General features: G+C 67.2%; 46 protein-coding genes, 1 tRNA gene and 1 pseudogene. 19 read left to right on the top strand and 29 right to left on the bottom strand.

Going from position 1 to position 45,073, the window contains the following annotated elements:
- Window positions 1–63 precede the first annotated feature (63 nt).
- Both EKM57_RS21050 and EKM57_RS22060 read left to right on the top strand, forming a co-directional pair.
- Complete coding sequence (locus EKM57_RS21050) at window positions 64–1,596, top strand: calcium-binding protein (protein ID WP_129794503.1); 1,533 nt, start codon at window positions 64–66, stop codon at window positions 1,594–1,596.
- Between the two features lie 116 nt (window positions 1,597–1,712).
- Window positions 1,713–2,048 carry a hypothetical protein gene (locus EKM57_RS22060; RefSeq protein ID WP_165357596.1) on the top strand — a complete coding sequence of 112 codons (336 nt, stop codon included), beginning with the start codon at window positions 1,713–1,715 and terminating at the stop codon, window positions 2,046–2,048.
- Between the two features lie 1,125 nt (window positions 2,049–3,173).
- Here EKM57_RS22060 and EKM57_RS21040 read toward each other — a convergent pair.
- Window positions 3,174–4,391: a hypothetical protein gene (locus EKM57_RS21040; protein ID WP_129794502.1), complete on the bottom strand. Its 1,218-nt coding sequence runs from the start codon at window positions 4,389–4,391 to the stop codon at window positions 3,174–3,176.
- A gap of 203 nt (window positions 4,392–4,594) precedes the next feature.
- Here EKM57_RS21040 and EKM57_RS21035 point away from each other — a divergent pair, with 203 nt between their 5' ends.
- A complete protein-coding gene (locus EKM57_RS21035; RefSeq protein WP_129794501.1) occupies window positions 4,595–4,774 on the top strand; it encodes a hypothetical protein in 180 nt (59 codons plus the stop codon).
- On the top strand, window positions 4,771–5,037 hold the full coding sequence (locus tag EKM57_RS21030; protein ID WP_129794500.1) for a hypothetical protein: 267 nt from the start codon (window positions 4,771–4,773) through the stop codon (window positions 5,035–5,037). The genes EKM57_RS21035 and EKM57_RS21030 overlap by 4 nt, the downstream gene beginning before the upstream one ends.
- Before the next feature lie 564 nt (window positions 5,038–5,601).
- Here the strand turns inward: EKM57_RS21030 and EKM57_RS22055 are convergent.
- Complete coding sequence (locus EKM57_RS22055) at window positions 5,602–6,036, bottom strand: hypothetical protein (protein WP_165357594.1); 435 nt, start codon at window positions 6,034–6,036, stop codon at window positions 5,602–5,604.
- A gap of 109 nt (window positions 6,037–6,145) precedes the next feature.
- Between EKM57_RS22055 and EKM57_RS21020 the strand changes: the two genes are divergently transcribed.
- Window positions 6,146–7,642 (top strand): right-handed parallel beta-helix repeat-containing protein, encoded by a 1,497-nt coding sequence (locus EKM57_RS21020; protein WP_129794499.1) that lies wholly within the window; start codon window positions 6,146–6,148, stop codon window positions 7,640–7,642.
- A gap of 142 nt (window positions 7,643–7,784) precedes the next feature.
- On the opposite strand, the gene EKM57_RS21015 is transcribed toward EKM57_RS21020, so the two are convergent.
- The 12 genes and pseudogenes from EKM57_RS21015 to EKM57_RS20965 form a co-directional block, all read right to left on the bottom strand.
- Entirely contained in the window at window positions 7,785–8,870 is a 1,086-nt protein-coding gene (locus tag EKM57_RS21015) for a tyrosine-type recombinase/integrase (RefSeq protein ID WP_371414163.1), read from the bottom strand.
- A pseudogene (locus EKM57_RS22825) lies at window positions 8,865–9,114 on the bottom strand (Arm DNA-binding domain-containing protein); the annotation flags it as partial. The gene EKM57_RS21015 and the pseudogene EKM57_RS22825, both read right to left, overlap by 6 nt.
- A 162-nt stretch (window positions 9,115–9,276) precedes the next feature.
- Window positions 9,277–9,352 (bottom strand) — tRNA-Phe (locus EKM57_RS21010).
- Window positions 9,353–9,412: 60 nt separating this feature from the next.
- Window positions 9,413–9,619, bottom strand: a complete 207-nt coding sequence (locus tag EKM57_RS21005; protein ID WP_129794498.1) for a DNA gyrase inhibitor YacG — start codon at window positions 9,617–9,619, stop codon at window positions 9,413–9,415.
- Window positions 9,597–10,577 (bottom strand): ribonuclease, encoded by a 981-nt coding sequence (locus EKM57_RS21000; protein WP_129794497.1) that lies wholly within the window; start codon window positions 10,575–10,577, stop codon window positions 9,597–9,599. The genes EKM57_RS21005 and EKM57_RS21000 overlap by 23 nt, the downstream gene beginning before the upstream one ends.
- A gap of 15 nt (window positions 10,578–10,592) precedes the next feature.
- Window positions 10,593–11,159 (bottom strand): nucleoside triphosphate pyrophosphatase, encoded by a 567-nt coding sequence (locus EKM57_RS20995; RefSeq protein ID WP_129794508.1) that lies wholly within the window; start codon window positions 11,157–11,159, stop codon window positions 10,593–10,595.
- Between the two features lie 14 nt (window positions 11,160–11,173).
- The gene (gene infA, locus EKM57_RS20990; RefSeq protein WP_114952794.1) at window positions 11,174–11,392 is read right to left on the bottom strand and encodes a translation initiation factor IF-1; all 219 of its coding nucleotides are present in this window, start codon (window positions 11,390–11,392) and stop codon (window positions 11,174–11,176) included.
- 95 nt (window positions 11,393–11,487) lie between these two features.
- On the bottom strand, window positions 11,488–13,650 hold the full coding sequence (locus EKM57_RS20985) for a sodium-translocating pyrophosphatase (protein WP_129794496.1): 2,163 nt from the start codon (window positions 13,648–13,650) through the stop codon (window positions 11,488–11,490).
- Between the two features lie 163 nt (window positions 13,651–13,813).
- Window positions 13,814–14,791 carry a thiamine-phosphate kinase gene (gene thiL, locus EKM57_RS20980; RefSeq protein ID WP_129794495.1) on the bottom strand — a complete coding sequence of 326 codons (978 nt, stop codon included), beginning with the start codon at window positions 14,789–14,791 and terminating at the stop codon, window positions 13,814–13,816.
- Window positions 14,792–14,920: 129 nt separating this feature from the next.
- Window positions 14,921–15,376 carry a transcription antitermination factor NusB gene (gene nusB / locus EKM57_RS20975; protein ID WP_129794494.1) on the bottom strand — a complete coding sequence of 152 codons (456 nt, stop codon included), beginning with the start codon at window positions 15,374–15,376 and terminating at the stop codon, window positions 14,921–14,923.
- Window positions 15,377–15,446: 70 nt separating this feature from the next.
- Window positions 15,447–16,379, bottom strand: a complete 933-nt coding sequence (locus tag EKM57_RS20970) for an alpha/beta fold hydrolase (protein ID WP_129794493.1) — start codon at window positions 16,377–16,379, stop codon at window positions 15,447–15,449.
- Entirely contained in the window at window positions 16,376–17,275 is a 900-nt protein-coding gene (locus EKM57_RS20965) for a pirin family protein (protein WP_129794492.1), read from the bottom strand. Before EKM57_RS20965 ends, EKM57_RS20970 begins: the two co-directional genes overlap by 4 nt.
- A gap of 76 nt (window positions 17,276–17,351) precedes the next feature.
- Here EKM57_RS20965 and EKM57_RS20960 point away from each other — a divergent pair, with 76 nt between their 5' ends.
- Window positions 17,352–17,969, top strand: coding sequence for a DUF6445 family protein (locus EKM57_RS20960; protein WP_129794491.1), 618 nt, complete (start codon window positions 17,352–17,354; stop codon window positions 17,967–17,969).
- Here the strand turns inward: EKM57_RS20960 and EKM57_RS20955 are convergent.
- Complete coding sequence (locus tag EKM57_RS20955; RefSeq protein ID WP_129794490.1) at window positions 17,966–18,253, bottom strand: BolA family transcriptional regulator; 288 nt, start codon at window positions 18,251–18,253, stop codon at window positions 17,966–17,968. The two genes, EKM57_RS20960 and EKM57_RS20955, sit on opposite strands and share 4 nt — an antisense overlap.
- A 101-nt stretch (window positions 18,254–18,354) precedes the next feature.
- Here EKM57_RS20955 and EKM57_RS20950 point away from each other — a divergent pair, with 101 nt between their 5' ends.
- From EKM57_RS20950 to cobT, 3 genes are all read left to right on the top strand, one after another.
- Complete coding sequence (locus tag EKM57_RS20950) at window positions 18,355–18,885, top strand: J domain-containing protein (RefSeq protein WP_129794489.1); 531 nt, start codon at window positions 18,355–18,357, stop codon at window positions 18,883–18,885.
- A 148-nt stretch (window positions 18,886–19,033) separates the two neighbouring features.
- Window positions 19,034–20,038 (top strand): cobaltochelatase subunit CobS, encoded by a 1,005-nt coding sequence (gene cobS / locus EKM57_RS20945; protein WP_129794488.1) that lies wholly within the window; start codon window positions 19,034–19,036, stop codon window positions 20,036–20,038.
- A 39-nt stretch (window positions 20,039–20,077) separates the two neighbouring features.
- Window positions 20,078–21,907 (top strand): cobaltochelatase subunit CobT, encoded by a 1,830-nt coding sequence (cobT, locus tag EKM57_RS20940; RefSeq protein ID WP_129794487.1) that lies wholly within the window; start codon window positions 20,078–20,080, stop codon window positions 21,905–21,907.
- Between the two features lie 191 nt (window positions 21,908–22,098).
- Here cobT and EKM57_RS20935 read toward each other — a convergent pair whose 3' ends face one another.
- A complete protein-coding gene (locus EKM57_RS20935; RefSeq protein WP_129794486.1) occupies window positions 22,099–22,527 on the bottom strand; it encodes a glycine zipper 2TM domain-containing protein in 429 nt (142 codons plus the stop codon).
- A gap of 116 nt (window positions 22,528–22,643) precedes the next feature.
- Here EKM57_RS20935 and EKM57_RS20930 point away from each other — a divergent pair, with 116 nt between their 5' ends.
- Window positions 22,644–23,696 (top strand): esterase-like activity of phytase family protein, encoded by a 1,053-nt coding sequence (locus EKM57_RS20930; protein WP_129794485.1) that lies wholly within the window; start codon window positions 22,644–22,646, stop codon window positions 23,694–23,696.
- Between the two features lie 61 nt (window positions 23,697–23,757).
- On the opposite strand, the gene rpmB is transcribed toward EKM57_RS20930, so the two are convergent.
- Window positions 23,758–24,060, bottom strand: coding sequence for a 50S ribosomal protein L28 (gene rpmB, locus EKM57_RS20925; RefSeq protein ID WP_129794484.1), 303 nt, complete (start codon window positions 24,058–24,060; stop codon window positions 23,758–23,760).
- Between the two features lie 185 nt (window positions 24,061–24,245).
- Here rpmB and EKM57_RS20920 point away from each other — a divergent pair, with 185 nt between their 5' ends.
- Together EKM57_RS20920 and EKM57_RS20915 are read left to right on the top strand one after the other, a co-directional pair.
- On the top strand, window positions 24,246–24,488 hold the full coding sequence (locus tag EKM57_RS20920) for a hypothetical protein (protein ID WP_129794483.1): 243 nt from the start codon (window positions 24,246–24,248) through the stop codon (window positions 24,486–24,488).
- A 48-nt stretch (window positions 24,489–24,536) separates the two neighbouring features.
- The gene (locus EKM57_RS20915; RefSeq protein ID WP_129794507.1) at window positions 24,537–25,013 is read left to right on the top strand and encodes a nucleoside deaminase; all 477 of its coding nucleotides are present in this window, start codon (window positions 24,537–24,539) and stop codon (window positions 25,011–25,013) included.
- Window positions 25,014–25,162: 149 nt separating this feature from the next.
- Here EKM57_RS20915 and EKM57_RS20910 read toward each other — a convergent pair whose 3' ends face one another.
- Window positions 25,163–25,828, bottom strand: a complete 666-nt coding sequence (locus tag EKM57_RS20910; protein WP_129794482.1) for an OmpA family protein — start codon at window positions 25,826–25,828, stop codon at window positions 25,163–25,165.
- A gap of 167 nt (window positions 25,829–25,995) precedes the next feature.
- On the opposite strand from EKM57_RS20910, the gene EKM57_RS20905 reads away from it, so the two are divergent.
- Entirely contained in the window at window positions 25,996–27,327 is a 1,332-nt protein-coding gene (locus tag EKM57_RS20905; protein WP_129794481.1) for a hemolysin family protein, read from the top strand.
- 248 nt (window positions 27,328–27,575) lie between these two features.
- On the opposite strand, the gene EKM57_RS20900 is transcribed toward EKM57_RS20905, so the two are convergent.
- The 4 genes from EKM57_RS20900 to purD form a co-directional block, all read right to left on the bottom strand.
- On the bottom strand, window positions 27,576–28,088 hold the full coding sequence (locus tag EKM57_RS20900) for a hypothetical protein (protein ID WP_129794480.1): 513 nt from the start codon (window positions 28,086–28,088) through the stop codon (window positions 27,576–27,578).
- Complete coding sequence (locus EKM57_RS22715; protein ID WP_256386926.1) at window positions 28,085–28,207, bottom strand: hypothetical protein; 123 nt, start codon at window positions 28,205–28,207, stop codon at window positions 28,085–28,087. Before EKM57_RS22715 ends, EKM57_RS20900 begins: the two co-directional genes overlap by 4 nt.
- Before the next feature lie 13 nt (window positions 28,208–28,220).
- Window positions 28,221–28,649 (bottom strand): hypothetical protein, encoded by a 429-nt coding sequence (locus EKM57_RS20895; RefSeq protein WP_129794479.1) that lies wholly within the window; start codon window positions 28,647–28,649, stop codon window positions 28,221–28,223.
- A gap of 144 nt (window positions 28,650–28,793) precedes the next feature.
- On the bottom strand, window positions 28,794–30,086 hold the full coding sequence (gene purD / locus EKM57_RS20890) for a phosphoribosylamine--glycine ligase (protein ID WP_129794478.1): 1,293 nt from the start codon (window positions 30,084–30,086) through the stop codon (window positions 28,794–28,796).
- On the opposite strand from purD, the gene xseA reads away from it, so the two are divergent.
- The gene (gene xseA / locus EKM57_RS20885; protein WP_243451178.1) at window positions 30,070–31,470 is read left to right on the top strand and encodes an exodeoxyribonuclease VII large subunit; all 1,401 of its coding nucleotides are present in this window, start codon (window positions 30,070–30,072) and stop codon (window positions 31,468–31,470) included. The genes purD and xseA overlap by 17 nt on opposite strands.
- A 31-nt stretch (window positions 31,471–31,501) precedes the next feature.
- Complete coding sequence (locus EKM57_RS20880) at window positions 31,502–31,711, top strand: DUF2093 domain-containing protein (protein ID WP_129794477.1); 210 nt, start codon at window positions 31,502–31,504, stop codon at window positions 31,709–31,711.
- A gap of 121 nt (window positions 31,712–31,832) precedes the next feature.
- On the opposite strand, the gene EKM57_RS20875 is transcribed toward EKM57_RS20880, so the two are convergent.
- Window positions 31,833–32,621 (bottom strand): 2OG-Fe(II) oxygenase family protein, encoded by a 789-nt coding sequence (locus EKM57_RS20875; RefSeq protein ID WP_129794476.1) that lies wholly within the window; start codon window positions 32,619–32,621, stop codon window positions 31,833–31,835.
- 71 nt (window positions 32,622–32,692) lie between these two features.
- On the opposite strand from EKM57_RS20875, the gene EKM57_RS20870 reads away from it, so the two are divergent.
- Window positions 32,693–33,436 (top strand): 2OG-Fe(II) oxygenase family protein, encoded by a 744-nt coding sequence (locus EKM57_RS20870; protein WP_129794475.1) that lies wholly within the window; start codon window positions 32,693–32,695, stop codon window positions 33,434–33,436.
- A gap of 2 nt (window positions 33,437–33,438) precedes the next feature.
- On the top strand, window positions 33,439–34,674 hold the full coding sequence (locus EKM57_RS20865; RefSeq protein WP_129794474.1) for an aspartyl/asparaginyl beta-hydroxylase domain-containing protein: 1,236 nt from the start codon (window positions 33,439–33,441) through the stop codon (window positions 34,672–34,674).
- Between the two features lie 124 nt (window positions 34,675–34,798).
- Here the strand turns inward: EKM57_RS20865 and EKM57_RS20860 are convergent, their stop codons facing one another.
- Both EKM57_RS20860 and EKM57_RS20855 read right to left on the bottom strand, forming a co-directional pair.
- Window positions 34,799–35,323, bottom strand: coding sequence for a hypothetical protein (locus EKM57_RS20860; protein WP_129794473.1), 525 nt, complete (start codon window positions 35,321–35,323; stop codon window positions 34,799–34,801).
- Window positions 35,324–35,400: 77 nt separating this feature from the next.
- Window positions 35,401–36,435, bottom strand: coding sequence for a hypothetical protein (locus EKM57_RS20855; RefSeq protein WP_129794472.1), 1,035 nt, complete (start codon window positions 36,433–36,435; stop codon window positions 35,401–35,403).
- A gap of 290 nt (window positions 36,436–36,725) precedes the next feature.
- On the opposite strand from EKM57_RS20855, the gene EKM57_RS20850 reads away from it, so the two are divergent.
- Entirely contained in the window at window positions 36,726–39,698 is a 2,973-nt protein-coding gene (locus tag EKM57_RS20850; protein WP_129794471.1) for a TonB-dependent receptor domain-containing protein, read from the top strand.
- Between the two features lie 153 nt (window positions 39,699–39,851).
- On the top strand, window positions 39,852–40,637 hold the full coding sequence (locus EKM57_RS20845; protein ID WP_129794505.1) for a hypothetical protein: 786 nt from the start codon (window positions 39,852–39,854) through the stop codon (window positions 40,635–40,637).
- A 21-nt stretch (window positions 40,638–40,658) separates the two neighbouring features.
- Here the strand turns inward: EKM57_RS20845 and EKM57_RS20840 are convergent, their stop codons facing one another.
- The 4 genes from EKM57_RS20840 to EKM57_RS20825 all read right to left on the bottom strand — a co-directional run bounded on the left by EKM57_RS20840 (window position 40,659) and on the right by EKM57_RS20825 (window position 44,864).
- Window positions 40,659–41,306: a hypothetical protein gene (locus EKM57_RS20840; RefSeq protein ID WP_243451177.1), complete on the bottom strand. Its 648-nt coding sequence runs from the start codon at window positions 41,304–41,306 to the stop codon at window positions 40,659–40,661.
- Between the two features lie 209 nt (window positions 41,307–41,515).
- Window positions 41,516–42,415: a class I SAM-dependent methyltransferase gene (locus tag EKM57_RS20835; protein WP_129794470.1), complete on the bottom strand. Its 900-nt coding sequence runs from the start codon at window positions 42,413–42,415 to the stop codon at window positions 41,516–41,518.
- Entirely contained in the window at window positions 42,412–44,232 is a 1,821-nt protein-coding gene (locus EKM57_RS20830; RefSeq protein ID WP_129794469.1) for a tetratricopeptide repeat protein, read from the bottom strand. Before EKM57_RS20830 ends, EKM57_RS20835 begins: the two co-directional genes overlap by 4 nt.
- Before the next feature lie 341 nt (window positions 44,233–44,573).
- Entirely contained in the window at window positions 44,574–44,864 is a 291-nt protein-coding gene (locus EKM57_RS20825) for a GIY-YIG nuclease family protein (protein WP_129794468.1), read from the bottom strand.
- Between the last annotated feature and the right edge of the window lie 209 nt (window positions 44,865–45,073).

Genomic DNA, 45,073 nt, shown 5'->3' with positions numbered 1-45,073 from the left:
GAGAATTACGACATCCTGTTCAACGGAGACGGAAGCGTTACCGTCGTCCACGCCCGCGGGACGATGGCTGACGGCACCGACAGGGTGCGCAATGTCGAGCTGCTCGCCTTCGCGAACGATACCGTCGACCTGGCGGCGCCGACCGGCGCGATCGCCAACAACGACGCATTCGTCATCGATGAGAATGACGCCTTCTCTGGAACACTGTTCGGGGACAATGGCTTTGGATTTGACGACGATCTTGGCGGACCACCTCTCGTGATTGCCGAAGTCAACGGCTCCGCCCTGAACCTGGGCACGACAATTGAGCTCGAGTCGGGTGCCCTGTTGACGGTGAACGCCGACGGCACGTTCGATTATGATCCGGATGGCTCGTTCGACGAGACGCCGCTGCCGACGACCGGCGCCAGCAACACGCCCGGAATGGACACGTTCAGCTACACTCTGGAAGGCGGCTCGACGGCTGTCGTGACGATCACGCTCGAAGGACTCGACACCGATGATCTAATCCTCGGGACGGACGGTGCGGACATCTTGACACCGGATGGAGGGACGGATGAAGCACAGGGCGGCCTGGGCGATGACACCTACTTCATCAACAGCTCCGGACACCTGGTCGTGGAAGCGGCAGGGGAAGGCCAGGATCAGATCATCGCCAGCGTCAGCTACGTGCTTGGAAGCAATTCCTACGTCGAGGTCATGCAGACGAGCGACCTGACAGGACTCTCGCCGATCAACTTCACCGGAAGCGCCGTGGCTCAACAAATTTACGGTAATGCGGGCGCAAACGTCTTGGACGGCGCCGGCGGACATGATCGCATATTTGGTGAGGGCGGAGCCGACATCCTGCTCGGTGGCGCCGGAAACGATGAGCTGAGGGGCGGCGCTGGTACCGACAATCTCAACGGTGGCGCGGGCGCCGACTATCTGGATGGCGGTGCGGACGCCGACATCATGCTCGGAGGTGCCCATAGCGACACCTATATCGTCAATGATCTGGGTGACGTGGTGGTCGAAAGCGCCTCGGCGGGCGTTGACGTGGTCGAGAGCAGCCTCGCCGCCTACACCCTGACGACCAATGTTGAGCAGCTTAGGCTGGTCGGTCCCGGTCATAGTGACGGAACCGGCAATAACAGCGCCAATCGGATCTTCGGAAATTCCGGTAACAACGTCCTGTCCGGAGGGGCCGGCAACGACTATGTCGACGGTGGTGCCGGAAGGGACTTCCTTTACGGCGGCTCCGGCGCGGACGTGCTGATCGGCGGAGCCGGCGGGAGGGACCAGTTCCTGTTCACTTCGTCGCTTGCGCCGGGGAACGTTGACACCATCGCGGATTTCAACACGACGAACGAGCGGATTGGCCTGCTGCAGAGTGTCTTCACTGGCATCGCCGGGGGATTGGGGACGCTACCGGCCAGCGCTTTCAAGCTGACGACGGCACCGCTCGATGCGAACGACAGGATCCTCTACGATCAAGCTCGGGGCGACATATACTTCGACCCGGACGGTTCGGGCGGCGCGGCCGCCAGATTGTTCGCCTCAGTCGCGGATGGCACCGTTCTCAACAACCAGGACTTCTTCATTTTCGGAGCCTGACGAGAAGCTGACCGGCGAAGTCCCCTCCCAGACGCGACTTCGTCGGTCGGCCCTCCAGGGTTCCGATCTGTACAAACCGGCGACTGTCTCACCGCCACAATCCGAAAGTAGGGGCCATGGCGACCTCTCAGAACCGGTGCTCTCACCCCAGCTTCGCCGAGAGAAAGGGGCTTCGATCTGAGCGGCCGACCCCCAATTCGTGGATCTCAACCGATCTGTGCCTGCCGATCGACGAGGTGCTGGTGCTCTCCGAGGGTCGTTTCGCCGTCGCAATTCTGCTCAGGGGTTCGGACGACCCGCTTGACCGAGGCGTGTTCATGGACGCGCGAAGCTGCGACCTGCTTCAGTGGCCGAGCCACTGGATGCTGCTTCCGGAAGCCGAATCTTTGCCGCCATCGGCGACGGTTCCGCCTTCGCGCCTGCGCGACGCCCGACACAACGCCCCGGGCTGACGCCCGCCGGTCCGCTCTCGAATGGAGCCGGTAACGCAAGGGCTCCAACTAGAACTCTGCGCGCGAACGATGGAGGACGGCCATTCCGTCCAGCATCGGGAGGCGCGGCAGATCGCGATCTCAAGCGGTTCGTGGTGTTCAACGTCGACCAATGCGAGGACCCGCCCTGCAAAGTCACCCAGCTTCCCGGGGCCAAAGGCGAGCGCGAGCCCATTGCCGAAGGCGAGGCCCTTATCGCGGCGATCGGGGCGGATCTCCGGATTGGGGGCGACATGGCCTTCTATGCCCCAGACACTGAACCGAGCCGTTCATGAGACAGCATTCCTGGCGGCAAAGCGAAACGGAGATCGTGGTGCTAATGCTGCGATCTTCTCCCCCCCACCCAGCACCGCAAGCTCGAGCGCACCGCGCCGGCCTTGTAGACGATGCTGTTCACTCTTGCTGCCGCAACCGTCGAGATCCTCCTCGACGGGTCGAGCGCGGGCTGATCGCCCCGACGTTTGTACGTTCTGGCTCGATGTCACATGTCCCCGCTGCGCCTCGCCGGATCATCCCATCTCTTCTTCCAGCCCTTCATGCCTCGGCAGCGTCGGTCCGCAACTCACGTCCCTTCGGCTCGTGTTGCCCTTCGGGCGGCCCGCGCTGGCCTTGGGGCGGGGTTCCCCGTTCGGTGCGGTCCGCCGCTTCGCCTCGGCTCTACGAGTGCTGTCGACGGGATGGTCCCGACGGCAAGCAGGAGCAGATCCATGACCAACATCGTCCTTCTCGTCGGCAATCTCGGGCGGTCGAAGGTCTACGAGCTGATCAGGGCTGGAGAGCTCGGGTCAGCAAGGTCTGCGCGATCATCCTCGTTCCGCTGGCGGTGAGCCGTAGAGCTGAAGGTCCAACTACGCTGAAGTGGTCCGCATTCAGCAGGTGTGGACGTCCGGGCCGAGCGGGCGATGAAACCCGATCCTGATCAGGCGGGCACGGGTCGCAACCCCAGTCGGGCAAGCGTCACGTCGAACGTCTGTAAATAGGCGAATTTAGCGTGGTCGCACAGGCCAGCGCGGCTCAGTAGGCCAAGATCCAGACATCTGGTGACCGGTCCGGACGCTTTGAGATTATCTCAATGTCGTATCGATCTCACGAGAACTCGGGTCGTGCCTGTCCAGGATCGACCAATCTGATCTCGGCAATAACCTCGACCTGATCCACCTCCTCCAGGGTGAGGTCGGGAAACGAGCCCGTGATCATTGGCACATATGCGGAATTCATGATCGCCAACCGGTTTATGGATTGGGTGGTGCGGAGCGCTTGAACAGCACTGCGCGCGATGACTGCCGCTCGACCCGGGCGTAACTCGACTATTTCGGCGGGAGAGTCGAGGATTGCCCAATCGTCCGCCGTCGTCGCTTCGTGCTCGCGTCGGTTGGTGCCGGGCATCGCTTGCCCGACCGCCACGACTGCGCCGGCATAGGTGTTCTCGACCACAAACTTGAAATCCGCATAAGCGACAAGGCCGCTGCCCTGGCTGGTGGGCACCCATCCTCGAAGCAGCTCGATCCAAATTTCCAGAACGGCCGAATATGCTTCCGCGACCTCCAGATAGTTGGCCCTTTTCTCGGAGATCCCGACGCGCCCCGATTTTGCATTGAATACGTGAACTCGTATGTCATGCAGCCGGTCGACCAGCGCATCGAGCGGAACCACTCGGCCCTTGAGCGGGATGGCTGAAAAGTCGCACTTTGCGTTGGCCCCCCTAAGCGCTCTCAAAATCCAAGTCTTCTCGTCCTCGCTCCTCTCTTTTGGAAAGATCTTGTCCAGCAGCGCTTCCATTCCGAGATACAGATTTCGGCACGCATCAAAAAGGTCGCGGCTCTCTTGCGACAGCCTGAAGAACCGAAACGCCGTCATCCAGGGGGCGGAGGGGGGCGGGTGGTTCAGTTCGGCCGTTTCGCCCGACCGCATCGTCGTCATATTAAAGCCCGTTCCGATGCAAAGACCAGTAATAGACCTGAGCCTCAGGAGGATGCCATCTCCGGTCCGCTCAACCGCAATGTGGTTGTCGGCAGCGCCGAGAGTGACGAGATGATCCACGCTGGTGATCGAGGCAAGGTCAAGCGCACGGCGGATCATGTCCATGCCATCGTCGACCAAGGCGCTCCCCGCGAGGTGGCGGCGCGACCGAGCCACCGCATAGTTGTAGCCGCTCCGCAGATCCACTTCCCAATCGGCGAAGTTGTGCATCTCGCTGGCGCGGGCCGGCGCGGAGAGTTGCACGGCAAGCGCGCTCCCGACTGAGCACGATTTCGAATCGAGCAATTGGATGCCGGCCAGGCTGGGCATGAGGCTCTGCTCCAACGTTGATCCTGCATGCCCTCCGATGCCGGTGGAAGCAAGTTGGATTCGGGGGGACAGTGAGTCATCTACGGCATCGCGTGCCCGCAGCGCGTCGGCCGGGGGAGGGCGATGTCGAGACTTGGTTGCCGAGCCAGTCAGATGTGTCGACCATGGCGCACGGAATATCCGTGCCGTCGGGCGTGCGGCAGAAGGAGCGCTTGCCGATGGCCAGCATCTCTTGGACTTATCCTGCCGACGCCTTGTTGGCGTTGCGGGCGAGGGAGGAAAGCGCAGCGGCCCCGACCGGGGCGGACATGGCGCTGGAGGAACTCGAGCTCAACTATGAGATCGAAGGCGATCGTCCGCCCTGGCGGCCGCTGCGAGCCGCAGCGCCCCACAGTTGAACGCCACGCATGTGCGCACGGTCCGGATTAGCGGATCGATCCGCTGGCGTGGGCGGGAGCTGTTCGTCTCCGAAGTGCTGAACGGCGAACGCGTCGGCATCTTCGAGATCGCAGACGACGAATACGAGGTCCGGTTCGGGCCGATCCTGCTCGGCTACATCCGCGGCAAGAACAAGCTCATCAGAGTGAAACCGGGCAAACGACGGCGCCCTGCTCCCAAAAACTCTCACCCAGCTGACCGGTCTCAAACGTCACCCAGGTGACCGGTTGCACAGAGGCACGACGCCGCCGCGCCAAATCAGCGCGGCGACCGCTTGCTGGAGCTTCAGCTCCGGCCACGCGTCATGTGATCGTCACCGGATGGGCCGAGACGCCCAAAGGCGGCTCGGCAGAGCGAAGCGGCGTAGAACGCGGTCGCGCCGCAGGCACGAGACGCCAGGGACCTGCGACCTCTACTGCTCTGACGCACGAAGGCGCAGATGGTCCGTGGACCGCCCGTGATTCGAGCACGCGTTTCGCTTATCGAATTGCGCGGACGCTGGACTCGAGCGCTTTGGAAAGACTTCGAACGGGGGACGACGTGTCACTTCGGGCGCCATGGCCCGGCTGGCGGAGCCGGCTGCTCGGCCGCCAAAGCGAGCAAGAGGCGTTGACGACGTTCAGGCGAGGATTGCAAGTTCGGCGTAATCGAGCGGCCGATGAGCATATGCTCCTGCGGCCGGCGCCGGTGCGCGAAGCGCTCGTGAGCGGGCCACGTCAGCGCGGCGATCGGCCGGAGCGGAAGCTCGATCTTGCCATCTCCGCCGGAGCTGTCGCCTGTTGCGCTTTCATGCGTCGGATGCGCACCCCAATTTGGCATTCGCCTGTGCGACATTCACCCCATGCGGACCTTCAAGACGCGCCATCAATTCCATCTGCCCGACGATCTGTCGGATCAGCTGGAGCGCCTTGGCGCCGCCCCCGGCTCTTCGAAGACGGCGGTCCTCACCGGCGCGCTTCGAGCCTGGATTGATCGGGGTGACTGCAATGAGCGGGACGACCAGTTCGCGCAGCGGCTTGACGGCTTGAGCCGCGAGCACCGACTTATCGAGCACAGGCTCGACGTCCTGGCGGAGGCCCTCGGCCTGTTCATACAGCACCAGCTCACGATCGTCGCTAATCAGCCCCCATTCGACGCCGAGACGGCTCGCCTGGGGCTCGAGCGATACCGCGCCTTTGTGGACCTCGCCGCTCGGAGGCTTGCGGATCAGGCTTTGGGTCACTCGCCCTCGCGCCCGGGCGGATCCAGCGTTGCGTTTCGTCCCGCGTTCATCCTGGAGCAAGCGCCTGGGGACAAATGAGCCGACCGGAAATGGTGGAGCTTTGACGACCATGATGGAGAAGCGTAATTTGGAATCCAAGACGACCGATTGCGAATCCGAATGCACGGGCAGTGTCTGGGCGCGACGCGAGCACATCAGTCGTCGGCAAGTCATCGGCTCCGCCGCGTGCGCGGCATTACTACTTCCGCCCTATGCCGGCGCCTGCGCAGCGCAGCGCGGAACGGTCATCACGCCCGAGATGTTCGGAGCCCGCGGGGATGGCACGTCCGACGATTATGAAGCTCTCGTTAGACTCGCTGCTGCCGTGAGTCGCCTCGGCGGCGGCGTCGTGCGGTTCGGACGAGGCAGGAGGTATCGGGTGGATCGAATTCGGCTGACGGGCGGATCGGCACGCAACGAAATAGGCCATATCGCCTTCGTCGGATGCGATGGTCTGACGATGGATCTGAATGGCGCGACGGTAGACGTCAAAGGTGACTTTCACCGTGGAGCCGACGCCCGCCGTGGAAGGCGGTCCTTCGCGGATGCGGTGATTCCCATGCATTTTGAGCAATGCTCAAATCTCACGATCAGCAACGGCACCTTGAACGGAAACGCCGATCGCACAACGGCTGACCCCAGAGTGGCCGAAGGCCAGGGCCACGGCATCATGCTTATTGGGTGCTCCCAAGTGCGGTTGGAGAACTTGCACATTCACCATTTCACTGCCGACGGCGTCTATATCCGGGCTGCACGCAATCGACGCGTGAGCCGAGACATCCGCTTGAGCAATGTGCGCCTGACAAACAATGTCCGCCAAGGCCTCACCGTCGCTGGTGCTGTCGCGGTGTTGGCCCTGGACAGTATCTTCAGCGAAAATGGAAGGACGGGGGGCTCCTACCATCGAGCCCCCCGCGCCGGAGTCGATGTGGAGCCTGGTCACGATTATGACTTCAGCTCGGAGTTTCGCGCGGAACGATGCCGGTTCGACGAAAATCGCGGCCCTGCTGTCGTCGCGGGAAACCCCGACCGAATCGCCAAAGTGGAGCTTATCAACTGCAGCGGTCGCCGCAGCCGCTGGGGGCGATTGATATTATCGGCTGAGCATAGTTTGATTCGCGGGGGCAGCTGGCACAATATTCAAATAGCATGTGCTTACGCTGCGCACCGGGAATATCGCAAGCGCATCAACGTGGAAGTGAGTGGAGGCCATTGGAGCGGCGACGATCCAACTTGGGCGCCGATTTATGACCTGAGCCCCAGGCGACCCCGAGTGTGGATTCATCACAATCGTTTCGACCTACGCTCGCCGGAGACCTTCGGCCAGACCTATCTATTCCGATGTGCAAACCCCAACCATCGGTTCGAGGATAATGAGGTCTTCGTGGCGCAGACCGGGCATGACGGAGCACACGGCGATCTGGTGGGACAGTTCACCTCGGCAACGGTGCGGCGGAACCACTGGGCGACCGACCTTCGTGGGCCGGGACGCTTCGTTAACAACTATAACGAAGCCACGCTCGTTGAAGGCGAGCGATTTACCGGCGCCTTTGCGCCGCTGAGATAGGCTTGAAGTTGCCGACCTGCGCGGCATACGCCAGCGGATTTCCAGTCGTCGGGACCGGGCTCTTGAAGCCCATCCATCCAATCAGACTCGACGCCTCCGGAGTGTCCCCGCTGAATGCGAGTGGGTGGACCTTCGGATAGCCTCAGCGGTCAAGGCTCGGTCGAGAGTAGATCGTTAGCAGGCCAAGGTCTGCATCGATGGACTCGCCCTGCGCCGAGCCGAGGCGATCGCGCGCCGCTGCCATGGCTGGAGCGATTCGGCGAATATCACTCGGCTTTCCAGTAACCCTCTTGCGCAGGTCGTCGAGATAGTCTGACCAAGCCTGCATCGTCCTGACACGCTCGTTCCAGTGCTCGCCCCGGACATAGGCGCGGCGAACATCATTTCCCTCGACATGTCCGAGCTGCCGTTCGATTGCATCTGGGTGCCAACGGCCCATCTCGTTCAAGAGTGTGCCCGCCATTGCGCGAAAGCCATGGGCCGTCAGCTGGGTCTTGCCATAGCCCAGACGGCGAAGGGCAGCGTTGAGCGTGTTGCCAGTAATCGGGCGCTTTTCTGAGCGCACGCCTGGAAAGAGGAAGGCCGTGCTCCCGCTGACCGGCATAAGCTCGGCCAGCATGGCGAGCACCTGGCGTGACAAGGGAACATGGTGTGGGCGGCGCATCTTGGTTTTGTGGGCCGGAATTGTCCAGACCGCATCATCCACGTCGAACTCTCTCCATTCTGCCATCCGCAGCTCGCCCGGACGCGCAAAGAGGTGTGGCGCCAATCGGAGCGCGATCTGAACGGTGGGCTGCCCTTCATAGCCGTCGATTGCCCGGAGCAGTGGGCCGATCTCACGCGGGTCGAGCAGGGCCGGACGATGGGTCACGTTAGGCTGGATCAGTGCCCCGCGAAGGTCGACCGAAACGTCGCGTTGCGCACGACCGGTGGCGATCGCATAGCGGAAGACCGTGCCGAATGTGCTGCGCAGGCGAACGGCCGTTTCGTAGCGGCGGCGTGCCTCCATCTTTCGGAGCACCTCAAGCACTTCGAGCGCCGTGATCTGGGCGATTGGACGAGAGCCAAGGAGCGGAAAGGCGAAGCCTAGGAGCCAGCGCATCTTCTTCAATGTCGATTCGGCTCGGCCTTGTGCCTTCAATCGATTCAGCCACTCCTCGCCTACGACCTGGAAGGTCTCCTGCTCCTGCGCGCGGATCTCGCGCTCTCGGCGCCTTCGGACCTCCATCGGATCCTCGCCCGCCGCGACAAGCTTGCGAGCCACGTCACGCTTGGCGCGAGCATCGGCCAGGCCGACGTCCGGGTAGACCCCGAAAGGCCATCGTCTTCTGCTTGCCTCTGTAGCGATAGTTGAAGCGCCAGTAACGCCGCCCGTCGGGGTTCACGAGCAGGACCAAGCCCGCCGAGTCGGTCAGTTTGTATGGCCTATTCCGACCCTTGGCGTGCGCCACGGCGGTCGCGGTGAGAGGCACTGATGGTATCTCCCGTTCGGCGATTGGCAGGTACCATCAAGACTACCAGCATTTGGGGCAAATACCAACAACCCGGTCGGGATCAGGTCCTGATTTGCGGGAGAGAAAATGGGAGTTTTCTGCGGATTTATGGACGCCTGCGGACGGTGGTGGACGGGGCAATGGTGCCCAGGGGCGGAATCGAACCACCGACACCGTGATTTTCAGTCACGTGCTCTACCAACTGAGCTACCTGGGCATCCCTGTCCACGCGCAAGCCAAGAGCCGCCCCGCGCGGAAGCAGCGCCTATAGAGGCGCTTAGCCTTGCCTGTCCAGCCCATCGTCCTCGCGCCCGAAATCGTCGGGGCCCGCCGGCGGTCCGGGCGCGCGATAGGCCTCGCCGAGCCAGTTCAGCAGGTCGCGGTCGCGGCATCCGCGGCCGCAGAACGGCCGGTGCTCCGCAGACGTGGGCTTGCGGCACAGCGGGCAAAGCTCGCGGCGCTCAGGAGGGGCTTCGCTGGACATGCCCGGCCGATATGGCGAGGCCCGGCTGACCCTGCAAGGCGATCTCGGCGCCGGTCTCCCGGCGCAGCCGCTCGAGCCAATCCGGCTGCGCCTCGATCCGCGCCGCGACCGGCGGGGCCGCCTGGACAAGGAGCCTGCCATGGCCCTCGCACCTCTGTGCTCGGCGCAGCAGCGCCCGTGCTGCCGCGCCCACCGGGTCGGCTTGCAACAGTTCGGGCAATGACGGGCGCTCGCGGCGGATGACGACCTGGAGGAAACCGAAGCCGTTGACCGCGGTTCGCTCGAACGGCTGCGGGAGGAGAGCGTCGAGCGCCGCCGCCGCCGCCTGCCGCTCGCCACGACCGGGCAAGGTCGGCAGGTCGATCCCGATCGACCCCTTGATGCCCAGGCGCCGGATCGTGCGCGCCGCCGCCGCCGCTCCGACGCAGGCGAGCTCGGCCGGAGGCAGGTTCCCGTCGACGTCGAACAGGGTCATTGCCGGCGTGAGGCTCATCCGAAGCGCGCCGCCGGGAAAGCCGATCTCTCCGCGCATCGCCTCGTCGAGCAGTTCGGACCAGCCCGCCGCCTCGAAGCGGTCGGGGCCGATCGCGCCGTGCGAAGTGAAGGTGCCGATCCGCTCGGCCAGCGTGGGCCCGGCGCGCGGCGAGTCTTCGGTCGCCCTCGCCTTGGGCAACTTGGCGCGGCCTTCCTCGGGCAGCGCCTCGCGAACGATCTCGGCCCTGAAGGCTGCTCCCTCGGCGAGCCCAGGCGGCAGCGGCTCGATCAACGCCTCCCCGCCCGGGCCCAGCGCGGCGATGCCTCGCCGCCCCGGGATCAGGATCGCGGCGAGCCGCGCGTCGACGATCGAGCCGGCCCGGAGCCGCCCCGGAAGCTCGATCGCAGCTTCGACGATCCGGTCTCCCTCGACGAGGATCGCGCGGTCCTCGCCGATTCCCTCTTCGTGGAGCCACTCGGCCAAGTCAGCCGGCCCGGCTCACGCCACCGGATAACCGGCGGCGCGCAGCAGCGCGCGGGTCTCGAAGAGCGGCAGGCCGACCACTCCCGACCATGACCCCGAGAGCTGGCGGATCAACGCCTCGGCCTGCCCCTGTATCGCATAGCCCCCTGCCTTGCCGTGCCATTCGCCGCCGGCGAGATAGGCGGCGAGCTCCTCGTCCGACAGGCGCTTGAACGTGACGCTGGAGGTCGACAGCCGGTGGCGGGTCACGCCGTCGGGCGCGCGCAGCGTGACCGCCGAATGGACGCGGTGCCGGCGGCCCGAAAGCAGCGACAGGGCCGCGCGCGCCTCCGCCTCGGTCTCCGCCTTGGGCAGGATGCGCCGGCCGGCGGCGACCACCGTGTCGGCGGCGAGCACCAGCGCGCCGGACACGTCGACCGCGAGCGCCTTCTCCTTCGCGATCCGCTCGGCGTAGCGCGCCGGCAGCTCGCCTTTCCGGGGTGTCTCGTCGATGTCGGCAGGGATGACGGCGTCCGGAACGACGCCGATCCGCTCCAGCAGGTCGAGCCGTCGCGGCGAGGCGGAGGCGAGGACGAGCCGCAGGCGCGGACCCGTCGTCACTTGAAGCGGTAGGTGATCCGACCCTTGGTCAGGTCGTAGGGCGTCAGCTCGACCAGCACCTCGTCGCCGGTCAGGACGCGGATCCGGTTCTTGCGCATCTTGCCGGCCGTATGGCCGAGAATCTCATGGCCGTTCTCCAGGCGGACCCGGAACATGGCGTTCGGCAGCAGCTCGACCACCTGTCCGCGCATCTCGAGAAGTTCTTCTTTGGCCATCGATCCTCTGGTTCGAAAGTTTGGGCGGTGGCGCCTTTAACGCGCCCCCGCCCAAAATGAAAGCGGACTGCCGCGCCCTTCCGGACGCCAGGGTGTCAGCCCCCGTGACCCGCCAAAGCGGCGAGCAGCAGCAGGGCGACGATGTTGGTGATCTTGATCATCGGATTCACCGCCGGCCCGGCCGTGTCCTTGTAGGGATCGCCCACCGTATCGCCGGTCACCGCGGCCTTGTGCGCCTCGGAGCCCTTGCCGCCATAATTGCCGTCTTCGATATACTTCTTCGCATTGTCCCAGGCGCCGCCGCCCGAGGTCATCGAGATGGCGACGAACAGGCCGGAAACGATGACGCCGATCAGCACCGCGCCCAGCGCCGCGAAACCCTGCTCGGGGCCGGCGACGAAGCGCACGATGAAGAAGACCAGGATCGGCGTGAACACCGGCAGCAGCGAGGGGATGATCATCTCCTTGATCGCGGCCTTGGTGACCAGGTCGACGGTGCGGGCATAATCGGGCCGCGACGTTCCCTGCATGATGCCGGGATTGTCGCGGAACTGCGCGCGGACCTCCTCGACCACGGCCCCGCCGGCGCGGCCCACCGCGGTCATCCCCATCGCCCCGAAGAGATAGGGCAGCAGGGCGCCGAGCAGCAGGCCGACGATGACGTAGGGATTGGCGAGGGTGAAATCGATGTCGGCATAAGCGACGCCGAGATCGCCCGCGAACCGCCTCAGGTCGGTCGTGTAGGCGGCGAACAGCACCAGCGCACCCAGGCCCGCCGATCCGATCGCATAGCCCTTGGTGACTGCCTTGGTGGTGTTGCCGACTGCGTCGAGGGCGTCGGTGCGGGTGCGCACGTCCTCCTCCATGCCCGCCATCTCGGCTATGCCGCCGGCATTGTCGGTGACGGGGCCATAAGCGTCGAGCGCGACCACCATGCCGGCCAAAGCGAGCATCGCGGTGGCGGCGAAGGCGATGCCGATCAGGCCGGCGAGCTGATAGGCGACGATGATTCCGACGCAGATCACCAGCGTCGGCAGCGCAGTCGATTCGAGGCTGATCGCCAGGCCCTGGATGACGTTGGTTCCGTGACCGGTCTGCGACGAACGCGCGATCGATTTCACCGGTCGATAGTTGGTGCCGGTATAATATTCGGTGATCCAGACGATCAGGCCGGTCACGGCCAGGCCGACGAGCATCGAAAAGAACAGGTCCCAGCCGGTGAAGCCGCCGCCGACCGCGTCGAGCGCGACGGCGAGATCGGCACCGGCCGCGTCGGGCGCGCCGCCGATCACCGCATTCATGTCGCCCAGGGTCTGGGCGGTCACGTACCAGATGGCCGGAATCGACAGGCCGGCGGTCACCCAGAAGCCCTTGTAGAGCGCGCCCATGATCGACTGGGATCGGCTCAGGCGGACGAAATAGGTGCCGATGATCGAGGTCAGGATGCACACGCCGCCGATGATCAGCGGCAGGCTCATCAGGCTCAGCATCTGCTCGGTTCCCGTGGTGACGAGCAGGGCGATCAGCACCATCGTCGCGCCGACCGTGACCACATAGGTCTCGAACAGGTCGGCGGCCATGCCGGCGCAATCGCCGACATTGTCGCCGACATTGTCCGCGATCACGGCCGGGTTGCGGGGGTCGTCCTCCGGGATGCCGGCCTCCACCTTGCCGACCAGGTCGGCGCCGACGTCGGCTGCCTTGGTGAAGATGCCGCCGCCGAGGCGGGCGAAGATCGAGATGAGCGAGGCGCCGAACGCCAGGGCGACCAAGGCGTCGATCACTTCTCGGTCGTTCGGCGCGAGCCCCTGCACGCCGACCAGGATGTAGAAGAAGACCGAGATGGCGAGCAGCGCCAGCCCGGCGACGAGCATTCCGGTGACCGCGCCGGCCCGAAAGGCGACGGTGAGGCCGCTCTGGAGGCTCGACCGGGCCGCCTCGGCGGTGCGCACGTTGGCGCGGACCGAGATGTTCATCCCGATATAGCCGGCGGCGCCCGAAAGGAGCGCGCCGAGCACGAAGCCGACCGCCTGGATCGGGCCCAGGAACAGGAAGACCAGGGCCGCGACGACCACGCCGACCACGGCGATGGTCATATACTGCCGGCCGAGATAGGCCTTGGCGCCTTCCTGGATCGCCGCCGCGACGGCGACCATCCGCGCATTACCGGCGGGCGCGCGCAGGACCTGCAAGCTGGTGAGGATGCCGTACAGCACGGCGACAAGGCCGCAGCCGATGGCAATAAGCACGACGGTCATGAAACGTCCTTCCCCTGTTACTTCATGCAAGTGAGAGTCGGCGCCCCAGTCCGGGCGCGCCCGGTGTGACAAGTTGCTTACGGGGGAAAATCAAAGGATTCAACTGCTCGCCGTGCGGCCCGGGCGGCCCGTCTCTCCGCGGCAAAAGGGGATCCGCCTCGCGTCAGGGCGCGGGCGGAAGAGCTGGCCCGCCGGCCCCGTCGTGCTCGAAGCCGAGCCGCGCCGGCAGCGGAACCCGCTCGCCTCGCTCGGTCGCGATCAGCCCCCGGCCCTCCTCGAAGCGGCCGATGCGGCTGAAGGGCAGGCCGACCGCCTCGCCGAGCTCGAGCAGGGCGGCGGCGTCTTCGGGGCGGCTCGCGAAAAGCAGCTCGTAATCGTCGCCCGCGGTGGCGGCGTCGATCCGGGCCTCGCGGCCTTCGCCGGCGAAAACAAGCCGCTCCGCCGAAAGCGGAAGCGCGTCGAGTTCGACCGAAACGCCGCATCCGCTCGCCGCCGCCATGCGCGCCGCATCGATCAGCAGCCCGTCGGACACGTCCATCATCGCCGCGGCCAGCGGCGCCAGCCGCTGACCGGCTTCGAGACGGGGCCTCGGGTTGCGGTAGCGTTCGATCAATCCGGCCGGTTCGCTGCGGCCGCCCTGCAGCAGCTTCAGCCCCGCGCCGGCGTCGCCGATCGTGCCGCTTACCCACAGGAGGTCGCCCGGCCGGGCGCCGTCGCGGGCCGGAACGGCAGGCCCCGCGACCCCGAGGGCGGTGAGGCTGAAGGCGCGCGGCGCGCCTTGCGGCATCGCCACCGTGTCGCCCCCAAGCAGGGGCAGGCCGAACGCGCCGAGGACCGTACCGAGCCCGCGCGCGAAGGCCGCATCCCAGTCATCCGGCCCGAGCGCGTAGCCGAGCAGAACGCCGATCGGCCGGGCACCCTTCGCCGCAAGGTCGGAGAGGTTTACCGCAACCAACTTCCAGGCGACGTCCTCGGGCGGATCAGCGGCAAGGAAATGGACGCTCTCGACGATCGTGTCGCAGGTGAGGACGATCGCCTCGCCGCCGATCCGCAGCACCGCCGCATCGTCCATCAGGCCCCGCGCCGCCGGTTCGGTCGCGAGTGCGCGTAGCGAGGCGATGAAGGCGGCCTCGTTGGTCATCCGGCAATGCTCCCGCATGTGCCGGAAGGGGGAACCGCCCGGGCAACGGCGCCGGGGCTCGGGGCGGTCAAGCCGGCCCTCCATCGCGGGCGGCACGATCCCTTGCCGGTCTCTGCGGCAAGGGTCGGATCATCCCCGTACCGTCCGCGCCACCTTGTCCAGCAGCGCGTTGACGAACGAGGCCTCGCGCTGGTCGTAAAAGGCCTTGGCGACATCGACATATTCCGAGATGGCGCTGCCGGTCGCCACGTCCGCCCGCGCGACCAGCTCGTAGGCCCCGGCGCGCAGGATCTGTCGCATCGGCTTGTCGAGACGGTCCAGCGACCAGTCCTTGGCGAGATTGGCTGCGATCAATCCGTCGAGCTCCTCGCGCCGCGCATCGACGCCCTTGACCAGATCGTCGAAGAAATCGATCTCCGCGTCGGCATATTCGACCCCGTCGATCGTCGCGCCGAGTCGGTGGTGGTGGAACTCGTGCAGCAGCTGCGGGATCGGCACGCTTTCCATTTCCTGCTGATAGAGCGCCTGCACGGCAGCAAGGCGCGCGGCGGAGCGGGATCTGGATCGGGTGGCGGACGCTGACATGGCGCGCGGCATAGCCCCGCCGGCACGGCAGCCCAAGCCCTAATGGGACCGGGCCTCCAGCGCGTGTCCGTCAGGCGGGGGTCTCCGCGACGAAGTCGCGGATGGCCGCGACGACGAATTCCGGCGCTTCCCATGGGATGAAATGTCCCGCTTCCGGAGTAGCGGCGACGCGCAGATCGTCCACCAGCGTGTCGAGCCCGCCCAGCTGGATCGGCAGCAGGGCCTGGTCCTTGAGGCCCCAGACCACCAGCGTCGGCACCTTCACCTGCGGGAAGGGCAGGTGGGTCCAGGCCGGCAGCGCCGCATTGTCGCCGGGCTTCGGGACGACGACCTCGCTGGCGCGATACCAGTTCAGCATCGCCGTCAGCGCCCCCGGCTGCGACCATTGGTCGATATAGGCCTGACGTTCCTCCGGCGGGATCTTCGAAAGGTCGGCGTGTCGTCCGAATGTGGTGTCGAAGAAGGTGTCCAGCCCCATCGCGGCAATGCCGGCTTCGATCGCGGGATTCCGGAAGGCTTGAATATATTGGGAGGCGGCGCGCTGCGCCTCGTCCTCGATGAGCGACTTCTGGAAGATCAGCGGATGCGGTGCGTTGATCGCGACCAGCCGGGCGATCCGGCCGGGATGGCGAAGCGCCGCCAGCCAGGCGACCGCACCGCCCCAGTCGTGTCCCACCAAAGTGAAACGTTTCAAGTCTAAAACATCGGCCAGGGCGATCAGATCCTCGACCATCCGCTCGGTCCGGTAGGGCTCGATCCCCTCCGGCTTGTCGGATCCGGCAAATCCGCGCTGATCGGGGGCGACGACGAAATGATCGCGGGCAAGCTCGGGCGCAACGGCGCGCCACGTCCGATGCGATTCGGGAAAGCCGTGGAGCAGCACGATGGGTTCCGCCTCGCGCGGGCCGCTTGCCTGGACAGCCAGCGTGACGCCGGTCGGCAGCGCGATGCCGGTCGGCCCCGACGCGCCGGAGCGCCCTTCCTGATTGGCGCCGCCGGTCATGGATAGCTGACCGTCTTCGGTACTTCGGGCAGGGGGATGAACTCGTCGCCATCGTCGGGCGGAAGGGTGAACCGCCCGCTTTTCCAGTCGTCGCGCGCCTGGCGGATGCGATCGCGGCTCGACGAGACGAAGTTCCACCAGACGTGCCGCGGTCCGTCGAGCGGCGCACCGCCGCACAGCATCACGCGGCCGCCGCCGGCGGAGCGAAGGATCGCCTCGATCCCCGGCCGCAGGACGTAGAGAGTCGTCGGCGCCAGCGCGACGCGGTCCAGGCTCGCCTCGCCTTCCGCGACATAGACGGCCCGCTCCTCCGCATCCGGGTCGATCGGCATCGCGCCGCCCGGAGCGAGATGGATGTCGGCATAGATGGTCGGGCTGTGGCAGGTGACCGGCGATTCGGCGCCCCACAGGCTCCCCATCACCACCCGCGCCCGGACGCCGTCCGCGTCGACCACCGGAAGCCCGTCTTTCGGAACATGCTCGAAGGCGGGATCGATCTCTTCCTTGGCGGTGGGCAGCGCCAGCCAGGTCTGGATTCCGCTGAGCTCCGGACCCTCCGGCCGCGCTGTCGCCGGCGACCGTTCGCTATGCGCGATGCCGCTGCCGGCTGTCATCAGATTCACCGCGCCGGGCTCGATCGTCCGGAAGGTGCCGAGCGAATCGCGATGGTCGATCGCGCCGGCGAACAGATAGGTGACGGTCGCCAGATTGATGTGCGGATGCGGCCGGACGTCGATGCCGTTGCCGGGCTCGAGCTTGGCCGGCCCCATCTGGTCGAAGAAGATGAACGGACCGATCGTCGTGCGCTCCTTGTGCGGCAGCGTTCGGTGCACCTTGAACCCGCCCAGATCATGGGTGGAGGGAAGCAGGGTCTGGAGGAACAGGTCGTCGGTCATGCCGCTATCGTAGTTGGACCGGCGGCCCGGTGCCATCATATTGTACCTGTCATGTGCCTGGGCTAGGCGATCCGCGATGCGTACGTCCCTGATCGTGGTCGACAATTTTCTCGACAATGCGGCGGCGCTGCGGGATTTCGCGCTGCGCCAGGCTTATACCAGGAAGGAGGAAGACTACTTCCCCGGGCGGAATTCGGTCGAGCGGGTCGGGATCGGCGGCCTCGACGCGCAGATTTCCGAAATCGTCGGGGAGCCGGTGCGGGCGCGCTCCGATACGCATGGGCGGTTTCGCATCACTCTGGCCAGCGACCAGGGGCGCGCCAAGATACATATGGACGCCGGCTATTGGTCGGGAATTCTCTACCTCAGCCGGCCGGAGGATTGCCGTGGCGGCACCCAGTTCTTCCGCCATCTGGACACCAACACCGACCAGGCGCCCGAGGACCTGGAGGGGCTGAACAGGCTGGGATTCGCCTCCTATGACGAGATGCACCAGCAGATCATCCAGAAGGACACGCTCGACGACAGCAAATGGGAGCTGACGATGACCGTGCCGATGCGGTTCAATCGGCTGGTTCTGCTGCGTCCGTGGCTGTGGCACACGGCGGGGCCGGGCTTTGGCGATTCGCTGGAGAACGGCCGACTTGTCTATCTGATGTTCTTCGAATCGGCGGCGACGCGCAGACCAGCCTAGGTTTCCGTCGGAACCTCGGCGCGGATCGCGAGGGCATGGACGCGGTGGCGCATCAGATCGCCGAGCGCTGAATAGACCGCCCGCTGGCGCCCGACCCGGCTGAGGCCGGCGAAGCGGGCGGATTCGATCTCGACCGTGAAATGGCTTTCGCCGCTGCCGTCATGTCCGGCATGGCCGCGATGCTTGTCGCTGTCGTTGATCACTTGAAGGCGCGTCGGAGCGAGCGCCTCGCGCAGGCGTTTCTCGATCTCGGCGGCAACGGGTCCGGTGAAAGAAGTGGCCATGCGCCTTATATAGGGGACAGTTTGAGGAAGGGGAGTTTGGATTGGCGAGTGCGGGTAAACGGCAGGCCCGGTTCCACGGACGGGTCGAAAGCGAAGGGCGGATGTGCGCTCATCCCGGCTGCGAATCGGCCGGGGAATTCCGGGCGCCCGGCTCGCGCCGGCCCGGCTTCGACGGTCCGGGCGAGTGGCGCTGGATGTGCCTCGACCATGTCCGCGAGTTCAATACGAGGTACAATTTCTTCGACGGCATGACGCCGGACGAGATCGCCAGTGCGCAAGGCCCTTATGCTGGCTGGGAGCGGGAGACCCGCGCCTTCGCCAGGGCCGGCGGCGGTGCGCCGCCCCGCTGGGCCGATTTCGTCGATCCGCTCGACGCGATCGGGGCACGGTTCCGCCCGCGCACCGCGCAGCAGCGCAAGGACGGACGCGAGCTTAGCGAGGGCGATCGCAAGGCGCTGCGCGTCCTCGGCCTTGAGGTGGATGCCGACCGGCGGGCGCTCCGCCAGCGCTATCTCGATCTGGTCCGGCGCTACCATCCCGACAAGAATGGCGGGGATCGGAGCCACGAGAAAGCGTTGCAGGCGGTGATCGAGGCTTATACGGCGCTCAAGGGACGGCCGGCATTTGCTTAGGCCCTTCCGTCGATACGCCGGTTCGGCAAGCTGGCCGGCTACTCGGGATGAGCGGGTTCCTATGGGTGTCCCTGCCCCCCGTCCTGAGTAGGGATCGAGCCTGGCGAAGGCCCGTATCGAAGGGTGGACCGGATTTCAGAGAATCGACATGGCAGACTTATCCAACGTGAACCCCGAAAGCCGCGCGGATACGGTGATGGGAGCGCCTGACCGGATGGTGAAGGTGCGCGAGCTGTTCGGCATCGACACCGACATGGAGGTGCCCGCTTTCTCCGAAGCGGACGAGCGAGTGCCGGACCTCGATCCCGCTTATGTGTTCGACACGTCGACGACGCTGGCCATCTGCGCCGGCTTCGCCAAGAACCGGCGAGTGATGGTCCAGGGCTATCACGGCACCGGCAAGTCGACCCATATCGAGCAGGTGGCGGCGCGGCTGAACTGGCCGATGATCCGGATCAACCTCGACGCCCATATCAGCCGCATAGACCTGATCGGACGCGACGCGATCGTGCTTCGGGACGGTCAGCAGGTGACCGAGTTTCGCGAAGGCCTTCTGCCCTGGGCGCTGCAGCACCCGGTCGCGTTGGTGTTCGACGAATATGATGCCGGCCGCCCGGACGTGATGTTCGTCATCCAGCGCGTGCTGGAAACCGAAGGCAAGCTCACCTTGCTCGATCAGAACCGCGTGATCCGTCCCAACCCTTATTTCCGGCTGTTCTCGACCACCAACACGGTCGGCCTCGGCGACACGACCGGCCTTTATCACGGCACTCAGCAGATCAACCAGGCGCAGATGGATCGCTGGAACATGGTCGTGACGCTCAACTATCTGCCGGCGGAGACCGAGGCGCGGATCGTTCTCGCCAAATCGGGCGAATATGATCATGAGGGCGGCCGCACGGAGGTCGAGCGGATGATCAAGGTCGCCAGCCTGACGCGCCAGGGCTTCGTCAACGGCGACATCTCGACGGTGATGAGCCCGCGCACGGTGATCAGCTGGGCCGAGAATGCGCTCATCTTCGGCGATGTCGGCTTCGCCTTTCGCCTGTCGTTCCTCAACCGCTGCGACGAAGCGGAGCGGCCGGTCGTCGCCGAATATTATCAGCGCGTGTTCGGCAGGGACCTGCCCGAAAGCGTCGCGAGCCAGGCGTGAACGCGACGGCCATCTTGTTTCCCGGCGACGGCCTGACCGGTGCCTGACCAGGACAATCCCCTTGAAGCCTTCCGCCACGCCCTCGCGGGCGCGACGCGGGCGATCGCCGGCGATCCGGAGGTCGAGGTCGGCTTCACCAGCGACGCGCCGTCCACCCTGGGCAAGAGCGTCAAGGCGCCGATGCCGGGGCGAAACCTGTCGGAGCGCGAGGTGGCCGAAGCGCGCGGCTTCGCGGACGCGGCGGCGCTTCGGCTGCGTCACCACAATGCGCGCCTCCACGCCCGCGGCGCCCCCGCCGACGAGACCGCGCGGGCGGTGTTCGACGCCGCCGAGCAGGCGCGATGCGAGGCGCTTGGGGCGCGCAGCATGGCCGGCGTGCGCGACAATCTCGCGCGGCTCACCGAGCTGCGTCTGAAGACCGACCCGCTCGTCCGCGCCCGGAACCGCGAGGAGGTGCCGCTCGCCTCGGCCGTCGGGCTCATCGTGCGCGAGCGGCTCACCGGCCAGGCGCCGCCGCCCGAGGCGAAAGCGGGCCTCGCCTTGGTCTCCGACTGGATCGAGCAGAAAGGCGGCGCCGATCTCGATGCGCTCGGCCTCGCGCTCGACGATCAGGGGGCCTATGCGGCGCTGGTCGGCAAGCTGCTTCGCGATCTCGAGCTGGTGGAAGGGCCGCCGGAGACCGAATCGGAGCCCGAGAGCGGCGACGAAGGCGAGGGCGGCGACGAGGCCGAAGGCGGCGACGAAGGCGAGGAAGAGGAATCCGACGACGGCGCCGGCCGCGGCGAGGCCGAGATTCGCGGCGAGCAGGAGGAGGGCGGCGAGGAGGCCGAGCGCGACTGGTCCGAGGAGGAGATGGCGGAAGCCTCCGAGGGGCTCGGCGAGGAAGGCGAGGAAGGCATGCTCCCGGTCCGTCCGAACCGGCCGATGAGCGACCTGCCGCCGCAATTCGATTATCGGGTGTTCACCACGCAATATGACGAGGTGGTCGAGGCCGAGGCCTTGTGCGACGAGGAGGAACTCGGTCGGCTCCGAGCCTATCTCGACCAGCAGCTCGTCCATCTCCAGGGCGCCGTGACCAAGCTCGCCAACCGGCTGCAGCGCCGGTTGATGGCGCAGCAATCGCGCAGCTGGGCCTTCGATCAGGAGGAAGGGCTGCTCGACGCGGCGCGGCTTGCCCGCGTCGTCGTCAATCCCGAGCATAGCCTGTCCTACAAGGTCGAGCGCGACACCGAGTTCCGCGACACCGTCGTCACGCTCTTGCTCGACAATAGCGGATCGATGCGCGGCCGGCCGATCTCGATCGCGGCGATCAGCGCCGACATCCTCGCCCGAACGCTCGAGCGCTGCGGCGTCAAAGTCGAGATTCTGGGCTTCACCACCCGCGCCTGGAAGGGAGGGCAAGCCCGCGAAAAATGGCTTGCCGAAGGGCGGCCGGCCAATCCGGGTCGGCTCAACGATCTCAGGCACATCGTCTACAAGGAGGCCGATGCGCCCTGGCGGCGGGCCCGGCGCAATCTCGGCCTGATGATGCGCGAAGGGCTGCTCAAGGAGAATATCGACGGCGAGGCCTTGCTCTGGGCGCATCACCGGCTGATCGCGCGGGTCGAGGAACGGAAGATCCTGATGGTCATCTCGGACGGCGCGCCCGTCGACGACTCGACGCTTTCGGTCAATAGCGGCACCTATCTCGAGCGCCACCTCAGGCAGGTGATCGGCTGGATCGAGGCGCGTTCGCCCGTCGAACTGATCGCCATCGGCATCGGCCACGACGTCACACGCTATTATAGCCGCGCCGTAACGATCATGGACGCCGAGCAACTCGGCGGCACGATGATCGAACAGCTCGCCCAGCTCTTCGACAAACCCTGATCGTTCCTCCCCGAGCTTGCTTAGGCGGAGGCTCGGATCTGGCCCCAGATAAGGTCGGGAGGGGATCTCGACATGCTCCACCCGAACCTTCGGATCGCCAAAGCGCGGACCTCAAATACAAGGGGCCGGCCGCCCATCCAGGCGACCGGCCCCCGCCCTCGATACGCTACGCGAGGGAAGCTGTGGTCCGCTTAGCAGCGGCTCTTGTCGATCGCCCGGCCGGCGAGGGCGCCGGCGGCGCCGCCGACGATCAGGCCCGTCGTGCCGCTGTCGCGCCGGCCCCAGCGGTTGCTGCCGCCGCGGTCGATCTCACGGCCGAGCAGAGCGCCGGCTATTCCGCCGATGATCGTGCCGGTCGTGCCGCTGCAGCTGCGTCGATTGTAGCTGTTGCGATTGCCGTAGTAGCGGCGATTGTCGTAGCCGCGATTGTCGTAACCGCGACGATCGTAGCCGCGATTGTCGTAGCGCCGGGCGTCGTAGCGCCGGTCGCTCCGGCGGTCGTAACGTTGGTCGTAGCCGCTTCGGTCATAATAGCCGTAGCTCTGCGCCGAGGCGGCGGCGGGAAGGGCGGTCATGGCCGTGACGGCGACGGCGGCGGAAAGGGCAAACTTCTTGATCATGTTGAAACTCCTTCGATCGCGCGCCGCCCCTCCGATCTGTGGCGAGGCGCCATCGCAAGGTCCTTATCGCGCAAGCGCCTTGAGCTTGCGCTGAACGCGATCGTCAGCCGTCGTTCATGAAACTGGCCAGAATCCTGAACGGACGGAAGGCGCGCTTCATCGTCCTGCCGCCCATCCTCCTCCTGCTCGCCACCTTCGTTCCGCGATCTCCGCCGCCGCCCTTCGCGGCGGCCGCGGACACGCTCATGACCGCGGTTCCCGTGGCCCTCGATCCGGACCGTCCGCATCTGCGCCGTGTCGGGGCGCTCACCTTTCTTCGCGGCTGGGCGCTGCGCAGCGACGACCGCCGCTTTGGCGGCCTGTCGGCGATGCAGGTCGAAGGCAGCCGGGTCACGGCCATAACCGACGTCGGCGTCGTGCTGAGCTTCGGTCTGCCGCTTCGGGCCGGGACGCAGCCGCTGCGCGTCGAGCCGCTGTCACGCCGCGACATTCCCGATAAGGAGCTTCACGATACCGAATCCTTGGTGATCAGTGGCGGCCGCGCCTGGATCGGCTTCGAGCGGATCAACGCGGTCGCGCGCTACGATCGCGACGGATGGCGCCTCGAATCGGCTTCACGGCCGCCGGCGATGCGCCGCTGGCGCGCCAATCTCGGCGCCGAGGCGATGGTGCGGCTGCCGGATGGCCGCTTCCTGATTTTCGCCGAAGCCGGAGCAAAAGGCGACGCGCTGAGTCCCATCCTCCTGTTCGCCGGGGATCCGGCCGACCGCGGCACTCCGGCAGAGCGGCTGCTTTTCCGCCGCCGGCCCGGCTACCGGGTGACCGACGCCGCCCTGCTTCCGGACGGACGGCTGCTGACGCTCGAACGGAGGTTCGGCTTCCTGGAAGGCGCATCGGCACGCCTGGCGGTCGCCGAAATCGAGGGGCTCGGTGCAGGATCTATCGTCGATGGTCGAACGATCGCCGAGCTCGCCGCTCCGCTCACCGTCGACAATATGGAGGCGCTCAGCGTCACGCGAGAAGGCGGCCTTACGATCGTGAGGATCGCCTCTGATGACAATTTCATCGCCCTGCAGCGGACGCTTCTGCTCGAATTCGCCCTGGATGTGCCTGAGCGAGCGCCAAATCCGAGTGAAGGCGCAGGGACCCTCCGACGAGTCGTGCCATAGGCGATGCCGCAGATCGCCGCCGTCCGAGTTCACGCGTCCTGACTGTCGTCAGGCCGACGGATCAGGCGGCTTCGGCTTCGCTCTGGACCTGCTTCTTGACGATCTCACGCTTCAGCCGGCGCGCGCGCAGGCTCAACTTTTCGTCGCTGGTCTTGGCGAGCCAATTGTCCAGGCCGCCGACATGCTCGACCGAGCGCAGCCCGGCAGTCGATACGCGCAGCTTGACCTGCCGGCCCAGCGCGTCGGAGATCAGCGTCACGTTCTGCAGGTTGGGCAGAAAGGTCCGCTTGGTCTTGTTGTTGGCGTGGGAAACATTGTTGCCCACCTGCCGGCCCTTGCCGGTCAGCTCGCAAATACGCGACATTTCAATCTCTTCCTGGAATGGGTCCGCAAAAGGCCCCGGAAACCCGGCGCAGATAGAGGGAGGCGGGTCGTTCGTCAACCGTCTGAGTCGCTCCGGGTGTACGGGAACTCGTTGCGGAACGGCAACCAATGGGCCATCCTGTCGTTCTGTGGCGCATATCCGGGAAACAAACGGCGAGGACAGCCATGCTCCGCATCATCCTGTTCGTGATCATCCTCCTGATCGTGATCGGCCTCGTGTTGGTCTCCTTCGGAATCATCAACCTCCACCAGGGTCCCGACGGCGGCGTTTCGATCCGCACCAGCGACGTCGAGGTTGGCACGACCACCACCAACGTCCAGGTGCCCGTGGTGCGCATGGAGGACCGCACCGTCGAGGTGCCGAAAGTCGGCGTCGAAAGCGACAATCAGCAGGTCAACGTCCAATAAGGGAGAATTCGAGCGCCCCGGATGGTCGCGGTGCTCGATGGTGACGCGATGAGCTTCCCTCTGCCGGACCCGATGCGCCTCGCCTTGCGCGAGGCCCGCGCCGCGGCCGAGGACGGCGACGTTCCCGTCGGCGCCGTGGTGACGAGGGGCGGGATGGTCGTCGCCGCAGCCCGCAACCGCATGCGGGCCGCCGCCGATCCCACCGCTCATGCCGAGATCGAGGTGCTGCGGGCGGCCGCGGCGGCGCTCGGCACGTCGAGGCTGGATGATTGCGATCTCTGGGTCACGCTTGAACCCTGCGCGATGTGCGCCGGGGCGATCGCGCTCGCCCGAATCTCGCGTCTCTATTTCGGCGCGCTGGACCCGAAGGGCGGCGCGGTCCTGCACGGACCGCGCCTCTTCTCGCAGCCGACCTGCCACCATTGTCCCGAATTCTATCCCGGCATGGGCGAGCAGGAAGCCGGCGAGATGCTCCGTGCCTTCTTCCGCGATCGTCGAATCCCGGACGACCGCCGCCTCGGCTGATTGTCCTCGGAGGGGCACGATCCGCCCGCCACCGCCCGACGCGCCGACCGGCGACGATGTCCGTGGTCGCCCTGTCAGGGCGCCGGAGCTTTCGAAGGATGCCGACCGCGCGCCGGGCACCGGCCCGGCGCGCGTCACGGCCACCGATGCTACCGCTCGACCGGGACGATCCGGATCTCGACGCGGCGGTTCGCCGCCCGACCCTGTTCGGTCGCATTATCGGCGATCGGCTGGGTTTCGCCGAAGCCCTGGGTGGCGATCCGCACCGGCTGTACGCCCCGGGTCTGCAGATAGCTGGCCACAGATCGCGCGCGGTTCTCCGATAGCGTCTGGTTGTACGCATCGGTGCCGACGCTGTCGGTATGGCCGTAAATGTCGATCATCGTCTGCGGGTAAGCGCTCAGGGTCTGCGCGATCTGGTCGAGTGTCGGCCGGAACTGGGGCTGGATGTCGTACCGGTCGAATGCGAAGGTGATCCCGGACGGCATGGTCAGGACCAGCTCGTCGCCCTGGCGGTCGACCTCGACGCCGGTGCCGGCAGTCTGGCGCCGAAGCTCCTGCTCCTGGCGGTCCATATAGGCGCCTACCGCGCCGCCGGCGATTGCGCCGATGCCGGTGCCGACGATCCGCTCGGTCCGGTCGCGCCGACCGCCGACAAGGTCGCCGAGGAGGTAGCCGCCGATCGCGCCGGCGCCGGCGCCGATCGCCGCCTTCGATATCCGGCGCTCGCCCGTATTGGGGTCGGTGACGCAGGCGGCAGTGGTGACGAGGAGCGCCGTGGCGAAGGCGGTCGTGGCGAGTTTGGACACAGGCATGAGCAGTCCTTTCAACTGGAATAACAGCGCGATGCGCATCGCTGCCTCCGCCACAACCGCCGCTTTCGGTCGATTGTTCCGGAGGCGTCGCGTCTCCCCTTGGCGGAAGCAGTTGGCGCGGCGAGGCGATAGCGGCTAAGGAACGCTCCGGATAGCCGAACGACGCCATGCCCCCCTCCATCCCACTCGAACCTTTCCCGTGGCTCGACGTCGCCATCATCCTGTTCCTGGTGGCGCTCAACGGCGTCTTCGCCATGTCGGAGCTGGCGATCGTCTCGTCGCGCCGGCCGCGCCTGAGGGCCCTGGCGAAATCCGGACGCAAGGGCGCCCAGACCGCGCTCGACCTCGCCGCCGATCCGGGACGCTTCCTGTCGACCGTCCAGATCGGCATCACGCTGATCGGCATTCTCGCCGGCGCCTATTCGGGTGCGAGCCTGGGCGGACCGGTCGGTCAGCGCCTCGTCCCGCTCGGGCTGGATCCGGAAATGGCGCAGAGCGTCGGCTTCGTCCTGGTCATCATCCTCACCACTTATGCCTCGCTGGTGGTGGGCGAGCTCGTTCCCAAGCAGTTCGCGCTGCGCGCGCCGGAGCCGATCGCCGCTTTCATCGCCTTGCCGATGCTCTGGCTCTCCAGGGCGACCGCCCCGTTCGTCTGGCTGCTCGACCGCACCAGCGCCCTGATCTTCCGGCTGCTCGGCCTTCGCCGCGAGACCGGCGATCATGTCACTGCGGAGGATCTCCATCTGGTCGTTGCCGAGGCGGCGACGGCGGGCGTGCTCGAGGAGAGCGAGCGGGCGATCATCTCCGGCGTGGTCCGGTTGGCGGACAGGCCGACCCGCGAAGTGATGACTCCGCGAACGGAGGTCGACTGGATCGATGCCAGCGCGGACCCCGAGACGATCCGCAGGGCACTGCTCGAAACGCCGCACAGCCGACTGCCCGTCGGCGACGGCTCGGTCGACAAGCTCATCGGCGTCGTCCAGGCGCGCGACGTCGTCACCGCCTTCATCGAGGGGCGCCCGCTCGACCTAAAGTCGCTGATGCGTCCGGCGCCTGTCGTCCCGGACCAGATGGACGCGATGAACACGCTGAACGTGCTCCGCGACTCGGAAGTACCGATGGTCTTCGTTCACGACGAATATGGCCATTTCGACGGGCTTGTGACCCCGGCCGACCTGATGACCGCGCTTGCGGGGGAGTTCGCCTCGGACAAGGATCTCGACACCGATCCGCCGCTCGTCGAGCGCGACGACGGCAGCTGGTGGGTCTCGGGGTCGGCCTCGGCCGACCTCTTGTCGGACCGCCTCTGCATCAAGCTGCCCGAAGACCGCGACTATGCGACGGTGGCCGGATTCGCGCTCTCCGTTCTGCGGCACCTGCCTGAGGTCGGCGAGCGCTTTTCCTTCGGCGGATGGCGATTCGAGATCGTCGACATGGACGGTCGCAAGATCGACAAGCTCCTGGCAAGCGAGCTCGCCGCCGCCCGCCGCCGCGTCTGACAAGGGTCGCGTCTATCCATTCTTCTCGGCCGGGCGCATGCGCCGGTCCGGGCGGATGTCTCGCAGAGACGCAGGCAGAATGCATCGCTGCTGACGTCCCTTCGTCCCCACGGCACCGTCGCCATGCCTGACTGCATCCGGGCCCAGCCTTTTCCCTCGACGTCCGGCGGCCTGGTTCCGTGCGGCGCCGTCTCTTCGCGCTCATTGCGAACCATGACCGCCTGAAGCCGGTGTGCGTGGACGATATCTCAGCCGCCGAGTTTGCCAAACTTCTCCTCGAAGCCGTCGACGTCGCCCCGGGCGAGATAGTGGGCCTGCTCGGCCACACGATCCCGGGTGAGCCGGCCGCGGAAGGGACCGAGCCGTTCGTCGAGCATCGCCAGCTCGGTCTCGCTGAGCCCGGAGATCTGGTCGAACCGGTGCACGCCGAGTTCGTGGAGACGGGCTGCGAATTTGGGGCCGACCCCTTTGAGCTTCTGCAGGTCGTCCGCCGGCCCGGCCGGCCCGCCCAGTTCGCGGTGGGCGTCGACGCTGAGCACTTCCCCGGCCACGTCCGTCGTGGCCGCGGCCACTTCGTCGGCCACCCCATCGCCTTCCTTGTCCCTCATATAGGGGCGTTCCTTGGCGACCGCGTAAGGCTCGGCGGACGGGCGCGGCTCGCGCTCGATCCGCTGGGTCCGCGGCCGAAGCGCCAAAAAGGCCAGGATCAGCACCGCGAGCACGGCTACGATGATGATGATGGTGGTGGTGTCGAAGGTCACGAAATATCCCCTTTATCGGTCCGACGCGGAGGGCGGCGGAAGATCCACCGGGCCGTGGCGACGCCGATCAGGAGCGCCGCCGCGATGACCGGCAGGTTGAACTGGATCAAGCTCAGCATGATCTGATTCGCCTCACAAATAGCCTTCCGGGCGCGGCCGGAACCATCGCCAGCCGATGCCGAGGCCGACCAGGAAGGCGATCAGGACGATGAGCCATGTCTCGAGCAGCAGGGGAATGCCGCCGCCCTGGCGGCCTTCGTCGTCCCAGCGGACGCCGGCTATCCCGGCAAGTCCGCCGATGCGATCGTTGAGGCCCGGAAAGGTGCCTTGGCCCTCGCGCTGGAACTGGTTGGCCGAGCCGGAGAGGATCGCCTGCCGCGCCAGCGGATCGCGGGCGATGCGAACGCTGACACCGGGAAGCTCGGACTCCACCACCACCGCCTCGGCGCGGGCCTGCAGCCGGTCGGCGAAGGCCTTGCCCTGGCCGAGCGGCCCATGCGCGATCCAGCCGGCCAGCAAGGCCGCTGCGGCGCCGATCAATATCTTGGCGAAAGTCGGCAACAGCTTCTCCCTGAACCTTTCCAGCTCCGGCGGCGACGCGTGGGGGGCCCGGACGTGGCAACACAATGAACTCGGGACATGATCCGATCCGATCCAGGCGGACCATGCTCCGGTCCGCCTCATTAATCGTTTCGGCGCGGATCGTCAGCCCTGGAGCGATTCCCGGCTGAGCCGCTCGACTTCCCGCCAGCCTATGTCGCGCCGGCAGAATCCGGTGGGGAATCGAATCGCATCGACGGCGCGATAGGCGGCTTGCTGCGCGTCGCCCACCGTCGCGCCGGTGGCGGTGACGGCGAGCACCCGGCCGCCGGACGCTACCAGCCGGCCGTCCTCGCTGGCGGTGCCGGCTTGGAACACCTTGGCTCCACTCGCCTCGGCGCGATCGATCCCGCCAATCTCGCCGCCCTTCGCCGGCGTGCCCGGATAGCCGTCGGCGGCCAGCACGACGGTCAGCGCCGCCCGGTCCGAGAATCGCGGCGCGGGCGCCTGCGCCAGCTCGCCTCTGGCGGTGGCGATCGCCAGCTCGAGCAGGTCGCTTTCCAGGCGCATCATCAGCACCTGGCATTCGGGGTCGCCGAATCGGACATTATATTCGACCAGCTTCGGTCCCTCGCGGGTCAGCATCAAGCCCGCATAGAGAATGCCCGAATAAGGCGTTCCCGCTTCGGCCAGCGTCCGCACCGTCGGCCGCACGATCTCGTCCATCGTCCGCCGCTCGAGTTCGGCGTCGAAGATGGAGGCGGGGCTGTAGGCGCCCATGCCGCCGGTATTCGGGCCGGTGTCGCCGTCGCCGACCCGCTTATGGTCTTGGGCCGAGCCGAAGGGCAGAACCGTCTCGCCGTCCACCAGGACGAAGAAGCTTACCTCTTCGCCTTCCATGAATTCCTCGATGACCACCGCATCGCCGGCGGCGCCGAAACCGCCGTCGAACATTGCGTCCAGCGCCGCCTTCGCCTCGTCTTCGCTCGCGGCGATCACCACGCCCTTGCCGGCGGCCAGGCCGTCCGCCTTGATCACCGCGGGAAAGCCGAACGTCTCCAGCGCCGCCTCGGCGGCGAGGCGGTCGGAGGCGCGCGCATAAGCGGCGGTCGGGATCCCGGCCCGCGTGCACAGCGCCTTGGTGAAGCCTTTCGATCCTTCCAGCCGCGCCGGTTCTCGGTTGGGGCCGAAAACCAGCAGGCCCATCGCGCGCAGATTGTCGGCCAGCCCGTCGACCAGCGGCGCTTCCGGCCCGATCATCACCAGCCCGACGGAATGGCGGCGGCAGAAACCGATTACGGCCCGATGGTCTGCCGGGTCGACCCGTGCCACTTCGGCGTACTCGGCTATTCCGGGATTGCCCGGCACCGCGTAGAGCTTGCCCATCAGCGGCGATTGCGCGAGCTTCCACGCCAGCGCATGCTCGCGCCCGCCCGAACCGATGAGCAATACATTCATGGACGAAAATTCTCCGAACGACGGGGGGCTCCTAGCAACCCAGGCCCCGGGCGACAACGCGCCGGCCATCAGCGTTTCCGAGCTCAGCTCGGCGCTGCGCCGTACGGTCGAGGGCGCGTTCGACCATGTCCGCGTCCGCGGCGAGATTTCGGGCTTCAAGCGCCATGGCTCGGGCCATTGCTACTTCACGCTCAAGGACGATTCCGCCTGTCTGGATGCCGTGATCTGGCGCGGCAATGCCGCCGCCTTGCGATTCGCGCCGGAGGACGGGGTGGAGGTGGTCGCAACCGGCAAGCTCACCACCTATCCCGCCCGCTCGCGCTACCAGATCGTCGTCGAGCGTCTCGAACTCGCCGGACAGGGCGCGCTGATGGCCCTGCTCGACAAGCGCCGGCGTCAGCTTGCCGCCGAGGGGTTGTTCGATGCGGCGCCCAAGCGCCCCTTGCCGTTCGCGCCGCGTGTTATCGGCGTCGTCACCTCGCCGACGGGCGCGGTGATTCGCGACATATTGCATCGGCTGGAGGATCGCTTCCCCTGCCATGTCGTTCTCTGGCCGGTGCCGGTCCAGGGCGAGGGCGCGGCCGCCCGGATCGCCGCGGCGGTCGCCGGTTTCAACGCGCTCGGGCCGGGCGGTCCGATGCCGCGCCCCGACCTGATCATCGTCGCCCGCGGCGGCGGCTCGATCGAGGATCTGTGGGCGTTCAACGAGGAGGAGGTCGTCCGCGCCGTCGCCGGCTCGCGCATTCCGACCATATCGGCGGTCGGGCACGAGACCGACACGTCGCTGTGCGACTTCGCCGCCGACATGCGCGCGCCGACTCCGACCGCCGCCGCCGAGCTCGCGGTTCCCGTGCGCCGCGACCTGCTCGCTTCGGTGCGGGAGCTGGGCCTCAGGAGCGAGCGCTGCGCCCGCCGGACTCTGGACCGGGCCGCGGAGCAGCTCCAGGCCAGCGTGCGTCACTGGCCGGACCGGGAAAGCCTGCTGGCGCCGCAGCGTCAGCGCCTCGACGAACTGTCGGACCGGCTGCCGCGCGCGCTGCGGGGCCGGCTCGACCGGGCGCGCGGCGAGCTCGGTCACGCCGCCGGCGCGCTCCGGCCCGGGCTGCTGGTCGCCGCCCACGTCCGTGCACGCGAGCGGCTCGAGGCCCTGTGGCGGGTGGCCGGCCTCGTCCATCCCAACCGCCCTCTCGAGAAGGGCTATGCCCGGGTCGAGGATCGCGACGGCCACATCCTCATTTCGGCGGAGGCGGCGCGTGGCGCTCGCTTGCTCCGCCTGGTCTTTCATGACGGCGCGGTCGATGCCGCCACCGGCGGAGGCGCCGCCCCGCCGCCCCGCCGCCCGCCGCCTGTCGGCACGAAGGTTGAACAGCCCAAGCTGTTGTGATTGAACGATCTCAACATTAGGTGATCCGATCATGCTGATGTCGAACAAGGGCCGGCTCGCCCGGCTTCACTATCTTCCGGGCACTTATCGGGTGCTGGTTCCTGGCGACCATGTGGTCTGTGCCGTCACCCGCCAGCCGATCCCGCTCGCCGACCTCAAATATTGGAACGTCGAGCGCCAGGAGCCCTACGCATCGGCGGAGGCCTCGCTCAAGGCGGAGGCTCGCGGTCCGAACCCATGATGCGCGGCATCCTGGTTCTCCGCGCCGCGACCGGCCCGTATCTCCACCGGAGCCCGATAGGGAATGGCGGCCGGATCGATGCGAAATCGCTTGCCCGTTCGATGTGACTGGCGCCGAAGGGTCAGGCGGGCGGCGCGATCGCCCTCAGCCAGCCCGTTACGGAATAGCGCCGCCATGGCGCGAAGGGCGCGACATAGCTGACGCTGTGAGGGGCGGGCACGGCGAACAGGTTCAGGGCGTTGAAACGCGGAACATAGGCTTCTTCGATATGGCCGTCGCCGCCTTCGAACATCAGCAGGCCGCCCCAGTCGGCGCGCCATTCCGCGCTGAGGTTCATGACATAGGCGGCGGCGCGGTCCTTTCCCGCGACATTGTCGTCGTGGGCGGTCAGGAAATGACCGGGCGAATAAGCCGTCGCCTGGGCGTCGGCGAAGCCGATCGCATCCGCGCCGGTCACCGTTCTCAGAAACGCCAATGTGGCGGGCTCGGCAAGGAAATCGGCGAAGCGGGTCAGCAGGGTCGGTTCGGCCGCCCGCTTGGCGGCCGAATCGGGCACGCGGACGGTCTCGTAGCGATATTGGAAACCGCGCCGGGCGCTGCGATGGACGGCTGCGTCGAGCTGCGCCTTCTGCGCTTCGGTCAGGGCCGCCTGCGCGCTCCGGTCGAGCTCGAACAATTTGTCGTCCTGGTTGATCACCAGGATCCAGTCCGGACGCTCGCGCAGGTGGGCGAGCAGGCGGGCGGCGCCGTCGGCGGCGAGAAAGTCGGGGATATGGACCCGTCCTCGCGCGGCGAACCGGTCGCGCAAGGCCATCGCGTCGAGCGCCGGGTTGAGCGCAAAGCAGGCCTCGCCGGACCCGCTCGGTCCGGCGGCGGCCGCGGCCGGCGAGGCGGGAGCATTGCCTTTCATATGGCTGCCGAGCTAACCCGCTCCTGCGTCTCCGTCAAACCGCCACTCTCTCGTCATTCGCGTCTCGGAACATGGACTTGACCGGCACCATTCCTCTCTTCGAGATCAATCCGGCACTCGATCGCGAGCGCCTGGCCGCCGACTTCGCCGGCACGCGCCGAATCCAGATCCGCAACGTGCTGACCGACGCCGCCGCCGCGACGCTTCATCGCGTGCTGGCTCGGGAGACGCCCTGGGGGCTGGCCTGGCAGGCGGGGCAAGGGCGTCCGACCCAGGTCCGGCGCGAGCAGCTTGCGGCACTCGGCCCGGCCGAGCGGGCGCATATGGAGACGGCGATCGCTACCGCGATCCGCGGCCGCGATTATGCCTTCGCCTACATGCATTATCATCTGGTCGAGGCCTATCTCGGCAAATGGAATCCGGGCGGCGTCCACGACCTGCTGCTCGAGCATATCAATGACGAGCCGTTCCTCGATCTGGTGCGTGCCGTCACCGGAATGCCGGACCTGATCAAGGCCGACGGCCAGGCGACGCTCTACGCGCCGAACCAGTTCCTGGCGCTGCACGACGACAGCCACGTCGCCCAGGGCTGGAGGGTCGCCTATGTCCTGAATTTCGCCCCGGATGACTGGCGGCCCGAATGGGGCGGCTATCTGCTGTTCCATGATGCCGAGGGCGATATCGTCCAAGGCTTCAAGCCGCGCTTCAACGCGCTCAACCTTTTTGCCGTGCCGCAAAAGCACAGCGTCTCCTACGTGCCGCCCTTCGCGCCGGTCGGACGCTTCGCGATCACCGGCTGGTTCAGGGACCGGTGAGCGTGGCGGCCGGGCCTCAGGACATGCTTGCGCGCGCTTCCGAGGCGCGCCGCCAGGGCCGTCCCGACGAGGCGGCGCGGCTGCTCGAGGCGGTGATCGCCGCCCAGCCCGAAAATCCCGTCGCGCTCAACTCGCTCGGCCTCGCCCGGCTCGGGGCGGGCGACCTGCGCGGCGCGATCGAGATGCTGGAACGGGCGGCCGCGGCCGATCCCAGGGCGCCGCCGATCTTGCTCAATCTCGCCGAGGCCTGGCAGAAGGCGGGCGATGCGCTGCGGGAGATCGAGGCGCTCGATCGCGCCCTCGCCGTCGACGCCTATCTGCTTCCCGCCCTGCTGCGCAAGGCGCAGGCGCTCGAGCGGCTCGGCCGGCTGCCGGAGAGCGCCGAAATCTATCGCGCCTTGATTGCCGCCACGCCCAATCCGGACAGGCTTCCCGATCCGATCCGCCAGGCGCTCGGCCATGGCCGCGAGGTGGTGCGCCAGGATTCGGAGCGCCGCGCCGGGGCGATGGCGAGCCCGCTCGCCCGGGTCTATGCGGCGCACCCGGATGCCGACCTCGCCCGCGCCCGCGCCTATGCCGAGCACCGCGCCGGCCTGCGCAAGGTCTATCAGCAGCAGCCGACGGACGGCCATTTCCCCTATCTGCCCGCCATCGAATTCTTCGATCGTCGGCTCTTCCCCTGGTTCGAGGCGCTGGAGGCGCGGACCGACGAGATCGTTCGCGATCTCGTGTCGCTGTGGGACGAAGGCGATAGCGGTTTCAGGCCCTATGTCGCCTTCGATCCGACCCAGCCGGTCAACCAGTGGGTGGAGCTCAACCATTCGCCGCGCTGGAGCGCCTGGTTCCTGTGGAAGGACGGAGTACGGCAGGACGCCGCCTGCGCTCGCTGCCGCGCCACCGCCGCGGCGGTGGAGGCGGTGCCCCTGCTGGACGTGCCCGGCAAGGCGCCGACCGTGATGTTCTCGATCCTCGAGCCGCACACCCGAATCCCGCCCCATACCGGCTCGAGCAACGCCCGCTCCACCGTGCACCTGCCTCTGGTCATTCCCGAAGGCTGCGGCTTCCGCGTTGGGGCCGAGACGCGCGAGTGGAAAGTGGGCGAAGCCTGGGCGTTCGACGACACGATCGAGCACGAAGCCTGGAACGAGAGCGATCGCCCGCGCGCGATTCTCATCCTCGACGTCTGGAACCCTCTGCTGACCGACGCCGAACGCGACGTGGTGCGGGTCGTCGGCTGAGCCTGCTCCCGGATCCAGCCCTGGACGCGCTAAAGCACGCCTTCGGGGGAAAGGCCGTTCCCCCGGGGCCCGGGTGCGACATGTCTCGCGACCGACGTGACGGACGTCGAGGCCGCAACGGCGCCTATTGCTCGCGTCGCACCCTGATCGCGACCTGGCCCTCTATATTGGCGAGATAGGAGCCCATCGCCGCCCGGCGGATCCGGATGGTATTGCCGGGCCGCGGCTCGCGGGCGAGCTCGCGTGAATCGAGCTGGCGCCAGCGCGCTCCGTCCTCCAGGACGAAGACCCACTTGCCGTAGCCGTCTTCCCGCACGCTGCGGATCGTCGTCTCGAGCTCGCTGACGCCTTCCACCTCGTCCACCTGGTTGTCGCCGAAAATGTCGAGGTCCGGCAGCACCAGCCCGAACAGGCTGCGGCGGGTGCGGCGGACCTGTTGCCGGTCCATCACCACCACCTCATTGTTCTGCTCGGCCGTTTCGAACGCCGCGACCGCCGCGTCGTAGCAGGCGAGCCGCTCCGCCTCGCCCTGGACGGCACGGCAGTCGATCAGGCGCGTGAGCGCAGCCGGCCGCTGCGTCTGCGCCTCCTGGGCGGCGGCCGGCGCGGCGACGGCGAAAGCGGCGATGAACCAGTGATGCGCTCGCATGATCTCTCCTTCGGAGCCGACGATAGCGGTGCCGGAGCGGGCGTGACAAGGCGCTTGCCGACGCAAGCCCGCAAGCTTCAAGCCGGCAGCGGTCCGGCAGGTGTGGCACGGACGCCGCAATGGGCGGCGACCGCCTCGACCCACTTCACCACGAGGTCGATCTCCTCGCCATGCGCCGCCACGGCGGCATCATGCTCGGCCTCCCGCGCGTCGACGCTATAGTCGCGTTGCGCGAACTTGCTGTGCCGCGAGAAGACGGATCCGTTGGCGATAGCGGACAAGCTGGGCTCGTCCAGCTCGAGCGCGAACAAGGCGGCGGCACGGCCGAGAACCGGGCTCGGGTCGCGGATGAGCTCGGCGCCTTCGAGGACCATCACGCGCGAGCCCATCCGCCGCGCGACCTCGCCGAAATGGTGGACCTGCATCAGCCAGGTGAGGCCGGCGACCTGCAGGTCGGTCAGCTCGAACAGCTCGCCCGGCTCGTAGCCGAGCTGCAGCGAGCTCCACGCGCTGACGTTGCGGAAGACCTTGCGTGCCCAGCGCCTGCCCCACATGCCCCGCTTGGCGACGGAGCGCAGCAGCGTCGGCAGATCGGAATGCATCAGCACCGCCCTGGCCTGGGGCAGCATTTCCAGGGCGGGAAGAACGATCCGGTTCGCGGAGTTGGACGGTTTGACGATCACCGTCTCTCCCGGGGCATAGGGCCGCGCGAGCAGGCGCAGCACGAGTGCGAGCCGCTGCCGGTTCGCCGCATCGTCGCTGCGTGCGATCCGGTTGGCGACGTTGATGAGTATCTCGGGTTCCTTCAGCCCGACCGATCGGCCGGGAATGTCGAGCGCCTTCACCATCAGGGTCGAGCAGCAGAAGGCGGTGTGGAAGATGAAGTGCAGCGGCGCGGTCGCGGCGTCGCCGATCTCCCGGCCCACGGCGTCGGCCGGAAGCTCGGCCTTGGCATAATGATTCAGATAATGGTCGTCGGTGAGGAACATCAGTTCCTGGTGCTTCGCCCGCGGCACGAAGACGGAGGTGAGCCGGGAGCCGTCGGGCCCGAACGTATGGGGAAGCCATTGCGGATCGGTCGCCACGACCCGGGCAGAGATTTCGGGGGTCATGTCCGCTTTTGTACAGGCCCGGGGCCGCAATTCCAGCCGGCGCTTCGCAGGCAAAGGGTCTCCCACTGCCGACAGCATGTGACCTTTTTGCTACAGGGGGGGCACAACTTTGCAGCGGGGCCGTCCGCCACATTGCTTTGCTCTCTTCTGCTGGCCTAAACGGAGCGCCATGAAAGCGGCCGTCGGGCCGTTTTTGATGTGTTGCGGCCGGTATGGATGACCCGAATGGGCGGCATCCGGGGGCAAAAATCGAACGGCATCATGCCGTCACTTGCTAGGGGACATCTCACATGAAGACGACTTTTCGTCAGCGCCTTCTGACTTCGACGCTGCTCATCGGCGCGGCCGGGTTCGCCACGCCGGCCTTTGCGCAGGACGAGACGACCGATACGCCGTCGGTCCAGGCCGAGGCCGACTTCGCGACCGATGCTCAGGATCCGGCCGGCGGTGAAGCGATCATCGTCACCGGCTCGCGCATTGCCCGCCGCGACCTCACCGCCACCAGCCCGATGGCCGTCGTCCAGGACGAGGAGTTCCAGCTCTCCGGCGCCGTCAACGTCGAGCAGGTGATCAACACGCTGCCGCAGGTCATTCCGGGCGCGACCTCCTTCTCGAACAATCCCGGCGGCGGCGTCGCCACCCTGAACCTTCGCGGCCTTGGCGCCCAGCGCAACCTCGTGCTGGTCAACGGCCGCCGCTACATCTTCTTCGATACGAACCAGATCGTCGACCTCAACTCGATCCCGCAATTCCTGATCGACAGCGTCGACGTCGTCACCGGCGGCGCCTCGGCGGTGTACGGCTCGGACGCTCTCGCTGGCGTCGTCAACTTCCGCCTGCGGACCGATCTGGACGGCATCATCGCCGGCGCCCAGTACAACATTACCGAGGAAGGCGACGGCGAGCGTTACAACGCCTATGTCGCCATCGGCACCCAGTTTGCCGACGGCCGCGGCCATGTCACGGCCTATGCCGAATATTACAAGCGCGGCTCGGTCATGGCTGCGGATCGCGGCTTCTCCCGCTTCTCCCTGACCGAGAATGCCGACGCCACGGGACTCGTCCCCGGCGGTTCGGCCGGCGTCCCGCAGGGCCGCTTCGTTGCCGTCAACCCGGTGATCGACGGTGCGGCGTTCAACGTGTCGACCGGCACCAACTATGCCGGTCCTCTCGGCGCCTTCTTCGGCAACCCCGGGCGGAGCACGGCCTACGTCGACGCCGACGCCTATAATTACGCGCCGGCCAACTATCTGATGGTCCCGCAGGAGCGCTGGACCCTCGGCGGCTATGCCGAATATGAGGTTGCCGAAGGCGTCAACGCCTATACCGAGGTGGCCTTCATCAACAACCGCGTCCAGAACGAGCTGGCCGCGACGCCGATCACGCAGAATGTCGATATCGACCTCGCTGCGCACGCGGCCTATCTCGACCCCGCCGAACTGGCCACGCTGACCCAGATTGCCGCCAATCAGCAGGCGGCCATCGCCGCGGCCGCGGCCGCGGGGGAACCCAACCCTTATCCTGGCTTCAATGCAGGTGCCGGTTCGTTCCCGGCGCTGCAGCCGGGCTTCGTCCGCCTGCAGGTCAACTCGCGCACGACCGCCGTGGGCTCGCGCAACAACTTCGACGATCGCAACGCTTTCCGCGTCCTCGCCGGCCTTCGCGGGGATCTCACGGAGACGCTGACCTACGACGTCTACTACATGTACGCCCGTACCCGGAACGCCGCGGTGCAGTCCGGCAACATCTCCCGCTCGGCCTTCACCCGCCTGGTCGGAGATGGCACCTGCAACCCGTTCGGCGCCGACCAATTCAGCGCCGACTGCGTCAGCCAGATTTCGATCCTGGCGCAGAACCAGGACATCTCGCAGCTGCAGGTGGCGCAGGCGAGCATCTCCGGACCCTTGTTCCAGATCGGCTGGGCCAACGATCCGGTCGCCTTCGCGGCGGGCGTCGAGTGGCGCAGCATGCGCGGCGAGTTCATTCCCGATACGGCCCTGGCCTCGGGCGACGTCGCCGGCTTCAACGCCGGTCAGCCGACCTCGGGCTCTTACCAGGCGCGTGAGGCCTTCGCCGAAATCCGGGTTCCGATCATCCAGGACGGCTTCATCAGCCGCCTTGAGCTGAACGGCGCGGCGCGTTACTCGGATTACTCGCTCGACGCGGTCGGCGGGGTGTGGACCTATGCGGGCGGTGCAGAGCTCGCGCCGATCCCGGACATCACCTTCCGCGGCCAGTTCCAGCGCGCCATTCGTGCGCCGAACGTGGAGGAGCTGTTCGGCGGTCAGCAGGTCGGCTTCCCGCCGGCCATCGACCCCTGCGCCACTCCGGCGGCCGCGGCTGACGCCACCGTTCGCGCGCTCTGCGTGGCGACCGGCGTTCCCGACTTCCTGGTGGGCAATACCGGCCTGCAGCCGAACCCGCAGATCGAAGGCACGTTCGGCGGCAATCCGAACCTCGAGGAAGAGGTCGCCGACACCTGGACGGTCGGCGCGGTCATCCGCCCGCGCTTCATCCCGCGGCTCAACATCGCCGTCGATTACTATAATATCAAAATCGAAAACGCGATTGCGCAGGCCGGTGGCGGCGTCGGCGGTGTCCTCGACCTCTGCTACAACGTCATTCAGGATGCGAGCCATCCGATCTGCGGGTTGATCACCCGTGACGCGGGCGGCTCGATCTCCGGCGGCGGCGTGTTCATTGTCGAGGCGAACAATGCCAACCTTTCGTCGGTGACCACCGAAGGCATCGACTTCCAGGTCGACTACACCCAGCCGCTCGGGTTCAGCGCCTTCGGCGAGGGCGAATCGCGCCTGAACTTCTTCTTCATGGGCAACTACTCGTGGGAGAATGCATTCGTTCCGGTCGTCGGTGTCGACTCAGTAACCGAGTGCAGCGGGCGCTTTGGTAACCTGTGCCAGAATACGACTGGTAACCCGACTCCGAAGTGGAAGTGGTCGAGCCGCTTGTCCTGGATGGACGGTCCGGTCACCACCAGCGTTCGCTGGCGGCATGTTGGCTCGGTCAGTGACGACGACGATACGACCGACTTCTTCATCGAGCGGATTGGCGCTTACGACGTGTTCGATCTGTCCTTTGGATTCAACGTCAACGACAATCTGACGCTGAACATGGGCGTCCAGAACCTGTTCGATAAGAAGCCGCCGCTCCTCGGCGACAACCAGGAGCAGAGCAACACCTATCCGGGCACTTACGACGTCCTCGGACGGGACTTCTTCATCTCCGCGAACCTCCGCTTCTAAGCGACGGGCTCGGAGCAGGATTGGGGCGGCGAACTTCGGTTCGCCGCCCTTTTCTTTTGCCAGCTTCGGACGGCCGCCATGGCATCACTGTCGACGGTTGCCGTGCACCGCCGAGGCGATAAGCTGGCCTCGTCGAGGAAGCGGGGGAAAGTGATGCGATTCTTCTCCAGGCGTTCGGAGCCGGCGGAACCCGCCGCCGCGCCGGCAACGGGCCGCAGCTATGAGGTGGGCTGGCTGTTCAAGGAGGAGAAAGGCAGCGTCATCTGGGACGCGCCTCAGCCGGTGCGCCAGGAGCCGGCGCCCAACGCCGTGCCGAAGTCGGTCGCATTCTGCCCGGCGGTGATCGAATTCGACCGGCGGCATTTCGTCATTTCCTGCCCGATCGACATCCACCTGCGCCTCGGCCGCACGCCCGACGGCAAGCTCAACATGACCAACGTGCTGGGCGAGCGGGGCTCGGTCCGCCCGGCCACGCTGAACAGCATGCTCGTCAACATGCCGCAGCAGGAATGGCGCCACCCGGAACGGCCGGTCATCCAGATCGCGACGCCCTATCTCTTCGTCTCGGACGATCCGGTCTACATCAACCAGTTCCCGCCCTTCCTTCACTATTCCGCCGCGCCCAGGCCGGGCGTCCAGCTCTGCGGCCGCTTTCCGATCGACGTCTGGCCGCGCATCCTGATGTGGGCGTTCGAATGGCACGACCTTTCGAAGGACCTGATCCTGAAGCGCGGCGAGCCCTGGTTCTACGTCCGCTTCGAGGGCCCGGATCCGTCCGCCTCGGTTCGGCTGGTCGAGGCCCAGATGACCGAGGAGCTCAAGAGCTATGCCGCCTCGATCACCGACGTCGCCAATTACGTGAACCGCACCTATTCGCTGTTCAAGACGGCGCGCGAGCGCCGGCCGGAGCGGCTGCTCGTGCCGAAGGCGCGGGGCTGAGCTTACGCTCCGGCCGCTGGCCTACATGAACTCGATCTTCTCCGGGACCTCGACCATTCCATCGAACGCCGTGGAAGCGTGCGGCCCCCCGCGATCGACCCAGTGCAGGAACATGTGGGCCGACCAGCGATTCGGATTTGGGTCGATCCGGCCGTGGCGCCGGTCCGTTCCCCGGTAGAGCACCGCATCGCCCGGCTCCATGCCGAGCGACGAATATTCCTCGCCGCCGAAATCCTCTGCGAAACTCTTCGGCTCGTCGACTTGTGACTTGCCGATGTCCAGGTTCCACACCTTGTCGTCGCCATAGGCCAAGGTGAGGGAAAGGCTGTGCTCGCAGGCCGGCCGGTCGGAATGAACCCGGCAGATGTCGCCGCCCTGGTACAGGCGGAAGAAATTGTAGGTCGGCAGCAGGTCGCGGCCGGTGATCTCGCACATGGTCGGCGTCAGGCCCCACAGAAAGGGCACCATCGGCTTGTAGCGGTAGCCGTAAATCTCGACCGCCACCTTGTTCAGCAGCTTCGACTGCGCCGCGAACTGGCTATAGGCCACGCGCTGCGCGGCGAGGTCCGCCTGCAGCTGCGCCAGGAAGGCCCGCGCAATCTCCGGCGCGATCAGCCTGCGGACGAACGCATAGCCGTCACGCTCATAATCACCCTCGATCTTCATCATCCAGGCTCCGGCCCAACGCCCTTCCGGCACGCGGCCGCTATAGGACAGCCGGCGCGGCGGATAAATGGCGGATCGCCGGCCTTGGCCCGGCCGGATTCGTCGACGACGCCCCGGCGTGGCCTCGCAAGGGAGCGGCCATGGCTTAGCGACGCGACTGGTCGCGGCTGCGAGTCTTCGCCGGCGGGTCCCGCCGCGCCGCCCGGACCGGATCAGCGGCGCGACGCGTCGATCAGCCAGGCGAGCGCGCGGCCTGGGCGTTCGCTGATCGCCGACAGCCGATCCAGCTCCAGCCCGGCCTCCTTCAGCCGGTCGCCTATCGCCGCCGCCGCACCTTCGTCGCAGGCGGCCTCCAGCAGCGCGGCGATCCGCCCCGCCTCGTCCGCGGCGCGCGCGGCGAGCGTGTCCAGGACCTCGATCGTCTCCCGGGCGGGCCGGCCCCGGCCCTGCTCCAGCGTCTGGAGGACGGCCATGGCGAACTCTGCCGCGACCGGCTGCTCGGGGAAGAGCCGCCGAGCCTCGCTCGTGGCGGCGCGGAAGGACTCCGGGGTGGGAAGGGGCGAAAGCGCCCGCGCCCGGGCGAGTCCGCGCGCCTTGTCGAGGATCCCGCTTTCCTTCGAGGCCCAGTCGAGCGCGCGCAGCCGCGCTTCATTGTGCCGCACGATCAGGCTGGCGCGGTCGTGGACGACCAGCCGGACCCGCCCGCCGGGCGCGAGCACCCGTGCCGTCTCGCCGGCGATCCGGGCCCGATCGCCATATTCGATCCCGAACTGGCTGGTGACGGCATCGAAGCTCGCATCGCCGAACGGGAGCGCCTCCATCCTCACGTCCGCAATCAGGCGGATTCCCGCCGGGCCGGCCGGCAAAGCGGGCGCTGAATCGACGCCCACGAGCGTCAGGCCCTTGCGCGCCGCGGCGAGCCGGCGAAGCACCGCTCCGCCCCCGGTCGCGAGGTCGAGCACCCGCGCCTTGCCGCGCAGCGTCCCGGCGAATTCGCGCCACAGCGTCTCGAGAATGGGGGCGACCGACCGGTCCGCTTCCGGCAGGCACCCGCTTTCGGATCGTGCACCGTCGGCTTTCGCCCAATAAGCGGCCCAGGGGTCCCGGCTCATCGCGGCACGACGTCGAAGGCGACGGTGAGCCGCTCGCCGTCGGCGAACGGCCGCGTGCCGTGGAACAGATAGCTCGGAAACAGAGCGAGCCGCCCCGGCTTGGGCTCGATCGCCGCCAGCGGCTCGAGCGCGAGGCCGAGCTCGACCGGCGGCCGCCCGAGCTCGAGCCAGCCGTCGCGCGTCTCCGCGCCGCCCAGCGTTTCGGGCAGGCTGATATAGCAAGCGGAGCTCAGCACGCCCTCCGGGTGGATGTGATTGACGTGGAATCCCTGCGAAAGGAGCCGCACCGACCAGCTGCCGGTGAGCGCGAGCGCCGAATCGCGATGGCGCAGCAGGGGGTGGGTCGGGTCGGTCGGCGGAAGGCCGCGCCGATGCGCCTCGACCGCGGCGAGTATGGCGTCGCGCAGCCGCGCGATCTCGGGCTCGCGCCGCGCGAACAGGCGCCCGCGCGTCTGCGTCCCGCCGCGAAGCGATTGGCCGATCGGATGGGCGCGGGTGCGGTGAAGCGATCGCAGCAACACCGCCAGCGCGCTCAGCTCGGTTTCGCTCAGCCCCAGGTCGCGATGCCCGTACAGGCCCGGCTGGCCGCTCAGCCATTCGTGTCTTTCGTCGCCGATCAGGCGCCAGGCCAGATCGAGATGCGCCCAATTGCCGATTCCCTGCGGCTGAGCCGCGGTGACCCGCCCGAACATCTCGGCCGCCTGCTCCGCGTCGCCCGCCCTCAGCGCGATCCGGCCGCGCGCGAACAGGATCGAAGGATCGTCCTCGGCGCCGCCCAGCGCGTCGAGCATCTCCAGCGCCCGCTGCGGATCGCCCGATTCGCTGGTGAAGATCGCCGCCATCAGCCGCGTCTGCGCATCTTCGCCGATATGGTATCGCGCCGCCTCGAGCGCCTGCAGGGCGAGCTTGTGCTTCTGCCCACGCGCCAGGCTCTGCCAGTGCGACAGGTGCAGCGCGCGGTCGGTCGGGCGCTGCGCGATCGACAGCAGATAATGGTCGGCGAACCGCTCGGGATCGCCCGCTTCGGATCGCATCCGGGCGAGCACCTCATGGCCCAGCACCCATTCCGGATGGCGCTCCACCGCCCCGGTCAGCACCTCCAGCCCTTCCGGCGAGCCCTCGGCCTCGAGCGCCTCGGCAAGCCCGAGCGTCAGCTCGAGATCGTCGGGCTTCAGCGCGAGCGCCCGGCGATAGAAAGCCGAAGCGCCGTCCTCGCCCCGCTCCATCGCGACCCTTGCGCGCCCGTGCAGCGCCACCAGCCGCTGCGGCGCCAGCGCGAGCGCCGCATCATAGGCGCCGGCCGCCGCGTCGAACCGGCCGAGCTGCCGCAGCACGCCGCCGCGCGCCGAATGCGCCCTGGCGTCCCCGCTCGCTTCGGTGAGGCAGGCGTCGAGATCGGCGAGCGCTTCCTCGAGCCGCCCCATCCGCTGCAGCAGCAGCGCTCGATTGTAGCGCGCCTCGCGAAACGCCGGCCGCGCGGCCAGCGCGCGTTCGTACAGCTTCAGCGCTTCCTCCGCCTCGCCTGTCTCGCTCAGCAGGTTGGCGAAATTGGCGGCGATCTGCGGATCCTCCGGCGCCAGCGCCGCCGCCCGCGCGAACGCTTCGCGCGCCTCGCCCGTCCGGCCGCTCTTCTTCTCGACCAGCGCCAGCAGGTGCAGCACCGTCGGGTGATCCCCCGCCGCCCGCCGCACCTCGGCCAGGTCGCGCCGCGCCGCGTCGAGCTGCCCCCCGACAAACGCCTGCTCGGCCCGCGCAAAGAGGCTGTTGACGTCCATGCCGGTGTGATGCCGCCCGGGCAGCCGAGTGTCCAGCGCCACCCCGCCAGATCCGCCCCCTCGTCACCCCAGCGAAGGCTGGGGTCCATACGGGCTTGGCGACGCGCGCGGCCCCATCGGAGAATCGGTTGGGACCCCAGCCTCCGCTGGGGAGACGCGACGGACGAGAAAGCGCCACCCAGCCAGATCCGCCCCCTCGTCACCCCAGCGAAGGCTGGGGTCCAGACGGGCTTGGTGACGAGCGCAGCGCTATCGAAGAATCGGCTTGGACCCCAGCTTCCGCTGGGGTGACGGATAGGGACGAAAGGGCCGAGCCGATGAGCTCGGCCCCCACACCACGCCCCTTCGTCACCCCAGCGAAGGCTGGGGTCGAAGCCGCAGCGTCACCCGAAGAGGCGGTCGAACAGATCGTCCCATTGCGGGTTCATTTCCTCGATCCGCTTGGTCTTCCACTGCCGCTTCCACGCCTTCATCGCCTTCTCGCGCGCGATCGCCTCATCGATCGTCTCGAACCACTCGCAATAGACGAGGCGCTTGAGGCCGTGGCGCTTGCAGAATTCCGACCCGGTGCCGTTCCGATGCTGCCACGCCCGCCGGGCCAGATCCGCGGCAACGCCGATATAGAGCGTGCCGAACGGCGCATTGGTCATGATATAGACCCAGCCCCCCTTCATACCCGCGATCCTGACTCGCCGGCCGCCCGGAGGCCAGCGGAAATCCGTCCGGAGCGACGGCACAGGCGGCGTCGGAATGCGGGCAGCGAAAGCGCGGACGGGCCCCACCGACATCCAGTCAAAGGCTGGGGTCCGGACGCACCTGGTGACGAGCACGGCGCCATCGGAGAATCCGCTTGGACCCCAGCCTCCGCTGGGGTGACGCGGCG

The organism is Sphingosinicella sp. CPCC 101087 (assembly GCF_004151485.1).
GTDB lineage: Bacteria > Pseudomonadota > Alphaproteobacteria > Sphingomonadales > Sphingomonadaceae > Allosphingosinicella.
This window is presented reverse-complemented; position numbering and strand designations above follow the sequence as displayed.

Coding starts and splice junctions, on each gene's coding strand:
- EKM57_RS21050 (WP_129794503.1), top strand. CDS start 64: ATGGCTGACGGCACCGACAGGGTGCGCAATGTCGAGCTGCTCGCCTTC.
- EKM57_RS22060 (WP_165357596.1), top strand. CDS start 1,713: ATGGCGACCTCTCAGAACCGGTGCTCTCACCCCAGCTTCGCCGAGAGA.
- EKM57_RS21035 (WP_129794501.1), top strand. CDS start 4,595: ATGGCCAGCATCTCTTGGACTTATCCTGCCGACGCCTTGTTGGCGTTG.
- EKM57_RS21020 (WP_129794499.1), top strand. CDS start 6,146: ATGATGGAGAAGCGTAATTTGGAATCCAAGACGACCGATTGCGAATCC.
- EKM57_RS21015 (WP_371414163.1), bottom strand. CDS start 8,870: ATGGAGGTCCGAAGGCGCCGAGAGCGCGAGATCCGCGCGCAGGAGCAG.
- EKM57_RS21005 (WP_129794498.1), bottom strand. CDS start 9,619: ATGTCCAGCGAAGCCCCTCCTGAGCGCCGCGAGCTTTGCCCGCTGTGC.
- infA (WP_114952794.1), bottom strand. CDS start 11,392: ATGGCCAAAGAAGAACTTCTCGAGATGCGCGGACAGGTGGTCGAGCTG.
- EKM57_RS20985 (WP_129794496.1), bottom strand. CDS start 13,650: ATGACCGTCGTGCTTATTGCCATCGGCTGCGGCCTTGTCGCCGTGCTG.
- thiL (WP_129794495.1), bottom strand. CDS start 14,791: ATGACCAACGAGGCCGCCTTCATCGCCTCGCTACGCGCACTCGCGACC.
- nusB (WP_129794494.1), bottom strand. CDS start 15,376: ATGTCAGCGTCCGCCACCCGATCCAGATCCCGCTCCGCCGCGCGCCTT.
- EKM57_RS20970 (WP_129794493.1), bottom strand. CDS start 16,379: ATGACCGGCGGCGCCAATCAGGAAGGGCGCTCCGGCGCGTCGGGGCCG.
- EKM57_RS20965 (WP_129794492.1), bottom strand. CDS start 17,275: ATGACCGACGACCTGTTCCTCCAGACCCTGCTTCCCTCCACCCATGAT.
- EKM57_RS20960 (WP_129794491.1), top strand. CDS start 17,352: ATGCGTACGTCCCTGATCGTGGTCGACAATTTTCTCGACAATGCGGCG.
- EKM57_RS20955 (WP_129794490.1), bottom strand. CDS start 18,253: ATGGCCACTTCTTTCACCGGACCCGTTGCCGCCGAGATCGAGAAACGC.
- EKM57_RS20950 (WP_129794489.1), top strand. CDS start 18,355: ATGTGCGCTCATCCCGGCTGCGAATCGGCCGGGGAATTCCGGGCGCCC.
- cobS (WP_129794488.1), top strand. CDS start 19,034: ATGGCAGACTTATCCAACGTGAACCCCGAAAGCCGCGCGGATACGGTG.
- EKM57_RS20935 (WP_129794486.1), bottom strand. CDS start 22,527: ATGATCAAGAAGTTTGCCCTTTCCGCCGCCGTCGCCGTCACGGCCATG.
- EKM57_RS20930 (WP_129794485.1), top strand. CDS start 22,644: ATGAAACTGGCCAGAATCCTGAACGGACGGAAGGCGCGCTTCATCGTC.
- rpmB (WP_129794484.1), bottom strand. CDS start 24,060: ATGTCGCGTATTTGCGAGCTGACCGGCAAGGGCCGGCAGGTGGGCAAC.
- EKM57_RS20920 (WP_129794483.1), top strand. CDS start 24,246: ATGCTCCGCATCATCCTGTTCGTGATCATCCTCCTGATCGTGATCGGC.
- EKM57_RS20915 (WP_129794507.1), top strand. CDS start 24,537: ATGAGCTTCCCTCTGCCGGACCCGATGCGCCTCGCCTTGCGCGAGGCC.
- EKM57_RS20910 (WP_129794482.1), bottom strand. CDS start 25,828: ATGCCTGTGTCCAAACTCGCCACGACCGCCTTCGCCACGGCGCTCCTC.
- EKM57_RS20905 (WP_129794481.1), top strand. CDS start 25,996: ATGCCCCCCTCCATCCCACTCGAACCTTTCCCGTGGCTCGACGTCGCC.
- EKM57_RS22715 (WP_256386926.1), bottom strand. CDS start 28,207: ATGCTGAGCTTGATCCAGTTCAACCTGCCGGTCATCGCGGCGGCGCTC.
- xseA (WP_243451178.1), top strand. CDS start 30,070: ATGAGCAATACATTCATGGACGAAAATTCTCCGAACGACGGGGGGCTC.
- purD (WP_129794478.1), bottom strand. CDS start 30,086: ATGAATGTATTGCTCATCGGTTCGGGCGGGCGCGAGCATGCGCTGGCG.
- EKM57_RS20880 (WP_129794477.1), top strand. CDS start 31,502: ATGCTGATGTCGAACAAGGGCCGGCTCGCCCGGCTTCACTATCTTCCG.
- EKM57_RS20875 (WP_129794476.1), bottom strand. CDS start 32,621: ATGAAAGGCAATGCTCCCGCCTCGCCGGCCGCGGCCGCCGCCGGACCG.
- EKM57_RS20870 (WP_129794475.1), top strand. CDS start 32,693: ATGGACTTGACCGGCACCATTCCTCTCTTCGAGATCAATCCGGCACTC.
- EKM57_RS20860 (WP_129794473.1), bottom strand. CDS start 35,323: ATGCGAGCGCATCACTGGTTCATCGCCGCTTTCGCCGTCGCCGCGCCG.
- EKM57_RS20855 (WP_129794472.1), bottom strand. CDS start 36,435: ATGACCCCCGAAATCTCTGCCCGGGTCGTGGCGACCGATCCGCAATGG.
- EKM57_RS20850 (WP_129794471.1), top strand. CDS start 36,726: ATGAAGACGACTTTTCGTCAGCGCCTTCTGACTTCGACGCTGCTCATC.
- EKM57_RS20845 (WP_129794505.1), top strand. CDS start 39,852: ATGCGATTCTTCTCCAGGCGTTCGGAGCCGGCGGAACCCGCCGCCGCG.
- EKM57_RS20840 (WP_243451177.1), bottom strand. CDS start 41,306: ATGATGAAGATCGAGGGTGATTATGAGCGTGACGGCTATGCGTTCGTC.
- EKM57_RS20835 (WP_129794470.1), bottom strand. CDS start 42,415: ATGAGCCGGGACCCCTGGGCCGCTTATTGGGCGAAAGCCGACGGTGCA.
- EKM57_RS20825 (WP_129794468.1), bottom strand. CDS start 44,864: ATGAAGGGGGGCTGGGTCTATATCATGACCAATGCGCCGTTCGGCACG.